This is a genomic window from Cupriavidus basilensis, from assembly GCF_000876015.1.
GTDB lineage: Bacteria > Pseudomonadota > Gammaproteobacteria > Burkholderiales > Burkholderiaceae > Cupriavidus > Cupriavidus basilensis_B.
Genome location: NZ_BBQM01000002.1, coordinates 57,672 through 112,080 on the forward strand (window position 1 = coordinate 57,672; position 54,409 = coordinate 112,080).

The window sequence follows — 54,409 nt, forward strand, 5'->3', positions numbered from 1 at the left end:
GTCCGCCGCGCCAACGCTGGGCCGCCGCATGCTGCGGCTCGGCATGGCGCTCGGCACCGCGCTGGTGCTGTCGACGCAATTCGCCGGCCACGCGCATGCCCAGACCAAGGTCCGCTTCCAGCTCGACTGGCGTTTCGAGGGGCCGTCCGCGCTGTTCCTGCTGGGCGAGCAGAAGGGCTACTTCAAGGCCGAGAAGCTCGACGTGTCGATCGACGCCGGCAACGGCTCGGGCAACGTGGTCAACCGCGTGGCCTCCGGCACCTACGACATGGGCTTCGCCGACCTGGCCTCGGTGATGGAGTTCTACGGCAACAACCCGGACGCGCGCAACAAGCCGGTGGCCGTGATGATGGTCTACAACAACACGCCGGCGGCCGTGCTGGCGCTGAAGAAGTCCGGCATCAAGGCGCCGCGCGACCTGGCCGGCAAGAAGCTCGGCGCGCCGGTGTTCGACGCCGGGCGCCGCGCCTTCCCGATCTTCGCCAGGGCCAACGGGCTGCAGGCGGCGAGCTTCAACTGGCAGGCGATGGACCCGGCCCTGCGCGAGACCATGCTCGCGCGCGGCGACCTCGACGCCATCACCGGCTTCTCGTTCACCTCCATCCTCAACCTCAATGCGCGCGGCGTGAAGGACGAGGACATCGTGGTGCTGCCGTATCCGCAGTACGGCGTGAAGCTGTACGGCAACGCGGTGATCGCCTCGGAGGAATTCATCAAGAAGAACCCGGAAGCCGTGAAGGCTTTCCTGCGCGCGTTCGCCAGGTCAGCGCGCGACGTGATCGCCCGGCCCGAGGACGGCGTCAAGGCGGTCAAGGCGCGCGACGGCATCATCGACGAGAAGCTCGAGGTCCGGCGCCTGAAGCTGGCGCTGGACAGCGTGGTCAAGTCGCCCGACGCGCGCGCCGAGGGCTTCGGCCGCGTCAGCAAGCCGCGCCTGTCGCTGATGGCGTCGCAGGTGGCCGACGCGTTCGGCACCAAGGGCCGCATCGATCCCGACGCGCTGTGGACCGATGCCTACCTGCCCTCGGCCGCCGAACTGGACGTGCTGCGATGACGGCCGGACACGCATCGCCGCGCGCGCTGGCGCCGGCCGAACCCGCGGAACCGGCGGAACCGGCGGACAAGCCCTTCGTCGAGTTCAACCGCGTGTGGCTGGCCTATAACGACGAGCTGGCCCGCAAGGGCGAGTTCGCCGTCGAGGACATCTCGCTGCAGGTCGAGCCCGGCGAGTTCATCGCCATCGTCGGGCCTTCGGGCTGCGGCAAGTCCACCTTCATGAAGCTGGCCACCGGCCTGCGGCCGGCCACGCGCGGCGTGGTCAGGATCGCCGGCCGGAAGGTGAGCGGGCCGCTCAACATGGTCGGCATGGCGTTCCAGGCGCCGACGCTGCTGCCGTGGCGCACCACGCTGCAGAATGTGATGCTGCCGCTGGAGATCGTCGAGCCCTACCGCGCCACGCTGCGCGAAAAGCGCGAGGAATACACGGCGCGCGCACGCGACCTGCTGCGCACGGTGGGGTTGGCCGGCTACGAGGACAAGTATCCGTGGCAGCTTTCCGGCGGCATGCAGCAGCGCGCCTCGATCTGCCGCGCGCTGATCCACGAGCCGCGCATGCTGCTGCTTGACGAGCCGTTCGGCGCGCTCGACGCCTTCACGCGCGAGGAGCTGTGGTGCGTGCTGCGCGACCTGTGGCAGGCGCGGCGCTTCAACGTGATCCTGGTCACGCACGACCTGCGCGAGGCGGTGTTCCTGGCCGACACCGTGTACGTGATGAGCCAGCGCCCCGGGCGCATCCTCACGCGCAAGGAGATCGGCCTGCCGCGCCCGCGCGACCTCGACCTGACCTATACCGAACCCTTCGCCGATCTGGTCCACGCGCTGCGCGAGAAGATCGGCCACGTGAGGCAGCACTGACCATGAGCACCTTCTCTTCCCCGATGAGCGCCGCGCGGCAGCGCCGCGTGCAGCGCGTGGCGCCGTGGCTGCTGCTGGCCGCGGTCCTGGCGCTGTGGCAGGGCGCGTGCCTGGCGTTCGACCTGTCGGACTTCATCCTGCCCAGCCCGCGCGCGATCGTCGCCGCGCTGTTCGAATACTGGGACGTGATCGCCGGGCATGCCTGGCGCACCTTCTGGACCACGATGGTCGGCTTCGCCCTGGCCATCGTGGTGGGCGTGGCGCTGGGGCTGGTGATGGGCTCGTCGAAGCTGGCCTACGCCGCGGGCTATCCGCTGATGACGGCGTTCAACGCGCTGCCCAAGGCCGCCTTCGTGCCGATCCTGGTGGTGTGGTTCGGCCTCGGCGCCGGCCCGGCCATCCTGACCGCGTTCCTGATCTCGTTCTTCCCGATCATGGTCAACATCGCCACCGGCCTGGCCACGCTCGAGCCCGAGCTGGAGGACGTGCTGCGCGTGCTTGGCGCAAAGCGCACCGACGTGCTGCTCAAGATCGGCCTGCCGCGCTCGATGCCGTTCTTCTTCGCCTCGCTCAAGGTGGCCATCACGCTGGCCTTCGTCGGCACCACCGTGTCGGAGATGAACGCCGCCAACGAAGGCATCGGCTACCTGCTGGTGTCGGCCGGCTCGGCCATGAAGATGCCGCTGGCCTTCGCCGGGCTGGTGGTGATCGCCGTGATGGCGATGGTGATGTACGAGTTCTTCGCGGTGGTGGAGCGGCGGATGACGGGGTGGGCCAATCGCGGGTGAGGCGATGGGGCGACGCAGTGCCCGACGTGGCCGAGGCAGCGTCCGGGGTCTGCTCCCTCTGCCGCTCGCGGGAGACGGAGGACGCCTTGCCTGGGCCAGCTCGCGCGGCGCTGGCGCATCCTTTCGGCTTCGCTGGATGGCGCGGAGATCTAGTCGGCGTAATCCAGCGGCAGCGCGGTGGTGTACTTGATCTGCTCCATCGCGAAGCTGGAGCTGACGTCGGCCAGCTCCGCGCCCTGGATCAGCTTCTTGTAGACGCGGTCGTAGGCGGCGATGTCCGGCACCACCACGCGCAGCAGGTAGTCGGTGTCTCCCGCCATGCGGTAGAACTCGGTGACTTCGGGGATCGAGGCGACCAGCTCGTGAAAGGTCTTGAGCCACCTGGCGCTGTGCTGGTTGGTGCGGACCGAGACGAACACGGTCACGCCCACGTTGAGCAGGGCCGGGTCGAGCAGCGCCACGCGCTTGCGGATCACGCCGCTTTCCTCCAGCTTCTGCACGCGCCGCCAGCACGGCGTGGAGGTCAGGCCGACGCGCTCGCCGAGTTCGGCCACCGGCACGGTGGCGTCTTCCTGCAGGGCGGCGAGTATCTGGCGGTCGTAGCGGTCCATGTTCGGGCGGTGTTTCCTGGCATGCAGCGTGACAGGTGCCCGGCCGCGCCGGCCCGGAATCAGACCGCGTCGACCAGCAGGTTCACACCGCTGCCGATGTGTTCCTGGTCCACCCCGTAGATGTGCAGCGACACGGCTACTTCGGTGCCGTCGTTGCCGAGCGCGTGGATGTGGCGCAGGCCGGCCGGCACGCTGAAGGTGTCGCCCGCCGCACGCGGCATTTCGCCGCACAGCCGCGCGCGCCGCGCCTGCGCGTCCCAGCGGTAGTGGCGCTCGTGCAGCGTGCCTTGCAGCACGCGGTAGGCGCACCAGGTCTGGTGGCCGTGCACCGGGCTGTGCTGGCCGGGTCGCCACACCAGCAGCATGGCCGCGTAGCGCGCCAGCGGGTCGGCGTGGACCAGGTGGCGCACATAGCCGTGCGGCGAGCCGGCGCGCAGCGGTTCGGGCAGCAGCGCCAGCAGCGCGGCGGCATCCGGCAGGCTGTCCTCGATGCCCTGCGCCACCAGGCGCGCGCTGGCCGCGAACGCCGAGGACATGCCCGCGGACAGCGGAGCGAACAGGCCGGGATGCGGGGTCTGGCGGTGGGCGGCATCGGCCGCGCCGGCTTGCTGGGTGGCCATGTCGGGCTCCTTGTTGGTCTGCGACCATCATAGCGCCGGGCCTTTAGCAAACACGTGCGTCTTGTCGTGCAAATCTGCCTGAAAGTGTAATCTCATTCCACTAAAAGGCAAGAAGATAGAATTTCATTCCCGCGGCCGCGCCGGACGCGGGCAGCCGGTGGATAATGCCGCCTCATGGAAATCAAATGGCTTGAAGACTTCGTCAGCCTGGCCGAGACGCACAGCTTCTCGCGCTCGGCCGAGCAGCGCCACGTGACGCAGCCCGCGTTCTCGCGCCGGATCCAGTCGCTGGAGTCCTGGGTGGGCACGGAGCTGATCGACCGCTCCAGCTATCCGACCAGCCTGACGCCGGCCGGCAAGGTGTTCTACGAGCAGGCGCTGGCGATGCTGGCGCAGGTCAGCGAGACGCGCGCGCTGATGCGCGGCCAGCGCTCGGCCAACGGCCACGTGCTGGAATTCGCGGTGCCGCACACGCTGTCGCTGACCTTCTTCCCGGAATGGCTCAAGGCGGTGGAGCGCGAGATCGGCACGCTGCCGTGCCGGCTGCGCGCGCTCAACGTGCACGACGCGGTGCTGGCGCTGGTCGACGGCGGCTGCGACCTGGTGATGGTCTACCATCACGCGCGCCAGGCCATCCAGCTCGACCCGGCGCACTACGACATGCTGGTGCTGGGCATCGAGCGGCTGTCGCCGTACAGCGTGCCCGACGCCGCCGGCAAGCCGCTGTACCGGCTGCCCGGCACCGACAAGAAGCCGGTGCCGTTCCTCAGCTACACGCCGAACGCGTTCCTCGGGCGCATGGTGGACATGTTGCTGGGCGAGACCGCGGACAAGCTCAAGCTCGACAAATGCTACGAGACGGACATGGCCGAGGCGCTCAAGGTGATGGCGCTGGCCGGGCACGGCATGGCCTTCCTGCCCGAGAGCGCGGTGCGCGACGAGATCGCCCACCACCGGCTGGTGCGGGCGGAGCCGGCGCGCGGGCTGCCGCTGTCGATCGACATGGAGATCCGCCTGTACCGCGAGAAGCCGGGCGAGCAGGCCGGCGAGCGCCGCAGCGCGCAGCTGCGCAACAAGCGCCGGCTGGTGGACCGCGTCTGGAACGCGGTGGCCGCGCGCAGCCTGCCCGCGCCGGGCGCGTGGCAGGCCGGCGCGCCCGCCGGCGCCACGGGAGGCGCCCCCGCGTAGGCGCGCGGCGCCGCGGGCAACGTTATGCGCGGCTTGCATAACGTGCGCGGCGGGATGACCAAACGGCATTGGCTTCGGCGGGGCCGCCTCCTCTAAGCTGGCGGCACCTTCACACCGAGACCCAACGATGTCTTCCGCCGTACCCTCATCCGTCCTCTCCAACGCCGCCGCTTCATCCCACACGCTGCCTTCCTACCTCAACCCCGAGGCCCTCGGCCCCTGGGGCACCTACCTGCAGCAGGTCGACCGCGTCACGCCCTACCTGGGCTCGCTGGCCCGCTGGGTCGAGACGCTCAAGCGCCCCAAGCGCGCGCTGATCGTGGACGTGCCCATCGAGATGGACAACGGCACCATCGCCCACTTCGAGGGCTACCGCGTGCAGCACAACCTGTCGCGCGGCCCGGGCAAGGGCGGCGTGCGCTTCCACCAGGACGTGACGCTGTCCGAGGTGATGGCGCTGTCGGCCTGGATGTCGGTCAAGAACGCGGCGGTCAACGTGCCCTACGGCGGCGCCAAGGGCGGCATCCGCGTCGATCCGCGCACCCTCTCGCACGGCGAGCTGGAGCGCATCACGCGCCGCTACACCAGCGAGATCAACATCATCATCGGGCCCAACAAGGACATCCCGGCGCCCGACGTCAACACCAACGCGCAGGTGATGGCGTGGATGATGGACACCTATTCGATGAACTCGGGCAGCACCGCCACCGGCGTGGTGACGGGCAAGCCGATCTCGCTGGGTGGCTCGCTGGGCCGCCACGAGGCCACCGGCCGCGGCGTGTTCGTGGTCGGCTCCGAGGCGGCGCGCAACCTGGGGCTGGAGATCCGCGGCGCCCGCGTGGCGGTGCAGGGCTTCGGCAACGTCGGCGCGGTGGCGGCCAAGCTGTTCCACGAGGCCGGCGCCCGCGTGGTGGCGGTGCAGGACCACCGCACCTCGCTGTACAATCCGGCCGGCCTGGACGTGCCCGCCATGATGGAATATGCGTCGCACAGCGGCACCATCGACGGCTTCCAGGGCGAGACCATCTCCAGCGGGCAGTTCTGGCAGGTCGACTGCGACATCCTGATCCCGGCCGCGCTGGAAGGCCAGATCACCGCGCAGAACGCGCCCCAAATCAAGGCACGGATGGTCATTGAAGGTGCGAACGGCCCGACCACGCCCGAAGCCGACGACATCCTGCGCGAGCGCAACATCCTGGTGGCACCGGATGTGATCGCCAACGCCGGCGGCGTCACGGTTTCGTACTTCGAATGGGTGCAGGATTTCTCCAGCTTCTTCTGGACCGAGGAGGAGATCAACCAGCGCCTGGTACGAATCATGCAAGAGGCTTTCCGTGCGATCTGGCAGATCGCTCAGGAAAACAAGGTTACCTTGCGCACGGCCGCGTTCATCGTGGCCTGCACGCGGATCCTGCAGGCGCGCGAAATGCGCGGCCTTTACCCCTGATGGTCGGGGCGGCTTGCTGCCGCGGCGTCGCCGGAGGGTGATGCTGCATTGCAGCAATCCAGTCGGGTGTCGGTAACGCGGCTGCCGGATGTTCCGGCAGCCGCGTTGTCGTATGGCGTCGCCAGCCGCGCTGACGGGAGCGGCGGCGGCCATGCGGCATGTGACCGTCCGATGACGGCCGCGCGGAAGCCGGTCCGCGGCGCTTTCCGGCGTTCCCCGGTGTTCCCCGGTGTTGCCGGGAGGAAACGGCCGGCCGGCAACGGGTCCGTATCCGGGCCGCAACAGGGTGCGATCTCCCCGCAAACCATGCCCATATTGGCTTTGCTAGGGGAAAAACCCGTTGTCTTGAGTGCATGCCTGCGCAATACTATTTCGTCGGCGGGTGGTTTTTTGTTAGAGTCCCGCCTTTCTTCTCTTCATGGTCAAGGAGATGTTATGAATGTTGCCAAGTTGGCTTCCCTGATGATTGCAGCCGGCGTGCTGTGCGGTACCGCGCAAGCCGCCGAGCAACTGACGGGCACGCTGCAGAAGATCAAAGACACCGGTGTGATTACGCTTGGCGTGCGCGAATCGTCGATTCCGTTCAACTACAACCTGGGCGGCGTGCGCCAGGTCGGCTATTCCTACGACATCAACGTCAAGATCGTGGAAGCCATCAAGGACCAACTGAAGCTGCCGAACCTGCAGGTCAAGGAAATCCCGATCACCTCGCAGAACCGCATCACGCTGCTGCAGAACGGCACCATCGACATCGAGTGCGGCTCGACCACCAACAACCTCGAACGCCAGAAGCAGGCATCGTTTACCACCAGCATCTTCATCATCGGCACCCGCATCATGGTGAAGAAGGACGGCGGCATCAAGGACTGGGCCGACCTCAAGGGCAAGAACGTCGTGACCACCGCCGGCACCACGTCCGAGCGCCTGCTGCGCAAGATGAACGATGACCAGAAGCTGGGCATGAACATCATCAGCACCAAGGACCACGGCCAGTCGTTCCTGACGCTGGAATCGGGCCGCGCGGTCGCGTTCATGATGGACGACGCGCTGCTGTACGGCGAGCGCGCCAAGGCCAAGAACCCGGCCGACTGGATCGTGGTGGCCAAGCCGCAATCGCGCGAGTCCTACGGCTGCATGATCCGCAAGGATGACGCACCGTTCAAGAAGCTGTCGGACACCGTCATCACCGGCATGATGAAGGACGGCTCGATCAACACGCTGTACACCAAGTGGTTCCAGCAGCCGGTGCCGCCCAAGGGCCTGAACCTGGACTTCCCGCTGTCCGAAGACATGAAGGCGTTGTTCAAGACGCCGAATGACAAGGCGCTCGACTGATCCTGGGATTCCGGTTGTGCGAAACGGAAGGCATGTCCTTCCGTTTCTTTTTGAGGACTCATCATGAATTACAGCTGGCATTGGGGTGTATTCCTCGAGCAGGCCGCCCAGAACGAGACCTACCTTGACTGGATGATTTCCGGGCTCAAGGTCACGCTGGCGCTCGGGCTCTCGTCATGGATCATCGCCCTGGTCATCGGCTCGGTGCTCGGCGTGCTGCGCACGGTGCCCAACAAGTGGCTGTCCGGCCTTGCCGCGACCTACGTCGAGATCTTCCGCAATATTCCGCTGCTGGTGCAGCTGTTCATCTGGTACTTCGTCATGCCCGAGCTGCTGCCCGGCGGCGAGATGTTCAAGCAGATGAACCCGTTCGCGCAGCAGTTCCTGGCAGCCATGTTCTGCCTGGGCACGTTCACCGCGGCCCGGGTCTGCGAGCAGGTGCGCTCGGGCATCAACTCGCTGCCGCGCGGCCAGCGCAACGCCGGCCTGGCGATGGGCTTCACGCTGGCGCAGACCTACCGCTTCGTGCTGCTGCCGATGTCGTTCCGCGTCATCGTGCCGCCGCTGACCTCCGAGTTCCTGAACATCTTCAAGAACTCCGCGGTGGCGTCCACGATCGGCCTGCTGGAACTGGCGGCGCAGGGCCGGCAGCTGGTGGACTACACGGCGCGCCCGTATGAGTCCTTCATCGCCGTGACCATCATGTACGCGCTGATCAATCTCGTCGTGATGCTGCTCATGCGCTGGGTGGAACAGCGCACCCGCGTGCCCGGCTTCATCGGTGGCAAGTAAGAGGACCCGTCATGGCATATTCATTCGATTTCAGCTCGATCAACGCGACCACGCTGGAAGTGCTGGGCGAGGGCATGATGGTCTCGCTCAAGATCACCGTCACCGCGGTGGTGGTGGGCATCGTCTGGGGCACCATCCTGGCGATGATGCGCCTGTCCTCGGTCAAGCCGCTGAACTGGTTCGCGCAGGGCTACGTGACCATCTTCCGCTCCATCCCGCTGGTGATGGTGTTGCTGTGGTTCTTCCTGATCATTCCGCAGGTGCTGCAGAAGACGTTCAACCTGTCGCAGGCGTCGGACCTGCGCATGACCTCGGCGCTGATCGCGTTCGCGCTGTTCGAGGCGGCGTACTACTCCGAGATCATCCGCGCCGGCATCCAGAGCGTGTCGCGCGGGCAGATGTTCGCCGCGCAGGCGATGGGCATGACCTACGGCCAGTCCATGCGGCTGGTGATCCTGCCGCAGGCGTTCCGCAACATGGTGCCGCTGCTGCTGACCCAGGGCATCATCCTGTTCCAGGATACGTCGCTGGTCTACGTCAGCGCGCTGGCCGACTTCTTCGGCCAGGCCTACGGCATCGGCGAGCGTGACGGCCGCATCGTGGAGATGCTGCTGTTCGCCGGGCTGGTGTACTTCATAATCTGTTTTTCCGCATCTCTGCTGGTCAAGCGTTACCAGAAAAAGGTGGCCGTATGATTGAAATCAACAACGTCTCCAAGTGGTATGGCGCCTTCCAGGTGCTGACCGATTGCACCACCAAGGTCGCCAAGGGCGAGGTGGTGGTGGTGTGCGGTCCGTCGGGCTCCGGCAAGTCGACCCTGATCAAGACCGTCAACGCGCTGGAACCGTTCCAGAAGGGCGACATCCTGGTCGACGGCACCTCGGTCGGCTCGCCCAAGACCAACCTGCCCAAGCTGCGCTCGCGCGTGGGCATGGTGTTCCAGAACTTCGAGCTGTTCCCGCACCTGTCGATCACCGAGAACCTGACCATCGCCCAGGTGAAGGTGCTCGGCCGCTCGAAGGAGGAAGCCACCGCCAAGGGCCTGAAGTACCTCGAGCGGGTCGGCCTGAAGAGCCAGGCGGCCAAGTTCCCGGGCCAGTTGTCGGGCGGCCAGCAGCAGCGCGTGGCGATCGCCCGCGCGCTGTCGATGGACCCGATCTGCATGCTGTTCGACGAGCCCACTTCGGCGCTGGACCCGGAAATGGTCAACGAAGTGCTGGACGTGATGGTGCAGCTCGCGCAGGAAGGCATGACCATGATGTGCGTGACCCACGAAATGGGCTTCGCGCGCAAGGTCGCCAACCGCGTGATCTTCATGGACGCGGGCAAGATCGTCGAGGACTGCCCCAAGGAAGAGTTCTTCGGCAACATCGACGCGCGCTCGGACCGCGCCAAGCAGTTCCTGTCGAAGATCCTGCATCATTGAGATTGGATGGCCGCCCGGGGCGGCAAGCCATGAAAAGGGACGCCGAGGCGTCCCTTTTCTTATCCGCCGGCAAAGACGGTCGGTTGCCGCATGTTGTCTCCCCCCCGGACGATTGACGAAGCCCGCGAACGGGCCCACACCGCCAGAGCTGGCCAAAACAAGGTGTTCCCCCTCTCCCCTCAGGGGGAGAGGGGCGGTTTGACCAGGAGCCAGATCAAGCGGGGCCAACGGCGTTGTCCGGCATGATGACCGCGGACGAAGCCGCCGGTTTTTTCCAGCACGCCAGCATTCGCCAGCGCCGGCCCTCTCCCCCAACCCCTCTCCCACTGCGCGGGAGAGGGGAGCAAACCGGCACCTCAGGTGCAGGCGCTGTTCGCCGCGTTCCTGGCCTGCACCTCGGGCGGGATCGGTACCGACAGCGTCATCACCGAGCGGCCTTCCTCGAACATCATCAGCTCGCCCGGCGCGAACGCGGTCCAGGTCTCGTTGTCGGTCAGCGGCGCGGTGGCGATCACCGCCACGCGGTCGTCGGGCGTGGTGACCTGGGCGAAGTCGATCGACAGGTCGGCGTCGATCAGGTGCGCCGTGGAAAACGGCCACTGGCGCACGATGTAGTACAGGCGCGTGGAGCAGTGCGCGAACAGCGCCTGCCCGTTGGACAGCAGGTAGTTGAACACGCCGTGCAGCGTGATCTCGCGCGTGATGTCGGCCAGCGCGTGGCACAGCTCGTTGAGCGGCGGCTGCGAGCCGGGGAAGCGCTTGCGCAGGCCCTGCATCAGCGTGCAGAAGGCCAGTTCGCTGTCGGTGTCGCCCACCGGCTGGTAGACGCCGGACAGGAACGGCGAGAAGTTCTTCAGGTCGCCGTTGTGGGCGAAGATCCAGTGCCGGCCCCACAGCTCGCGCATGAACGGGTGGCAGTTCTCCAGCAGCACGGTGCCCTGGGTCGCCTTGCGGATATGCGAGATGACGTTCTTGGACTTGATCGGGTAGCGCTTGATCAGGTCGGCCACCGGCGAGGTGCCGGCGGACTGGTTGTCGATGAACAGGCGGCAGGCCTTGTCCTCGAAGAACGCCACGCCGAAGCCGTCGGCATGGTGGTCCGTGACGCCGCCGCGGGCGGCGAAGCCGGTAAAGGAGAACGTCACGTCGGTCGGCGTGGCGCAGTTCATGCCGAGCAGCTGGCACATGGCGGGGCACCGGACCGGCAGCAGGCTGCCGGATTGCAATAGAATGTTCCATTATCCGGCCAGCCCGGGTTTTCTGCCAAGCGCGTCGCGCCTCGCGGTTTTCCCGCGCGCCGCCGGCATGCCGCCCGGCCGCCGCCGGATCTTCCCGACAACCATTCGTCCTGTACACCTTCAGCGGGCTTTTCGAGACATGAGCAAATACAAGATCGCAGTCATCCCTGGCGACGGCATCGGCACCGAAGTGATGCCCGAGGGGCTGCGCGTGATGGACGCCGCCGCGCGGCGTTTCGGCATCGACCTGCAGTTCGACCAGTTCGACTTTTCCAGCTGCGACTACTACGCCCGCCACGGCAAGATGCTGCCGGACGACTGGTTCGACACCCTGGTCAAGTACGACGCGATCTATTTTGGCGCGGTGGGCTGGCCCGATTCCGTGCCCGACCACGTCTCGCTGTGGGGCTCGCTGCTGCAGTTCCGCCGCTCGTTCGACCAGTACGTCAACCTGCGCCCGGTGCGGCTCATGCCCGGCATCCGCAGCCCGCTGGTGGACCGCGACGGCAACCCGCGCAAGCCCGGCGACATCGATTTCTACGTGGTGCGCGAGAACACCGAGGGCGAGTATTCCAGCATCGGCGGACGCATGTTCCCCGGCACCGACCGCGAAGTGGTGATCCAGGAAACGGTGATGACGCGCACCGGCGTGGACCGCATCCTCAAGTTCGCCTTCGAGCTGGCGAACAAGCGCCCGGGCAAGCATCTGACCTCGGCCACCAAGTCCAACGGCATCTCCATCACCATGCCGTACTGGGACGAGCGCGTGGAGGCGATGGCGGCCGGCTATCCCGGCGTCAAGGTCGACAAGTACCACATCGACATCCTGACCGCGCACTTCGTCCAGCATCCCGACTGGTTCGACGTGGTGGTGGCCAGCAACCTGTTCGGCGACATCCTTTCCGACCTGGGCCCGGCCTGCACCGGCACCATCGGCATCGCGCCGTCGGGCAACATCAACCCGGACCGCACCTTCCCCAGCCTGTTCGAGCCGGTGCACGGCTCGGCGCCCGACATCGCCGGGCGCGGCGTGGCCAACCCGATCGGCCAGATCTGGTGCGGCGCGATGATGCTGGAGCACCTGGGCCACGCGGAAGCCGGCGCGGCCGTGCTGGGCGCCATCGAGCAGGTGCTGGCGGCCGGCCCGGAACACGCGCCGCTGACCCGCGACATCGGCGGCAAGGCCGGCACCGCGGACCTGGGCCAGGCCATCGCGGAGGCGCTGTGAGCGCGGCCGACGCGCGGGCCCTGCTGCTCGACACCTTCCAGGCAGCGGTAGCGGCGGCCGATCCGCTGCGCATCGTGGCGGACCATCTGCCGCAGCCGCAGCCGGGCGGCCGCACGCTGGTGGTGGGCGCGGGCAAGGCCGCCGCCTCGATGGCGCTGGCGGTGGAGCAGGCCTATGCGCGCCTGGACCCGGGCCATGTCATCGAAGGGCTGGTGGTCACGCGCTATGCCCACGGCCTGCCGACCGCGCACGTGCGCGTGATCGAGGCCGGCCACCCGGTGCCCGACGAAGCCGGCGAGCGCGCCGCGGCCGAGATCCTGGCCCGCGTGGCCGCGCTCGGCCCGGACGACCGTCTGATCGTGCTGGTCTCGGGCGGCGGCTCGAGCCTGCTGTCGCTGCCGGCCGAAGGCATCGCGATGGCCGACCTGAAGGCCACCACGCAGGAACTGCTGCGCTGCGGCGCGCCGATCACCGAGATGAACATCGTGCGCAAGCACCTGTCGCGCATCCAGGGCGGGCGGCTCGCCCAGGCCAGCCGCGCGCCGGTGACGACGCTGATCGTCTCCGACGTGGCCGGCGACGACCCGAGCGCGATCGCCTCCGGCCCCACGGTGCCGGATCCGAGCACCTACGGCGACGCGCTGGACATCCTGCGCCGCCACGGCGCCACGGTGCCGCCGGCGGTGCGTGCCTACCTCGAGCGCGGCGCGCGCGGCGAAGTGGCGGAAACGCCCAAGCCGGGCGACGCGCTGTTCGCCCGCGTCGACAACCGCGTGATCGCCACGGCGCACGGCAGCCTGACGGCGGCGGCCGAGGTCTTCCGCGCGCGCGGCATCCAGCCGGTGGTGCTGGGCGACACCGTGACCGGCGAGGCGCAGGAAGTGGCGCGCGTGTACGCCGCGCTGGTGCGCGAGATACGCGCGTACAATGCGCCGTTCGCCGCGCCGGTGGCGCTGATCTCGGGCGGCGAATGCACCGTGACGCTGCCCGCGGGCGGCGGCGCGGCCGGCACGAAGCCGCGCGGCGGGCGCTGCGCCGAGTTCCTGCTGTCGCTGGCGCTGGAGCTCGACGGCGCCGCCGGCGTGTACGCCATCGCGGCCGACACCGACGGCATCGACGGCTCCGAGGACAACGCCGGCGCCCTGCTGGACCCGTCCACGGCGGCGCGCGCGCAGGCCGCCGGCGCCCCGGCGCGCGCGCGGCTGGACGCGCACGACGCCTGGGGCTTCTTCGACGCCGCCGGCGACCTCGTGATCACCGGCCCCACGCGCACCAACGTGAACGACTACCGCGCCATCCTGATCCTGTAATCCCCCGCGAAAGCGCTGGCCGCCACCGGCGGCCGGCCACCCGAGCCACACCAAGCCATGACCCAGACCCTCACCATCACCCGCCCGGACGACTGGCACCTGCACCTGCGCGACGGCGCGGCGCTGGCCGCCGTGCTGCCCGACACCGCCCGCCAGTTCGCCCGCGCCATCATCATGCCGAACCTGAAGCCGCCCGTGACCACGGTGGCGCAGGCGGCGGCCTACCGCGAGCGCATCCTGGCCGCGCTGCCGGCCGGCATGGCGTTCGAGCCGCTGATGACGCTGTACCTGACCGACAACACCCCGGCCGCGGAAATCGTCGCGGCCAAGGCCAGCGGCTTCGTGCACGGGGTCAAGCTGTACCCGGCCGGCGCCACCACCAACAGCGACGCCGGCGTGAGCGACCTGCGCCGCTGCGCGAGCGCGCTGGAGGCGATGGAGCGCGCCGGCCTGCCGCTGCTGGTGCACGGCGAAGTGACCGATGCCGACATCGACATCTTCGACCGCGAAGCCGTCTTCATCGACCGCGTGATGACGCCGCTGCGCCGCGACTTCCCCGGCCTCAAGGTGGTCTTCGAGCACATCACCACCAAGGACGCCGCCGAATACGTGCGCGACGCCGAAGGCCCGGTCGGCGCCACCATCACCGCGCATCACCTGCTGTACAACCGCAACGCGCTCTTCACCGGCGGCATCCGCCCGCACTACTACTGTCTGCCGGTGCTCAAGCGCGAGATCCACCGCGCCGCGCTGGTGGCCGCCGCCGTGTCCGGCAGCCCGCGCTTCTTCCTCGGCACCGACAGCGCGCCGCACGCGCGCGGCCTCAAGGAACATGCCTGCGGCTGCGCCGGCTGCTACACCGCGCTGCACGCGATGGAGCTCTACGCCGAGGCCTTCGAGGCCGCCGGCGCGCTGGACAAGCTCGAAGCGTTCGCCAGCTTCAACGGCCCGGCCTTCTACGGCCTGCCGCGCAACGGCGGCACGCTGACGCTGACGCGCGAGGCGTGGCAACTGCCGGCCGAACTGCCGTACGGCGACACCACGCTGGTGCCGCTGCGCGGCGGCGAGACGCTGCGCTGGAAGGCCAGCTGAGCCTCGCGGCCGTGACGCAGCAGCAGGGCGGCATGCCGCCCGTGGCCGGCGCCGTGGCGGAGATCGACTGGACGCGGCCCTGGTACAAACCGTTCGCACGGGTCGGCGCGGCGCTGGCCGGCGCGCTGCAAGCCGGCGCCGACCTGCGCGCCGCGCTCTGCGAACTCAGCGCGCGGCAAGGCCTGCGCAACGCGCGCGGCCTGCCGCTGCGCTTCGTGCCGCAGGCCGAGCTTCCTGCCGGCACCGCCTACGAGGCCCATATCTTCGCCACCGGCGCGGTGCCCACGCGCGACAACCTGCACGACGTCTTCAACGCGCTGGTCTGGTTGCATTTCCCCCAGGCCAAGCGCGCGCTGAACCGGCTCCAGGCCGAGGCGATCGCCGCCGCCGGCGTGCAGCCGCGCCGCGGCGCCCTGCGCGACGCCGCCACCTTGTTCGACGAGAACGCCATCCTGTTCCTGAGCACGGACGGCAGGCTGGAAAGCGCGTTGCGCGGTTTCGGCTGGCACACGCTGTTCGTGGCGCGGCGCGCGGACTGGGAGGCAGCCGGCTGCGCCGTGGTGCCGTTCGGCCACGCGCTGCTGGAAAAGCTGGCGCGGCCCTACAAGGCCCTGACCGCGCACGCGTGGCCGCTGGCCTTGCCGCCCGCGGCGGGCGGCGAGTTGCCCGGCACGCTCGATGCGGCCGTGGCCGCCTCGCTCGAACGCCGCGCGCTGTCGAGCCGCGACTTCGCGCCGCTGCCCGTGCTGGGCATCCCGGGCTGGTGCGATGCCAACCGCGATCCGGACTTCTACGCGGATGCGGCCGTGTTCCGTCCGGGCCGGCGCGCCGCGGCGGCCTAGCGCCCGGGCCGCGCGCGCCAGGCCGGGCCGGGGCCAAACGGTGTTAGACTGCGGGCCGCAAAGCAGGACAGACAATCGCTGCTTGCATCGCAAGGTGCAAGGGGAGGAAAGTCCGGACTCCACAGGGCAGGGTGTTGGCTAACAGCCATCCACGGCAACGTGCGGAATAGGGCCACAGAGACGAGTCTTGCCGCCGGGTTCGCCCGGCGGCAAGGGTGAAACGCGGTAACCTCCACCTGGAGCAATCCCAAATAGGCAGGCATCGAGGCGGCCCGCTGAGCCTGCGGGTAGGGAGCTGGAGCCGGCCGGTAACGGCCGGCCTAGAGGAATGGTTGTCACGCGCCGCCGGCCGCAAGGCGGGTGGCGCGCACAGAATCCGGCTTATCGGCCTGCTTTGCTTCCCGATTCTTCCGTCCCGGCCGGCGCGCATTACGCGTCGCATGCCGCCCGGGACAACGGAAGGTGCGGCCGCCATGCCGGTCCGCGCCCATCCTCGCGCTTACCGCTTACCGCTTACCCTTCCACGATCTCCACCGTGTGCGTGATCTCGGCCGTCTTGGCCAGCATGATCGACGCCGAGCAGTACTTGTCGTGCGACAGCTGGATGGCGCGCTCGACCGTGCTGGCATTGAGGTTGCGGCCCGTCACGGTGAAATGGAAATTGATGCGCGTGAACACCTTCGGGTCTTCGCCGGCGCGCTCGGCTTCCAGCTTCACGCTGCAGCCGCGCACGTCCTGCCGGCCGCGCTTCAGGATCAGCACGACGTCATAGGCGGTGCAGCCGCCGGTGCCCAGCAACACCATTTCCATCGGCCGCGGCGCCAGGTCGTGGCCGCCGCCCTCGCGCGCACCGTCCATCGCGACCACGTGGCCGCTGCCGGTCTCGGCCACGAAGGTCATGCCGTCGCCGCCCATCCAAGTTACTTTGCATTCCATTTTGTTCGATCCTGCGTTTTGGTGAGTGCGTATCCGATCACGAACACGCGATTTCGAAACTTGATTTTTTAGTATATGCCACTTGCCAATGTGTGGTCGGGACGCATCAGATCCGGCTCAAGACTGAGGGTTTCCTCTAAGATGACGGTTTGATGACAGGCGAAATCAGTCGTAAGTATTTGATTTTGTTGATTAATGCACTATGTTTTTGCTATGTCGCAATTTTTTACAATGCAAAACGCCATTCCGCACTGCAAATTTTCTTGCGCCGGAAGGGTGCTCATGTATAATTTTAATCATTGAACGACGGCATGCAGGACTCGCCAGAGTGCGAAAGCGAACTTCCCGGTTCGCCGGCCGCACCGCCAGCCAGGCCCCGTCGCTCTCCAGGTGTCTCCTCCACCCTCCTCCTTTGGTGGATTCAAACCCAAGCTCATGGCTTGGGTTTTTTTTCGCCTTCCCGCACCCGTCCACCTCCCGCCGGCATCCGGCCGCGCCCATCGAAGTGCCGCCGCCGTCGCCCGGCACATGCCGTCTTGACGCGGAGCCCAGACTTTGCTTGTGCCTGCGCCAAAAACGACAGTATAATCGAGGGCTTTTCCGTCATGCCCGCGGAAAAGGAATTCAGGGAGAGCCTGCACATACAAGCAGGAGAAGGCCAGGTCCCGAGGACCGGCCGACGGCGCCAGCACCGATCAGCGATCACAAGCAAGGCGGTGCGCGTCACGTTACGGGCAGTTCTACAAGTCTCAGGAAAAATCATGAAGACCTTTTCCGCCAAGCCTGCAGAGGTAAAGCGCGACTGGTACGTGATTGACGCGACGGACAAAGTCCTCGGCCGTGTTGCCAGCGAAGTGGCACGCCGACTGCGCGGCAAGCACAAGCCGGAATTTACTCCGCACGTCGACACGGGTGATTACATCATCATCGTCAACGCAGCCAAGCTGCGTGTCACGGGTACCAAGGAAACGGACAAGAAGTACTACCGCCATTCGGGCTACCCGGGCGGTATCTACGAAACGACGTTCGGCAAGATGCAGCAGCGTTTCCCGGGCCGTGCCCTGGAAAAGGCTGTGAAGGGCATGCTGCCCAAGGGCCCGCTGGGCTATGCGATGATCAAGAAGCTGAAGGTGTACGCCGAAGCCGAGCATCCGCATGAAGCGCAGCAGCCTAAGGCGCTGGAAATCTAAGGGGGCCATCCATGATCGGAAACTGGAATTACGGTACCGGCCGCCGCAAAAGCGCTGTGGCTCGTGTCTTCATCAAGTCGGGCAAGGGCGACATCATCGTCAACGGCAAGCCCATCAATGAGTATTTCGCTCGCGAAACCTCGCTGATGATCGTGCGCCAGCCGCTCGAACTGACCGCCAACGCACAGACCTTCGACATCAAGGTCAACGTGACCGGCGGCGGCGAAACCGGCCAGGCCGGCGCGGTTCGCCACGGCATCACCCGCGCGCTGATCGACTACGACGCGACCCTGAAGCCCACGCTGTCCAAGGCTGGCTTCGTCACGCGCGATGCGCGCGAAGTGGAACGCAAGAAGGTCGGTTTCCACAAGGCACGTCGCCGCAAGCAGTTCTCGAAGCGCTGATCGTGTCCGGCAGGTCCGGTTCACCGGATCTGGCCGAGCCAGAAAGACCGCACGGTTCGCCGTGCGGTTTTTTTTTGCCCGCCGGCCGGCCGCGTCGCCCGCGCCGACCCCGGGGCGAGGCAGGTGTCACGCGCGCTTTATAATGCCAATGCCTCTTCCCGGATACAATTCCGGCACTTCCCGCCCGGAGAACCTCAGATGACCCAACCGCCAGCGCGACCCCGGCGCAGCGCATGAAATACCGCCTGCTGCGTCCGCGTCGCGCGCCGATGTCGCGGCCGCTGGCCGTGCGCTCGCACCGGCCGTGGCCGGTGCGCGTGCTGGGCGGGGCGCTGGTGGCCGCGCTGGTGGCGGCGGTGGCGGGAGGGGCGTATTACGCCGGCCGGCGCGCGGTTGGCGCGGCGGGGCCGGACATGGCGGCGCAGAACAGGGCGCTGCGCGGGCAGGTGGCGGCGGTTTCGGCCGAGCGCGACCGCCTGCAGGCCGCGGCCAATACCGCCGACGCGCAGTTGCAGATGGCGCGCGGCGCGCAGCGCGGGCTGGCGCAGCAGCTCAAGACGGCGGAGGGCGAGGTTGCCCAGCTCCAGGAAGACCTGGCGTTCTTCGAGAGCCTGCTGCCCGCCAGTGGCAATACCTCGGGCATCCACGTGCGCAGCTTCCGGGTCAGCGTTGATGAAGCTGACACACAAAAGATGCACTATCGGTTACTTGTCATGCAGGGCGGCTCGAAGGCGTTCTCGTCCCTGCCCGAGTTTCGCGGTGAGTTACAGTTGGTGGCTTCGCTGGTGCGGGACGGCCAGCCCGTCACCTTGAACCTGGGCGAGGACCAGGCCGGCGCGCTGCCGGACCTGCGCCTCACGCACTACCAGCGCATCGAGGGGACGTTCGCGCTGCCCGCCGGCGCCGCGGTGCAGGCGGTGACGGTACGAATTTTGCAGAACGGTCAGTTACGCGCGACCCAGACGGCCCTGCCGTAAGGCCGCCGCGGCCGGCAACTCCAGAGAGGGGCAAAAGGACCTATGTTTTTTTCCAAGAAGAAGGGCCTGGCGATCGATACGCTGATCGGCCAGCACACCGTGATCCAGGGCGACCTCACGTTCTCGGGCGGCCTGCGCCTGGACGGCCGCGTGCGCGGCAACGTGACGGCGCTGGCCGAGCAGTCGAGCATGCTGGTCATCAGCGAGAAAGGCGTGGTCGAGGGCGAGGTCCGCGTCGGCCACCTGATCCTCAACGGCACCGTGACCGGCCCCGTTCACGCGGCCGAGCTGCTGGAACTGCAGCCGCACGCGCGCGTGTACGGCGAGGTGCACTACGCGGCGCTGGAGATGCACCAGGGCGCGCTGGTCGAAGGGCGGCTGGTGCCGCTCGGCGCCGGCGAGCCCAAGGCGCTGCCCAACCTGTCGCTGGCCAGCGGCGCGGCGGACGCTTCGGATGCCGCGGATGTTGCGGATGTTGCGGACGTTGCGGATGCGGCCGGGGACGCGCAGAAAACCGCCTGATGGCGCACGCGCGGCGGGCCGGCGGCGGCAGAAGCCCTTGAAGTTGCGGGGTTTCGGCACGATCTTCCCGATGCGCTTAGAATACAGGCGTATCTAAACAGGAGAACCCCATGAACGCAGTCGCAGAGGCACCCGTTACCGAGGACATGCCGGCTCCGTTTGTCTTTACCGACAGCGCTGCCGACAAGGTCAAGCAGTTGATCGAGGAAGAGGGCAATGCCGACCTGAAACTGCGCGTCTTCGTGCAGGGCGGCGGCTGTTCCGGCTTCCAGTACGGCTTCACCTTCGATGAAGACGTCAACGAGGACGACACCACCCTCAACAAGAACGGCGTCACGCTGCTGATCGACTCGATGAGCTACCAGTACCTGGTGGGCGCCGAGATCGACTACAAGGAAGACATCAACGGCGCGCAGTTCGTGATCAAGAATCCCAACGCCACCACCACCTGCGGCTGCGGTTCTTCGTTCTCGGTCTGACGAACGCCCGACCGGCCAGCAGTAAAAAAGCGCACTTCGGTGCGCTTTTTGTTTTCATGCACCCGGCATGGGCCGCCGTCCGGCACCAGCACGAGGCGCGGCCGATCTACGAAGGCCGGCGCCACACCACCGGGAACCAGTCCTCGCGCATGCGCTCGCCGCTGGCCAGCCCGATGCCCGGGAACGGCGGCGAGGTCCGGCCCGGCCGCGCGAGGTAGCGCACGTCGTCGCCGAGGAAGCGCGCCGAGAACGCGCGGCGCCGGCCGCTGCCGGTATTGCCGGCGGCGCCGTGCACGGTGCGGAAGTCGAACACCACCGCGTCGCCGGGCTCCAGCTCCGGCACCAGGATCGCGTGGCTGCCGTCTTCCACGTCGGGCATCTCCATGAACAGGTCGTCGCCAGCGTAGAAATTCTCGTTGCTGGCCCAGCGCTTGGGCCGCACCAGCCGCGGCCAGCGGTGCGAGCCGAGCACCACGCGCAAGGTGTTGGCGCGGGTGACGGGGTCGAGCGGAATCCAGTAGCTCGCGGTCTGCAATCCTTCCACGCAGTAATAGGGCAGGTCCTGGTGCCAGGGCGTGGGCTTGGCCGTGCCCGGCTCCTTGACCAGGATGTGCTCGTGGAAGACCTGCACGGCGTCGGCCCCCATCAGCCGCCCGGCGATCTCCGCCGCCGGCGAGCGGCGGATGAAGTCGGCGAACGGCGCGATGCGCTGCCAGTTGCAGTAGTCCTCGAAGAAGCGCCCGCGCTCGCCGCTGCCGACGTTCTCGATCGCGAACGGGCCGGGCTGCGCGAGATTCTGCTCGAAGCCATCGCGCAGCGCGGCCACCCAGCCGGCGAAGGCGCCGCGCAGCACCAGCGCGCCGTCGCGCTGGTAGGTTTCGATGTCGGCCGGCGAGAGGGTGGTCGGGAGGGCGGCCGAGGGGGCTGGCGAGAGGGTCACGATGGTCCTTTCCGGCTGGCGTGGGGCGGGGATGGAACGAGTATCGCGGCTGCCTGGAGATAGGAAAAGCATATATTTCCTATGCTGTAGTATTGGAAATCATGATTGGTTTCTCCTTCCGCCAGCTCGAATACTTCGTGGCCGCCGCCGAGCACGGCAGCATCAGCGCCGCCGCGCGGGCGCGCCATGTGTCGCAGCCGTCGGTGTCGCTGGCGATCGCGCAGCTCGAGGAAACGCTCGGCGAGACGCTGTTCCGCCGCCAGGTCAGCCGCGGGCTGGAACTGACGCCGGCCGGCCAGCAACTGCTCGGCCGCGCGCGCGACATCCTGGCGCTGGCCGCGGACCTGGGCGCCGGCGGCGCGCACGGGGCCGCCGGGCGCGGCCTGCGCGGGCAGCTTTCGCTGACGTGCTTCCAGGATCTCGGTGCCTACTATGCGCCGCGCCTGCTGGCCGGCTTTCGCCGCCGGCATCCGGAGGTCTCGGTGACGCTGTTCGAGGCGGACCTGGCGACGGTGCACCGCACGCTGGCCGCCGGCAAGGCAGAGCTGGCGCTGACCTACGATCTCGGCTTCGACCAGCGCATCGCGCGCTGGGTGGTGGCGCGGCTGGCGCCCTATGCGTTGCTGCCGGCGGGCCACGCGCGCGCCGGGCAGGCGGACGTCAGCCTGGCCGAACTGGCCTCGGAGCGGCTGATCCTGGAGGACATCGCGCAGACGCGCGAGTATTTCCTGTCGCTGTTCTGGGCCCACGGCCTGCGCCCGCAGCTGCACCAGTACACGCAGACCTTCGAGATGCAGCGCGGGCTGGTGGCGCATGGCTACGGCGTGGCGCTGTCGTGCACGCGCCCGGCCGGGGACCACAGCTACGACGGCGAGCCGATCGCCTGCCTGCCGCTGCGCGACGCGGTGGCGCCGCAGCGCGTGGTGCTGGCGCGCTCGCCGGCCATGCGGCCGTCGCCGGTGGCCGAGGCCTTCATCCAGTGGACATGCGAGGCCGGCCATGCGCAGCCGGCGTGAGGCCGTAGCGGCAAGAAGCGCCTTCTAAGAAGCGCCTTCTTAGCGCGGGTAGAGCGCGCCCAGCACGCGCGGGCCGGCCGCGCCGGTGACGGTCGGCACGTTGCCCGGCGCGCGCAGCAGCATCTGGCGCGCCAGCCATGCGAAGGCGATGCCTTCGACCTGCGAGACCGGCACGCCGAAGTCGTCCGAGCTTTGCACGGCCACGCCCGGCAGCGCGCGCGCCAGCAGCGCCATGACGAAGCCGTTGCGCGCGCCGCCGCCGCACACGATCAGCCGCGCGGCGCCGGGCGCGTGCGCGCGCACGTCGCGCGCGATGGCCTCGGCCGTGAGCGCGGCCAGCGTGGCCTGCACGTCGGCCGGCGCAAGCGCGGCGCCGTGGGCGGCGAGATGGTTTTCCAGCCAGGCCGGGTGGAACAGGTCGCGGCCGGTGCTCTTGGGCGGGGCCACGCTGAAATAAGGCTCGGCCAGCAGGCGCGCCAGCAGCGCGTGGTCGATGCTGCCGCTGGCGCCCCAGGCGCCGCCGGCGTCGAAGGCCTGGCCGTGGTGGCGCTCGATCCAGTAGTCGAGCAGCACGTTGCCGGGGCCGCAGTCGAAGCCGCTGACGGGGGCCTGGCCGCCCTGGCCGGCGGCGGCGGGCAGCACGCTGATGTTCGAGATGCCGCCGATGTTGCAGGCCACGCGCGTCTCGCCGGCGGCACCGAACAGCGCCTGGTGCAGCGCCGGCACCAGCGGCGCGCCCTGGCCGCCGGCGGCCACGTCGCGGCTGCGGAAATCCGCCACCACGTCGATGCCGCACAGCTCGGCCAGCAGCGCGGGCTGCTGGCTCTGGCGCGTATAGCCGGTGCCGTCGTAGAGGCCGGGCCGGTGGCGGATGGTCTGCCCGTGCGCGCCCACGGCCGCGATCGCCGTCGCCGCCAGCCCCGAGTCGCGCAGCAGCGACGCCACGCAGCCGGCGTAGACGCGCGCCAGTCCGTTGGCGGCCAGCGCCTCGCGGTGGATCTCGTCGGCGCCGGGCTGCTGGAGCGCGGCGAAGGCCTCGCGCAGCTCGGCCGGGAAGGGCTGGTGCGCCGCCGCCAGCACCGCCGGCCGCGCGCCGGAGAAATCGACCAGCACGCCGTCGGCGCCGTCCATGCTGGTGCCGGACATGATGCCGATGAAGCGGTCGGAGGCGGACGGCGGGGACGCGGAGGTCGGCATGCTGGCTCAGTTGTTGATGGAGGCCACGTTGTAGGTGCGCAGCGCGTTGATGCGGCTGAGCAGCTCGCTGGAGTAGGCGAGGAACTGCTGGCGCGCCGGCCCGGTCAGCGCCGGCGTGTCCAGCGCGGCGATGGCCAGCGGGTTGAGCGGCACGTCGTTGACGCGGAACTCGTAGTGCAGGTGCGGCCCGGTGGCCCAGCCGGTCTGGCCGACGTAGCCGATGACCTGCCCCTGCGACACATGCTGGCCGCGCTGCATGCCGGCAAAGCCGGACAGGTGCGCGTAGTAGGTGGCGTAGCCGCTGTGGTGCCGGAGGATGACGATGTTGCCGTAGCCGTTCTGCTGGCCGACGAATTCCACCTCGCCGTCGCCGGTGGCCATCACCTTGGTGCCGGTCGGCGCGGCGAAGTCCACGCCCTTGTGCTGCGCCCAGTTGTGATGCAGCGGATGGTTGCGCCCGCCGAAGCCGGACGACACCCGCGAGAACTCCACCGGCGAGCGCAGGAACGGCCGCTTCATGCTGCGCCCGTCGAAGGTGTAGTAGGCGCCCTGGGCGCCCTGCGCGCCGCCGTCGGGCGCGTACCACAGCGCCTGGTGCAGCTGGTTGTGGTTGATCAGCTCGACCGCCACCACGCGGCCGTTGCGCACGAAGGCGGCGTCGCGGTAGCCCGCCTCGTAGACGATGCGGAAGCGGTCGCCGGCGGTGATGTCGTGGTGGAAGTCGATGACGCCGGAGAAGATCGAGATCATCTGCGCGACCACGTCGTCGGGCACGTCGGCGTCGTCCATGGCCTTGAAGAAGCCGCCCGCGGCGATGGCGCCGGACAGCATCTCGTAGTGCACGTCGTTCTTCACCGACTGCACGCGCGCCTTGTAGGCCGGCGTGGCGGCGTCGCCAGCGCGCTCGTCGCCAGCGCGCTCGATCACCAGCTCGCGCGAGGACTGCGCGTCGCCGCCGAGGTTGGCCTGCAGCGACACCAGCAGGTTGTCCTGGTCGACCTCGGCCTGCACGTTCTGGCCCGGCTCGAGCGCGAACAGGCCGCGCGCGGTGGCGTTGCCGCGGATGAAGGCCTGCGCGTCGGGGTCGTCGATGCCGAGCCGCTTGAGCAGCGTGGCGATGGTGTCGCCGCGCAGCATGCGCGCCTCGCGCACGAAGGTGGCGTCGGTTTCGGTAAGTTGCTCGAGCTGGTCGCGCAGGTCGGGCAGCCGGATGGCTTCCCGGATGCGCGGCGCAAGGGGGTCGTCGTAGGCGTTGCGCGGCGCCACGCCCATGGCGGCCGCCATGCCAAGCGTAAACACCGTGCCGACCGCCGCCGTGAGCTGCTTGCGCCGGCGCGCGTGCAGGGCGTTGGTCGGATCGACGAGAACCACCAGCTCACGCGCGAAAACTTCGCGGAGTCTGGACCACATCACGTAAAATTCACTCTTTGGTTCGGGCTGCGCTGCCGCGACGATCTGCTTCGTCTGCCTTCCTCCCCCGAGGTGCGGCGCGTGCCATATTGGTTTGCCGCCGTAGAATGGCGGTTGGCCAACGGGAGCGTCCCGCCGGCACAAGAAGCGCGGATTATACCAAATGCGGCCGCTGGCTGTTTTTCGTACGCGTCTGAATTCTCATGTTTTTCAAAGACTTACGTCATGACTGAAGTTTCCTCCGGCGCCGCCACTTCCTACCCCCTCACGCCTACCGTGATGCACGCCCTGGAGGTGTCCAAGCGCGGCTGCGACGAACTGCTGGTCGAGTCCGAGTGGCTGGCCAAGCTCGCGCGCAGCGAGGCGACCGGCGTGCCGCTGCGCATCAAGCTGGGCCTGGACCCGACCGCGCCCGACATCCACATCGGCCACACCGTGGTGCTCAACAAGCTGCGCCAGCTGCAGGACCTCGGCCACCAGGTCATCTTCCTGATCGGCGACTTCACCTCCACCATCGGCGATCCGTCCGGGCGCAACGCCACGCGCCCGCCGCTCACGCGCGAGCAGATCGAGGCCAACGCCCAGACCTACTACCGCCAGGCCAGCCTGGTGCTCGACCCGGACCGCACCGAGATCCGCTACAACAGCGAATGGTGCGACCCGCTCGGCGCGCGCGGCATGATCGAGCTGGCGGCCAAGTACACCGTGGCGCGCATGATGGAGCGCGACGACTTCACCAAGCGGTTCCGTTCTGGGATTCCGATTTCGGTCCATGAGTTCCTCTACCCGCTGATGCAGGGCTACGATTCGGTCGCGCTCAAGGCCGACCTCGAGCTCGGCGGCACCGACCAGAAGTTCAACCTGCTGGTCGGGCGCGAGCTGCAGAAGGAGTACGGCCAGGAGCAGCAGTGCATCCTGACCATGCCGCTGCTGGTCGGTCTGGACGGCGTGGAGAAGATGTCCAAGTCCAAGGGCAACTACGTCGGCGTGACCGAGGCCCCGAGCGACATGTTCGGCAAGCTGATGAGCATCTCCGACGACCTGATGTGGCAGTACTTCGAGCTGCTGTCGTTCCGCCCGCTGAGCGAGATCGACCTGATGAAGCAGGAGATCGCGCTGGGCCGCAACCCGCGCGACTGCAAGGTGCTGCTCGGCCAGGAGATCGTCGCGCGCTTCCACAGCGCGGCCGACGCCGAGCGCGCGCTGGAAGACTTCAACCACCGCGCGCGCGGCGGCGTGCCCGACGACATCCCGGCGGTCAGCCTGTCCGGCGCGCCGCTGGGCATCGCGCAGCTGCTCAAGCAGGCCAACCTGGTGCCGTCCACCTCCGAGGCCAACCGCAACATCGAGCAGGGCGGCGTCAAGATCGACGGCGCCGTGGTCAGCGACAAGGCGCTCAAGGTCGAGGCCGGCAGCTACGTCGTGCAGGTCGGCAAGCGCCGCTTCGCGCGCGTGACGCTGGCGTGAGCGCGCGCCGGAGCCGTCCATGATCGCGCTGATCCAGCGGGTCTCGCAGGCCCGCGTCACGGTCGAAGGCCGCACCACCGGCGAGATCGGCGCCGGCCTGCTGGCGCTGGTGTGCGCCGAGCGCGGCGACACCGAAGCCCAGGCCGAGCGCCTGCTGGCCAAGCTGCTGTCCTACCGCGTGTTCTCCGACGCCAACGGCAAGATGAACCTGCCGGTGCAGGACATCGACGGCCGCGGCACGCGCGGCGGCCTGCTGGTGGTGTCGCAGTTCACGCTGGCGGCCGACACCAACAGCGGCACCCGCCCGAGCTTCACCCCGGCCGCCGCGCCGGCCGACGGCGAGCGTCTCTACAACCATTTCGTGCAGCGCGCCCGCGCCGCGCACGGCGAGGTCCAGACCGGCGAATTCGGCGCCATGATGCAGGTCAGCCTGGTCAACGACGGCCCGGTGACCTTCTGGCTGCGCGTGCCGCCGGCCTGAGTCCGCCGACCCTCACATTGGCCGCGCCGCGCGCGGCGCCCAAACCAGCAAGGAGAGATACATGAAGATCTGGAGCAAGGCATTCGGCGACAACGGTCCCATCCCGGTCGATTTCGCTTTCGGCGCGATGGATCCCGCCACCCACGTGGCGCTGTCGGGCAACCGCAATCCCGACCTGCACTGGGACGAGGCGCCGGCCGCCACGCGCTCGTTCGTGCTGATCTGCCACGACCCGGACGTGCCGAGCCGCGGCGACGACGTCAACCAGGAAGGCCGCGAAGTGCCGGCCTCGCTGCCGCGCGTGGACTTCTTCCACTGGGTGCTGGTCGACATCCCGCCGGGCCTGCGCTCGATCTCCGCCGGCAGCCACAGCGACGGCGTGATCGCGCGCGGCAAGCCCGGCCCCGAGGCCACCGGCGGCACCGCGGCGGCGGGCGGCCTGCGCCACGGCCTCAACGACTACACCGGCTGGTTCGCCGGCGACCCCGACATGAAGGGCGACTACTACGGCTACGACGGCCCCTGCCCGCCGTGGAACGACACCCTGCTGCACCACTACGTGTTCACCGTCTACGCGCTCGACGTCGACCGCCTGCCGCTCGACGGCACCTTCACCGGCGCGCAGGTGCGCGAGGCGATCCGCGGCCACGTGCTGGCGCAGGCGGCGATCACCGGCACCTACACGCTGAACCCGAAGCTGTCCGGCCCGGCGCAATAGGCTGCGACAGGCCACAACGGGCCACGACAGGCCGCGCGAGGCCGTGCGCGGCCGCGGACCCCGCCGGCCATGCCGGCAGGGTCCGCGAAGGGTCGCAGGCAAACGCAAGGAAGAGAAAGGAAACGGCATGTCGCAATTGCCCGGGCCGCATTCGCTGGCCTTCACCCACCTGATCCTGATCCGCCACGGCGAGACCGCGTGGAACCGCGAGCGGCGCCTGCAGGGGCAGCTCGACATCCCGCTCAACGCCACTGGCGTGGCGCAGGCCGACGCGCTGGCGCAGGCGCTGTCCGGCGAGCCGATCGACGCGGTCTATGCCAGCGACCTGTCGCGCGCGATGCAGACCGCGACGCCGCTGGCCGAGGCGCTCGGCACCACGGTGCGGCCCGACGCGCGGCTGCGCGAGCGCTGCTACGGCGCGCTCGAAGGCCGCACCTACGCGGAGGTGGCGGAGAATTCGCCCGAGGATTTCGCCCGCTGGCAGGCGCGCGTGCCGGACTACGCGCCGCAGGGCGGCGAATCGCTGCTGGCCTTCCACGAGCGCGCGGTGGAAGCCGCGCTGGCGCTGGCGCGCCGCCATCCGGGCGAGCGCATCGCGCTGGTCGCGCACGGCGGGGTGCTCGACTGCCTCTACCGGGAAGCCAACGACATGACGCTCGAAGCGCCGCGCCAGCACGAGCTGCTCAACGCCAGCATCAACCGGCTGCGCTGCGACAGCCAGCGCCTGACCGTGATGCAGTGGGCCGACGTGGCCCACCTGCAGGACCTGGCGCTCGACGAGGTGGACCGCCGCGTGCCCTAGCCGCGCGGCATGGCGGGCCGCGCTACACGCGCAGCCGGAACGGCGTGAAGTCGGTGTTGCGGTCGTACCAGTCCTCGCGCTCGGCGCGCTTGAGGAAACCCACCACCTTGTAGGTGACCGGCGTCATCACCACCTCCCAGCCGGTCTTCAGGATGTACTGGGCGATCGCCACCTGGATCACCTTCTCCAGCGGCCAGATGCCGTAGAACGCGATCACGTAGAACAGCGACGAGTCGACCAGCTCGCCGGCCAGCGTGGAGCCGATGGTGCGCGTCCACAGCCAGCGCCCCTCGGTCCACAGCTTCATCTTGGCCAGCACGTAGCTGTTGGCGAAGCTGCCGCAGCAGAACGCGATCAGCGAGCCGAGCGCGATGCGCCAGGTGTTGCCGAACACGTCCTGCAGGCTTTTCTGGTAGTCGCTCATGAACGGCGCCACCGGCATCTTCAGCACCACCAGGCTCATGAACGTGGCGAAGGCCAGCGCGGCGAAGCCGGCCCACACCACGCGGCGGTCGCGCCCGTAGCCGTAGACCTCGGTCAGCACGTCGCCGAAGATGTAGGAGATGGGGAAGAACAGCACGCCGGCGCCGAAGGTCACCGGGCCGATCAGCGGCAGCGTGACCTGGGCCGCCTTGGCCGCGCCGATCAGGTTGGAGCACAGCAGGACCGTGACGAACGCCACCATCACGAGATCGTAGTAGCGGTAGACGCGCCCGGTATGGCCGGGCGTGGCGTTCGATGTGGTCATGGCGGTTCCAGGGGCGGCGGTGTGGCGATTATGCCAGCCATGCCGCCGCCGTGTTCGCGCCGCGTCCGCCTCGCCCGCGCGCCGCGAGGCGCGCGCCGGACTACAGGTCCAGCTTGCCGATCTTGGAGCCGTCCAGCGAGATGTCGAACATCAGCCCGGCGTTGGTCTGCACGAAGCCGATCACCGGCTGCTGCGCGGTGTTGGTGTCGATCGAGCCGTTGGCGCCGATCTTGGCCAGCGCCACGCTGGCATCCGCGCCCACGGTCCAGCCGCTGCTGTTGAGGAACTTGCTGTAGGCGTCGGGCGTCATGAACATGATGATGACCGACTTGGACTGCCCGCCCGCGGTCAGGCCCACCGAGGCCGAGGTGGTGCGGTAGTAGCCCACCGGAGCACCGCTGCGGCCGCGCAGCACGCCTTCGCCATATTCGCCGCCGATCACCAGCCCCGCCGACAGCACGCGCGGGAAGACCAGGATGCCCTGGGCGCGCGCGGCCAGCTCGCGCGCGCTGCTGGTGGTGCCGTAGAGCCGGTTGAGCGCGCCGTCGGCCCCCGCGTTGATCTCCTGCCGCTTGGCCGCCGCGTCGGTTGGCGCATTGGTGCCCGTGGTGGTGCAGCCCGCGGTGAAGGCGGTGGCCACGAGCAGGCCCGAGCCCGCCATCCGGGTCACAAACTGGCGTCGATTCATGTGCTCTCTCCTGTCAGGTACGAACGGGGCCGGCCGCCCGGCATGCGGCGCCAGGCCGGTACCGCCTCGCGGCGGCCGGAACTAAGCCATTGTGAACAGGCAGGCAGCCGCCAGCAACGCGCGACGAAAGAATTGTCTGCGGGCAACGAAAACATTTAACACGGGATACGCGGCACCGCGCGGCCGTCGCCGCCGCGCCTCAGGGCGCCGGCTCGGCCTCGCCGCCCGGCGCGGGCAGCCCGAAGTGCAGGTAGGCGGCGGCCGTGGCCATGCGCCCGCGCGGCGTGCGCTGCAGGTAGCCCTGCTGGATCAGGTACGGCTCCAGCACGTCCTCGATGGTGTCGCGCTCCTCGCCGATGGCCGCGGCGAGGTTGTCCACGCCGACCGGGCCGCCGCCGAACTTGTGCAGGATGGCCTCGAGCAGCTTGCGGTCCATCAGGTCGAAGCCGACCGCGTCCACGTCGAGCATGGCCAGCGCGGCATCGGCGGTGGCGCGCGTGATGGTGCCGTCGCTCTTGACCTCGGCGAAATCGCGCACGCGCCGCAGCAGGCGGTTGGCGATGCGCGGCGTGCCGCGCGCGCGGCGGGCGATCTCCAGCGCGCCGAGCGGGTCGATGCGGGCATTGAGCAGTTGCGCCGAGCGGGTGACGATGCGCCCGAGCTCCTCGGCGGTGTAGAACTCCAGCCGCGCGACGATGCCGAAGCGGTCGCGCAGCGGGTTGGTCAGCATGCCGGCGCGCGTGGTGGCGCCGACCAGCGTGAACGGCTGCAGGTCCAGCTTGACCGAGCGCGCGGCCGGCCCCTCGCCGATCATGATGTCGATCTGGTAGTCCTCGAGCGCCGGGTACAGGATTTCCTCCACCACCGGCGAGAGGCGGTGGATCTCGTCGATGAAGAGGACGTCGTTGGCTTCGAGGTTGGTCAGCAGCGCGGCGAGGTCGCCCGGGCGCTCCAGCACCGGGCCGGAGGTCTGGCGCAGGTTCACGCCCATCTCGCGCGCGATGATGTGCGCCAGCGTGGTCTTGCCCAGGCCCGGCGGGCCGAACAGCAGCACGTGGTCGAGCGCCTCGCGGCGGTTGCGCGCGGCGTGCATGAAGATGTCGAGCTGGCCGCGCACTTTCTCCTGGCCGACGTATTCGTCGAGCAGCTTCGGGCGCAGCGCGCGCTCGAAGGCCTCCTCGCTGGGGGAGGCGGTGGTGGGGGCGATCACGCGGTCGCTGCCGCGGTCGGGGACCAGCTTGTCGGTTTCGATCATGGGTGTGCTACGGGCGAAGTGGCTCGATTGTAGCCCCTCCGGGCCGCGCTACCCGCGCCGGCCGCGCCTGCCCGCGGCCGCTCAGCCCTTGGAGAGCGACTTCAGCGCCAGCTTGATGCCGTCCGACACGCCGGTGCCGGCCGGCACCTGCTTGATGGCCAGCGCCGCCTCCTTCTCCGAGTAGCCCAGCGCCAGCAGCGCGTTGAGGATGTCGACGGCGTTGTCGTGCACCGGCGTGCTGCCCGGCGCGTGGCCGAGCTCGGCGCCGAGCTTGCCCTTGAGCTCGAGCAGCAGGCGCTCGGCGGTCTTCTTGCCGATACCCGGCACGCGCGTCAGGCGCCCGGCCTCCTGCAGCGTGATGGCCTGCGCCAGCTCGCCGACCGACATGCCCGACAGCACGGCCAGCGCCATGCGCGCGCCGATGCCGGTGATCTTGATCAGCTCGCGGAACGCATTGCGCTCGGTGGCGGTGCCGAAGCCGTACAGCAGGTGCGCGTCCTCGCGCACGATCTGCTGGGTCAGCAGCGTGACCGGATGGCCCACCGCGGGCAGGTTGTAGAACGTGCTCATCGGCACGTCGATCTCGTAGCCGACGCCGTGGCAGTCGACCAGCAGGTGCGGGGGATTCTTCTCGATGAGGGTGCCGGCGATGCGTCCGATCATGGTGTCTGGTGTGTGCGGCGAAAGCGAAAGTGGGCGCCAGTGTAGCCGAGCGGCGGGTCAGCGTCCCAGGGTGTCGACGGCGCGGCGGCCCAGCGCCGGGTCGTCGGTGAAGACGCCGTCGACGCCGGCGGCCAGGAAGGCCTGCACCTCCCGCACCATGCCGTCCGGGCTGCGCGTGGCATCGTCGCCGCCGGTGCGCAGGCCGCGCGGCAGGAAGCTGTTCTCGGGGCGGAACGTGTACGGGTGCACCAGCAGCCCGGCGGCATGGGCGTTGCGCACCAGCGCGGTGGGCGCGCCGAGGCCGCCGCCGGCGTCGCGCGGCACCACGCTGGACTTCTCCGGCGCGATGCCGCCGGCATAGCTGGCCACCTCGCGCAGGCCGATGGGCGTCATCATGTCGGCGTAGGTGCGGGTGTCGCCGGCCAGGCGCCAGTCGGCGGGCCGGCCGCGCGCGCCGCCCATCAGCTGCACCAGCTTCACGTTCGGCATGCCGGCGCCCAGGCGCTGGCGCAGCTCGCGCAGGTTGCCGCTCTCGAACGACTGCACGTACACCGGCGCGCTGCGCGTATAGGCGTGCGCGCGCAGCGTGGCCACCAGCTTTTCCTCGAGCGGCAGGCCGATGCCGCGGAAATAGCTCGGGTGCTTGGTCTCGGGGTACAGCGCGATCACGCGGCCGCTGCGCCGCGAAGCGCTGGCCACCATGTCGATGATCTCGTCGAGGGTCGGAATCTCGAACTGGTCGTTGTACTGCGTGTTGGCGCGGCGCAGCTGCGGGATGCGCTCGCGCGCGCGCAGCGTCTTCAGTTCGGCCAGCGTGAAGTCCTCGGTGAACCAGCCGTCCAGGCGCTCGCCGTCGATCACCTTGATGCGCTTGCGGCCGGCGAACTGCGGCAGCGTGGAGACATTGGTGGTGCCGCCGATCTCGTTCTCGTGGCGGGCCACCAGCACGCCGTCGCGCGTCGTCACGAGGTCCGGCTCGATGGCGTCGGCGCCGTCCTCGATGGCGCGCGCGTAGGATGCCAGCGTGTGTTCCGGGCGCAGCGCGCTGGCGCCGCGATGCCCGATCACCAGCGCCCTGGGCGCGGCCGGCGCCGGCGCCGGCGATGCGGCGGGAGCCGGCGCGGTGGCCACCGGCGGCGGCGCGGCGCAGCCGGCCAGGACCGCGGCGGCCAGTGCCGGCAGCAGCGCGGCCAGGCGTGGCAGGCGCGGACGCGCGCAAGCGCGAAGGCGACGGAAGTCGGCGGGCAGGCGGAACATGAGCATCCTCGGGCGGGCAACCGTCCGATTGTAAGCGGCCCGGCGGCCGCCCCGCGCGCGGCCTGGAAAGACGATCAGCCGACCAGCCGGCCGCGCCGCACGCGCATGCCCTTGCGCACCAGCTCGGGCGCGAGGCCCGTCAGCGCGCCCAGCGTATTGCTGCCGTTGGCATGGCAGATCGCCACGCCGAGCGCGTCGGCCGCATCGGAACCGGGCCGGCCGCTCAGGCTCAGCAGGCGCATCACCATCTCCTGCACCTGCTCCTTGTTGGCGCGGCCATAGCCGACCACCGCCACCTTCAACTGCAGCGCGGTGTACTCGAACACCGGCAGGCCCTGGCCCACCAGCCCGCAGATCGCCGCGCCGCGGGCCTGGCCCAGCAGCAGCGTGGATTGCGGGTTGACGTTGACGAACACCTTCTCGATCGCGGCGCAGTCCGGCGCATAGGTGCGCGCGACCTCGCTGATGCCGTCGAACAGCGTCTTGAGGCGCGAGGGCAGATCGCTCTCGCCGTCGCTCTTGATGGTGCCCGAGGCGATGTAGGCGAGCTTGCTGCCGTGCTTTTCGAGCACGCCGAAGCCGGTGGTGCGGAGGCCGGGGTCGATGCCGAGGATACGCATGGGATTTGGGGTGTCTGCTTGGGACCTGGCCGCGTGGCTTGGAGAGGGTGTCAGTATGACATTGCTTTTGCGGATTCTTGCTGGCGATATTGGGGTGGTCTATTACTCGGTTGGGGTTTGCGGGCGGTTTTGGTGCTTGAACCCAAAGGCCGTATGACATCCCCGCTGCGCGGGGATGTCATACAGCTTTTGGGTTCAAGCGCCAACGCGGCCAAAAAAAACCGCCCGTCGCTCAAATCAGGCCAATCAATGCCTGAAATGCCGAGTCCCAGTCAGCACCATCGCAATATTCCTCTCATCCGCCGCCGCGATCACCTCATCGTCCCGCACCGAACCGCCGGGCTGGATCACGCACGAGGCGCCCGCGTCCACCACCACGTCGAGGCCGTCGCGGAACGGGAAGAACGCATCCGACGCTACCGCCGAGCCGGCCAGCGTCAGGCCGGCGTTCTGCGCCTTGATGCTGGCGATGCGCGCGGAGTCCACGCGGCTCATCTGGCCGGCGCCGACGCCCAGCGTCATGCCGCCGCCGCAGAACACGATGGCGTTGGACTTGACGAACTTGGCCACGCGCCAGGCGAACATCAGGTCGTCCATTTCCTTCGGGGTGGGATGGCGCTTGGTCACCACGCGCAGTTCTTCGCGCTGCACGTTCCTGGCGTCCGGGCCCTGCACCAGCAGGCCGCCGCCGACGCGCTTGAAGTCGTACGGGTTCACGCCCTTGCCGAGCGGGATCTCCAGCAGGCGCACGTTCTGCTTGGCGGCGAACACCGCGCGCGCGCCGGCCGTGAACGACGGCGCGATCAGCACTTCGACGAACTGCTTGGCCACCACCTGCGCGGCGGCTTCGTCGAGCTCGACGTTGAAGGCGATGATGCCGCCGAAGGCCGAGGTGGAGTCGGTCTTGAAGGCCTTCTCGTAGGCTTCCAGCGCGCTGGCGCCCACTGCCACGCCGCACGGGTTGGCGTGCTTGATGATGACGCAGGCCGCGCCGTAGGCGGCGTCGAACGACTTGACGCATTCCCACGCGGCGTCGGCGTCGGCGATGTTGTTGTACGACAGTTCCTTGCCCTGCAGCTGCGCGTAGTTGGCCAGCGCGCCGTCGAACGGCTTGAGGTCGCGGTAGAACGCGGCCGACTGGTGCGGGTTCTCGCCGTAGCGCATTTCCTGCACCTTCTCGAAGGCGAGGTTGAGCGTCTGCGGGTAGGCGCTGCGGGCCTGGTGCGACTTGTCGGCGCCGAGGCTGGTCAGGTAGTTGGTGATGGCGCCGTCGTACTGCGCGGTGTGCGCGAACACCTTGGTGGCCAGGCGGAAGTTGGTGTCGTAGCCGACGCTGTTGGCGTTGGCGCGCATTTCCGCCAGCACCGGCGCGTAGTCGGCGGGGTCCACCACCACGGTGACGTCGCGGTGGTTCTTGGCCGCCGAGCGCAGCATGGTGGGGCCGCCGATGTCGATGTTCTCGATCGCGTCCGGCAGCGTGCAGTCGTCCTTGGCCACGGTCTGCTGGAACGGGTACAGGTTGACCACCAGCAGGTCGATGGTGGGGATGTCGTGCGCGGCCAGCGCGGCCATGTGCTCGGGCAGGTCGCGGCGCGCCAGGATGCCGCCGTGCACCTTGGGGTGCAGCGTCTTGACGCGGCCGTCGAGCATTTCGGGGAAGCCGGTGTAGTCGGCCACTTCCGTGACCGGCAGGCCGGCCTCGGCGAGCAGCTTGGCGGTGCCGCCGGTGGAGAGCAGCGCCACGCCCAGCGCGTTGAGCTCGCGGGCGAAGTCGACGATGCCGGTCTTGTCGGATACGGAGAGAAGAGCTTGCTTGATCATGGCTGTGGGGAACGCTTCAAAGTAAACCGTGCTGCTGCAGTTTCTTGCGCAGCGTATTGCGATTGATGCCCAGGTAGGCGGCGGCCAGCGACTGGTTGCGCTCGGCGCGCGCCATCACGGCTTCCAGCAGCGGCCGCTCCACGGCTTCGAGCACCATGTTGTACATGTTCGACGGCTCTTCGCCGTCCAGGTCGCGGAAATAGGCACTCAGGCTGTCCCGAATGCACTGGTCGATAGCGTTGCGGCTCATGCGGCAAGCAACTCCCCGTTCTTGTTGTTGTTCGACCCGTTGCGGTCGTCTTCGTCGCCGTCCGGGCCGGCCGCGCCTTCGTCCACGTAGACCAGGCGGTCCGACAGCAGCGCCTGCTGGTCGAAGAAGGCGTTGACCGCGGCCAGCTGGGCGGTGCTGCTGTCCAGCGTGTTCATGTGGTGGCGGAACAGGTTGGCGCCGGCCAGCCCGCGCGTGTACCACGCGATGTGCTTGCGCGCGGTGCGCACGCCGGTGAACTCGCCGTAGAACGCGTAGTGGTCTTCGAGGTGCTCGTTCATGATCGCGCGGATCTCGGCCACCTCGGGCGGCGGCAGCAGCGCGCCGGTGTCGAGATAGTGCGCGATCTCGCGGAACAGCCAGGGCCGGCCCTGCGCCGCGCGGCCGATCATGATGGCGTCGGCGCCGGTCGCGGCCAGCACGTGCCTGGCCTTGTGCGGCGAGTCGATGTCGCCGTTGGCGACCACCGGGATCGAGACCGACGCCTTGACCGCGGCGATGGTCTCGTACTCGGCCTCGCCCTTGTACAGGTCGGCGCGCGTGCGGCCGTGCACGGTCAGCATGCTGATGCCGGCTTCCTGGGCGAGGTGCGCGACGCGCAGCGCGTTGCGGTTCTGGCGGTCCCAGCCGGTGCGGATCTTGAGCGTGACGGGCACGCGCGGATCGACCTCGGCCACCGCGGCGACCACCGCCGCGACGATGCGCGCCACCAGCGGCTCGTTCTGCAGCAGCGCCGAGCCGGCGGCGACGTTGCACACCTTCTTGGCCGGGCAGCCCATGTTGATGTCGATGATCTGCGCGCCGCGCTCGACGTTGTAGCGCGCCGCCTCGGCCATCATCGACGGCTCGGCGCCGGCGATCTGCACCGCGATCGGCTCGACTTCGCCGGTGTGATTGGCGCGCCGCATGGTCTTCTCGCTCTTCCACAACTGCGCATTGGACGCGACCATTTCCGACACCGCATAACCCGCGCCCAGCCGCTTGCAGAGCTGGCGGAAGGGACGGTCCGTCACGCCGGCCATGGGCGCGACGAACAGATTGTTGCGGAGCAGGTGCGGTCCGATTTGCACGATAGAGACTGGCGGGGGGCCGGCAAGGCGGCCCGCAACGAGACAAAAATGAAATGGCATGCCCTGCCGAAACCATGCTCGGCGCATGGTTCGGCGACTTCCAGGGGCATGTGCGAGGGCAGGATTTTACCGCCAAACCGGGCGGGTTGCTTAAGTTTTGAGCAAATAATCGCAAGGGCGCCGCGACGGCCGGCGGCGGGACCGTGGCGCAGCGCGGCCGCGCGCCCCGCAGCGCGCGTTGCCGCGGGCCCGGCGGCGTCAGCGCCGCATGCCGTACATCATCTGTCGCGCCAGCGCATCCTTGAGCGGCCCGAGGCAGGCCAGCGCCGCCAGCGAGGCGCCGCGCGCATGCGCGGCCAGCGGGTAGGACACGCCGAACAGCCGGGGCAGCATGTCGGTCACGCCGATGGTCACGGCGCGGTCCAGCCGCTGCCGCCCGGCGAACGCCTGCAAGGCCTGCGGGCTGCACTCGGCGCGCAGCGCGGCGCCCAGCGCGAACGCGTCGCGCAGCCCCAGGTTGAGGCCCTGGCCGGCCACCGGATGCAGCGTCTGCGCGGCATTGCCGACCGCGCCCACGCGGCCGTCGACCGTCACCTGGGCGGCATTGAGCCCGAGCGGGAACGCGTGGCGCTTGCCGATCGCGGTGAAGCGGCCCATGCGCGCGCCGAACGCCTGCTCCAGCTCGGCGAGGAACGCCGCGTCGGGCAGGGCCAGGCGGCGCGCCGCCTGTTCCGGCGGGCAGCACCAGACCAGCGCGTAGCCCGGCTCGCCGTGCTGTTCTTCATAGGGCAGCAGCGCCAGCGGGCCTTCCTCGGTGAAGCGCTCCCAGGCCCAGCCCGGCTGCGGGCGCGAGCAGATCACGTGGGCGATGATGGCGGTCTGGCCGTAGTCGCGCCGGAACACCGGGCCGCCGCGCGCGCGCGGCGCGGCCTTGTCCTTGTCTTTGCCCTGGTCCTTGTCGGCCTGCGGCTGGAACAGGCCGCCCTCGGCCTGCACCGCCAGCCGCGCGGTGAAGACGGCGGGCTGCTGCTCGTGCGCGTGGCCGCTCAGGCGCACCAGCCCGGCGGGATCGTCGTGCTGCCCGGTGTGCCCGATGTGCGTGTCGTAGGCGCGCAGCAGGCGCGCGCCGCCGTCCGGCACGGACTGCGCGGCCGCGGCCAGCGCCCGCTCGAGCGCGCCGCACAGCTCGCCGTAGCGCACCACGTAGCCGAGCGCCGGCACGGCGTAGTCGTCGTGGTGCAGGCGCACGTGGCCGAAGCGCCCGCGCTGCGACACATGGATGTGTTCGATCGGCGTCACCGCGCGCGGCCATGCGCCGATCTGCTCGAGCAGCTGGCGGCTGCCGTGCGAGAGCGCGATGGCGCGCGGGTCGCGCGCCGCGCGCGCCGGCGTGGCGGCGTCGATCAGCGCCACCCGCCAGGGACTGGTGCGCAGCAGCAGGCAGGCCAGGGACAGGCCGACCGGGCCGGCGCCGACGATGGCGATATCCGCGTCCATGATGTCGTCAGTGGCCGCCGGGCGCATGCGTGCCGTCCGCCGCGTCCGCCTGCCTTGCCGGGTCCGCCGCGCCGGCATCGCTCGCGGCCGGCTCCGGCTGCGCGCCGCGCTTCCACAGGTTGGCGTCGGTGCGGTGCTTGCCGGCCGCGGCGTCGCGCAGCGCGTTGTCGAGCTTGGACTGGCTGAAGCCGGGCAGCGCCTGCAGGCGCTCCACCAGCGCGGCCTGGTTGACCGCGTTCATCGGCACCACGCAGCCGCGCCGGGTGCCGTCGGCGGCCGGGTCGCCGACCAGGATCAGCCAGGCGGGGCCGGCCCACGGCTCGCGGTTCGAGACCCGCACCACCACGCGCTCCAGCGCGTCCCACTCGACTTCCTCGCGCTGGCCGTCGGGGCGGTGCACCACCACGCGGTCATCGTAGAGATTGATCACGAACGGCTGCGACGGATCGTAGCCGCGCGCGCGCGGGGCGTCGGCGCGGCCGGCGCCGGGCAGGACCTTGCGCAGCCAGCCGATCATCGCGCACCTCCCGCCTCGCGCATGAGGGCTTCGATCTCGTCGGCCTTGACCGGCACGCCGCGCGTGATCAGCTCGCAGCCGGTGGCGGTGACGACCGCGTCGTCCTCGATGCGGATGCCGATGTGCCAGAAGCGCTCGGGCACATCCGGCGCCGGGCGCACGTAGATGCCCGGCTCCACGGTCAGCACCATGCCGGGCTCGAGCGGGCGCCACGGGCGTTCGCCTTCGGCCGGCGCGGCGCCCGGCACGCGGTATTCGCCCACGTCGTGCACGTCCATGCCCAGCCAGTGGCCGGTGCGGTGCATGTAGAACTGGCGGTAGGCGCCGCTGGCGAGCACGTCGTCGACGTTGCCGCAGCGGTTCGCGTCGAGCAGGCCGCTGTCGAGCATGCCCTGCGCCAGCACGCGCGTGGCGGCGTCGTGCGGCACGTTGTAGGGCACGCCGGGGCGGGTCTCGGCAATGGCGGCTTCCTGCGCGGCCAGCACCAGGTCGTAGAGTTCGCGCTGGGCCGGCGAGAAGCGGCCCGAGACCGGGAAGGTGCGGGTGATGTCCGACGCATAGCTGTCGAGTTCGCAGCCGGCGTCGATCAGGCACAGGTCGCCGTCGCGCAGTTCGGCCGGGCCGGCGCGGTAGTGCAGCACGCAGGCATTGGCGCCGGTGGCGACGATCGAATTGTAGGCCACGCTCTGCGCGCCGTGGCGGCGGAATTCGTAGAGCAGCTCGGCTTCGAGGTGGTATTCGCGCAGCCCCTGGCGCGACGCGCGCATGGCGCGCACGTGCGCCTGCGCCGAGATCTCGCCGGCGCGGCGCATCACCGCGATCTCGCCGGCGTCCTTGAACAGGCGCATCTCGTCGAGGATGGTGCGGATGTCGAGCGCGGTCGCCGGCGCGGTCACGCCGGCGCGGCCCTGCATGCGCACCGCGTCGAGCCAGCGGCGCACCTGCATGTCGGTGCGGGTGGTGGCGGCCAGCGGGTAGGCCAGCACGGCGTGGTTGGCCAGCAGCGGCGGCAGCAGCGTGTCGATCTCCTCGACCGAATGCGCCGCGTCGAAGCCGAACGCGGCCTGCGCGCCTTCCGGGCCGTGGCGGAAGCCGTCCCAGATCTCGCGCTCTTCGTGCTTGGGGCGGCAGAACAGGATGCAGCGCTCCGGGCCCGCGGCCGGCGCCACCAGCACCAGCACCGCTTCCGGCTCGGTGAAGCCGGTCAGGTAATAGAAATAGCTGTCGTGGCGATACGGGTAGTCGCTGTCGCGGTTGCGCATGGCTTCCGGCGCGGTGGGCAGGATCGCCACGCCGCCGCCGGCGGCGCGCAACTGCTGCAGCACGCGGGCGCGGCGGCCGCGACAGGCGGAAAGAAGGGCGGGGTCGGGAGCGGTCATGTGTGTGGCCACGTGGATGTTGGGGGGAACAGGCTCGATTCTACGCCGCCGCCATCGGCGGGTCAGCGCGGCGGCGCGGTGCCGGCGCCGGCCGCGGCGCGCAGGGCGGCGTCCAGGCCGGCAAGCTGGGCCGGGGTGCCGACGTTCTCCCAGGCGCCGTCGAAGCGCTCGCCGCTGGCCAGGCCGGCGGCCACGGCGGCGCGGTAGTAGGGCGTCATGGCGACCTTCCGGCCGGGCTCGATGTCGGCGAACATGCGCGTGTCGTACAGGCCGATGTTGCCGAAGGTCAGGCTGGCCGCGCCGGCGCTGCCGGCGGGCCGCAGCAGGCCGTCGGCGCCGAGCGCGAAGTCGCCGCCGGGATGGAACGGCGGGTTGGGCACCATCACCAGGTGCATGCGCGGCTCGGGCGCGCCGGCCAGCGCGCGCGCGCGCGGCAGCAGCGCGCGGTAGTCGAAGTCGGTGAAGATGTCGCCCGACACCGCCAGGAAGATGTCGCCGCGCGCCGGCGCCGCGCTCAGCAGCGGCAGGGCGCGGGCGATGCCGCCGGCGGTCTCCAGCGCGCTGGCCTCGGCCGAGTAGGCCAGGCGCACGCCGAAGCGGCCGCCGTCGCCGAGCGCGTCCTCGATCTGCTGGCCGAGCCATGCGTGGTTGATGACGATGTCGGTGAAGCCGGCGCGCGCCAGCGCCTCGATCTGCCAGACGATCAGCGGCTTGCCGCCGGCCGGCAGCAGCGGCTTGGGGCGGGCGTCGGTCAGCGGGCGCATGCGCTCGCCGCGCCCGGCGGCGAAGATCATGGCTTTCAAGGCGGGCTCCGGTGCGTTCGCGTTGGCGTTCATTTCGGCAGGTGGCCGAGCCACCAGGTGAGGCCGATCAGCGTGGCCATGCCGCCGGCGATGGTCCAGCCGACGCTGCGCGTGCGCGCGGCGATGACGATGGCCACCAGGCCGGCCAGCAGGCGCGCGTTGTCCAGGCCGAGCGCGAGCCGGCCGCCGCGCATCAGCAGGTCGGGCGCGATCAGCGCCGACAGCATGGCCGCCGGCACGAACTGCAGCGCGGTGCGGAACCACGAGGGCAGCCGCACCCGGCCTTCCACGGCGATGAAGGACAGGCGGATCAGGAAGGTGGCGAGGCCGGCGCCGAGGAACACCAGCAGCAAGGTCATCTGGCTCATGCCGCGGGCTCCGTGGCGCCGTGCTTGCGCTGGCCGCCGCCGCGCAGCAGCATGCCGGCGGCGATGCCGCCCAGCGCCGCCACCATCAGGCCCAGCTTGTGCGGCATGCCGAAGCAGGCCACCGCCAGCGCGCTGGCCACCAGCGCCGCCGCGCCATGCGAGCGGTGCCGGATGCCGGGCACGATGATGGCGATGAAGGTCAGCGGCAGGAAGAAGTCGAGCGGCCAGTCGCGCGGCACCTGCGCGCCGACCAGCACGCCGGCCAGCGTCGAGACCTGCCAGCTCGCCCACAGCGAGAACCCGGCGCCGAAGAAGAACCAGTGGCGGTAGCGCCGCCGCTCGCCGTCGTCGGCCAGGCGGCGCGTCATGGCGGCGAAGGCCTCGTCGGTCAGCAGGTAGGCCACCAGCGCCTTCCAGCGGCGCGGCAGGTGGGCCAGCGCCGGCGCGATGCTGGCCGAGTAGAGCGCGTGGCGCAGGTTGACCATCGCCACCGTGACCGCGATCAGCACGGCCGGCGTGCCGGCCGCCCACAACTGCGTGAGGATCATCTGCGAGGCGCCGCCGAACACCACCGCGCTCATGGCGCAGGCCAGCCACGCGGGCATGCCGGCATTGACCGCCAGCACGCCGTAGATCAGGCCGAACGGCACCACGCCGAGCAGCATCGGCGCCAGCGCGCGCACGCCGGCCCACCATTCGCCGCGGCGGGTGGCGGCGGGCCCGGCGGGCGAGGCGGCGGGCCCGCCTTGCGCGGCGGCCATCAGAAGGTGTAGCCGACCGGGCGCTCGACGCCGTCGAGGGCGTCGAACAGGCGTACCAGCTTGCGCAGTTCGGCGTAGCGGCCGGCCACCTGGCGCGCGTATTTCAGCACCAGCGGCAGGTTGGCGAGGTAGCCGTCCTTGCCGTCGCGGTGGTACAGGCGGGCGAAGATGCCGAGCACCTTGAGATGGCGCTGCAGGCCCATCCACTCGAAGTCGCGGTAGAAGTCGCCGAAATCGCCGGCCACCGGCAGGCCGGCCTTGCGCGCGCGCTCCCAGTAGCGGATCAGCCAGTCGAGCTGCGCCTCTTCTTCCCATTCGACGTAGGCGTCGCGCCACAGCGAGACCGCGTCGTAGGTGATGGGGCCGATCACCGCGTCCTGGAAGTCGAGGATGCCGGGATTGGCCTCGCCCTCGAGCACCATCAGGTTGCGCGAGTGGTAGTCGCGGTGCACGTAGACCTGCGGCTGCGCGAGGTTGTTGGCCAGCAGCGCCTGCATCACTTCGGCCAGGCCTTCCTGCTGCGCCGCCGTGAGCGTGACGCCGAGGTGCCGCGCCACGTACCACTGCGGGAACAGGTCGAGCTCGCGCTGCAGCAGCGCCTGGTCGTAGGCGGGCAGGGTGCCGGGGCGGGTGGCCGCCTGGATGCGCACCAGCGCCGCCGCGGCGTCGCCGTACAGCTGCCGCGCGCTGGCGGCGTCGAGCCGCGACAGGTAGGTGGTATTGCCCAGGTCGCTCAGCAGCAGGAAGCCCTGCTCCAGGTCCTGCGCCAGCACCTTGGGCACGGTCACGCCGGCGTCGCCGAACAGGCCGGCCACGTGGATGAACGGGCGGCAGTCTTCCTGCGCGGGCGGCGCATCCATCACGATCACGCTCGGATGCGCCGGATTGCCGGTGCGGGCGCGGAAGTAGCGCCGGAAGCTGGCGTCGGCCGAGGCCGGCACGCAGGAGGCGGGGTCGACCGACCAGGCCGGACCGAGTCCGGACACCCACAGTTTGAGCTGGTCGAGACGCGGGTCGAGAGGATGTGCTGCCATGCCGGAAAGGGAGAATACGATGCCCCGTATAATACCCGACCAGCACCGGGCCCCGGGGCGGCCCCGGGTGGGCTTGCCTTGCCCGGAAAGCCTGCTCCGGCGGCGGCTGGCGGCCACTGGACCGCCGCCGTCGCGCTGACCCATGACCCGCTCGCATGACCGAACAACGACGATCACCGCACCAGAAGGCAAGCAAGACATCGGCGCGACTGCCCGGCAGCGCACTGCGCCCGCTCGTGTTGGCGATGGCCGGATGGTCGGTGTGCGCGCAGGCGCAGACAGCGAGTTCGGTCATTCCCGACCTGCCGGTCGCCGAGCCCGCCGCCGCGCAGGTGCCCGAGGCGCCGCCGGTCTCCGGTGAGCTGGTGCCGCGCCTGGCCGAGCCCGGCGGCCCCCAGGCCCCGCCGGCGGCGGCCGGCGAGAACCCGCCGACCTTCGTCTCGGGCGACCGCATGAACGGCTACAACCAGCGCGGCGTGGAGCTCGAGGGCAACGCCGAGCTGCGCCGCGCGGGCGGCGTGGTCAAGGGCGACAAGCTCACCTACGACCAGGACAGCGACGAGGCCTTCGTGCACGGCAACGCGCGCCTGTCGCGCGGCGGCTCGCTGGCGGTGGGCCCGGAAGCCCGGCTCAAGGTCGAGGCCAACGAAGGCTACATGCTGTCGCCGGACTATTATTTCCAGCAGACCGGCGGCTCGGGCAAGGCCGAGCGCATCGACTTCCTCGACAAGGACGTCAGCACGATCCAGCACGCCACCTATACCACCTGTTCGCCGGACAACGCGGACTGGTATTTCAGCGCGCGCACGCTCGACATCGACAACGATCGACAGGTCGGCACCGCCTACGGCGGCGTGCTGCGCTTCTTCGACGTGCCGATCATGGCCGCGCCGGTGTTCAGCTTCCCGCTCAACAGCGACCGCCACAGCGGCTTCCTGCCGCCGCTGTTCGGCTACAGTTCCTCGTCCGGCCTGGACCTGACGGCGCCGTATTACTTCAATATCGCGCCCAACCGCGATCTGACGGTCTTTCCGCGCGTGGTGAGCTCGCGCGGCTTCCAGCTCGGCAGCGACTACCGTTATATCGGCAGCGGCTACGGCGGGCGCATCCGCGCCGAGTTCCTGCCGGACGACCAGAAGACCAAGACCAACCGCTGGTCGTACTCGATCCAGCATGCGCAGACGCTCGCCCCCGGGCTGGCCGCGTATGTGAACGTGAACAAGGTGTCGGATGCCCAGTATCCGAACGACCTGAGCCGCTCGGTGGTGCAGGCCACGCAGCTGCAATACAACCAGGAAGGGGGCATCACCTACAACTGGCAGGATTTCTATCTGCTGGCGCGCGTGCAGAAGTTCCAGACGCTGCCGCCGAGCGGGCCTTCCTACGAGCGCGTGCCGCAGTTGAACGGCAAGTACATCCGCTATGACCTGGGCGGCTTCGACATCCAGGTGGAGACCGACTTCAGCCGCTTCCGCATCCCGCTGTCGGCCGGCAGCGCGCAGCAGCCCGAAGGCGACCGCCTGTTCATCCAGCCGTCGATCAGCTACCCGATCATCCGGCCCGGCTGGTTCGTCACGCCCAAGGTGTCGTTCAACGCCACCCAGTACCAGATGGAGCCGGGCACGACGGCGCCGGGCACGCCCAACACGCTGAACCGGAACCTGCCGACCTTCAGCGTGGACTCCGGCATGACCTTCGAGCGCGACGCGCCGACCGTGAGCCGGCTGTTCGGCGTCAACTACGTGCAGACGCTCGAGCCGCGCCTGTTCTATGTCTACACGCCGTTCCGCGACCAGAGCCTGTTCCCGCTGTTCGATACCGTGCAGTCGGACTTCGGCTACGGCCAGATCTTCAGCGAGAACCCGTTTACCGGCTACGACCGCATCGCCGACAACAACAAGATCACGGCCGGCGTGACCACGCGCCTGATCGAGGCGGGCACCGGCATCGAGCGCTTCCGCGGCACCATCGCCCAGCGCTTCGACCTGACCGGCCAGCGCGTGCAGATCGGCGGCACCGACCCGATCGGCAAGGCCGGCTACTCCGACCTGCTGGCGGCGGCCACGGTCCAGCTGTTCCGGGGCTATTATCTCGATACCGGGGTGCAGTACAACCCGGACAGCGACCGTGTGATTTATTCGAATATCGCCTTCTCGTGGCGTCCCGAGGCGCGCAAGACGTTCAATATCGGCTACCGCTACCGCCGGCCGACCTCGGTGACGGACGATACCGCCATCGACCAGCTCGAGCTGTCGAGCCAGTGGCCGCTGACCCAGCGCACCTACGGCATCGGCCGGGTCGCGTTCGACATGAGTGCGAGCCAGCTCGTCGACGCGCTCGCCGGGGTCGAATACGCGGCCGACTGCTGGGTCGGACGGGTGGTCTACCAGCGCTTCCGCAACACGACGAACGGCTACACCGGACGGATCTTCTTCCAGGTGGAGTTCCGCGGGCTGTCCAAGATCGGCTCCAATCCGCTGGATATACTGCGGCTGAACGTGCCGGGTTATGAGCCCGTCACCGCCAGTCCGGTGATTCCATCCCAGCTCGACCATTACGAATGACGGACCATGATGAAACGTCAAGAAAGCACCGCGTTGTCCCACCTGCCGTCCGGCCTGACCGGCTGGCATAGCCTGCTGCTGGCCGCGCTGCTGGCCGCTTTCGCGCTGCCTGCCGCGGCGCAGCTCAAGGCGCCCGGCGCCCAGCCGCGCGCCACCGGCATCTTCCTGCCGCAGGCGGGCGACAGCAGCGCCACTTCGCCGAGCCAGCCGCGCCTGGGCGTGACGCAGCCCGGCGCCACCGCCCAGCGCTCGCAGCTGGTGGACGAGGTGGTGGCGATCGTCGACAGCAGCGTGATCACACGGCGCGAGCTGCTGGACCGCGCCGACGAGATTGAGGGACAGCTGCGCGCCGCCAACCGGCCGGTGCCGGCGCGCGCCGACCTGCTCGGCGAGGTGCTGGAGCGCCTGGTGATGGAGCGCGTGCAGACGCAGGCCGCGCAGGACGCGGGCATCAAGGTGACCGACCAGGAAGTCGACCGCGCGGTCGAGTCGGTGGCGCAGCAGAACCGCATGAGCGTGACCGACCTGCGCTCGCAGGTCGAGCGCAGCGGCATGGCCTGGCCCAAGTACCGCGACGAGCTGCGCAAGCAGGTGCAGGTGATCCGCCTGCGCGAGCGCGAGGTCGACTCCAAGGTCCAGGTCTACGACGGCGAGATCGACAACTATCTCGCCGCGCGCGGCGGCCAGGGCGCCGCCGGCAGCGGCCCGACCGAGTACAACGTCGCCCAGATCCTGGTGCGCGTGCCGGAAGACGCCTCGGACGCCCAGAAGACCGCGCTGCGCGCCAAGGCCGAGGGCCTGCTCAAGCAGGTCCAGGGCGGCGCCGACTTCGCCCAGCTGGCGAAAGCCTCCGACTCGGCGGAAGCGGCCCAGGGCGGCGCGCTCGGCTTCCGCGAGATCGGCCGCCTGCCGGCGCTGTTCGCCAACGCCGTGCTCGACCTGCAGGTGGGCGCGGTGGCGCCGCAGGTGATCGAAAGCGCCAACGGCTTCCACGTGCTCAAGCTGGTGGCCAAGCGCACCGCGCCGGCCGCGGCGCCGAACCCGGCGGCCAGCGAGCGCATCGCCCAGACCCAGGTGCGCCACATCCTGATCCGCACCGGCCCCAACATGCCGGAAGCCGAGGCGCGCCGCCAGTTGTCCACGCTGCGCGACCGCATCACCCACGGGGGCGATTTCGCCGACGCCGCGCGCCGCTTCTCGCAGGACGGCTCCGCCTCCAACGGCGGCGACCTCGGCTGGGTCTCGCCCGGCGAGCTGGTGCCCGAGTTCGAGCAGGCCATGAGCCGGCTGCGCCCGGGCGAGGTATCCGAGCCGGTGGTCAGCCAGTTCGGCGTGCACCTGATCCAGGTCCTCGACCGCCGCGAAACCGAGATCACGCCGGAAAAGCAGCGCGATTTCGCCCGCGCCGAAGTGCGCGAGCAGAAGATCCGCGCGGCCTACGAAGACTGGCAGCGCCAACTGCGCCAGGCGGCCTACGTGGAATACCGCGTCAACCGCCAGCGTTCCGAGAATTGAGCGCGCGCGCCGCCGCCATGTCCGCACCGCTCGCGCTGGCCATCACCACCGGGGAGCCTGCCGGCATCGGCCCCGACATCACGGTGGGCGCCCTGCTGCAGATGGCCGGCGAGTACCCGCAGGCGCGCTTCCACGTGATCGGCGACGCGCGCCTGCTGGCCGAGCGCGCCGCCGCGCTCGGCGTGGCGCAGGCGTGGGCCCGCCGGCTGGCCGACGGCAGCGTGGCGAGCGAGGACATCGCGCTGTCGGTGCCGTGCCATGCCGGCCGGCTCGACGCGCGCAACGGCGACTACGTGCTGGCGCTGCTGGACCACGCCATCGACGGCTGCACGCCCGGCGCGGACGGCGCCGCGCGCTACGCCGGCATGGTCACGGCGCCGGTGCAGAAGAGCACCATCAATGACGCCGGCGTGCCGTTTACCGGCCACACCGAATACCTGGCCGAGCGCGCCGGCGTGCCGCGCGTGGTGATGATGCTGGCCGGCCCGCAGCCCGCGCACGCCAACGCCGTGCTGCGCGTGGCGCTGGCCACCACCCACCTGCCGCTGCGCGCGGTGCCCGACGCGATCGACGTGCCCATGCTGGTGCAGACGCTGGCCATCGTCGACGCCGACCTGCGCCGCCACTTCGGCATCGAGCGCCCGCGCATCCTGGTGACGGGGCTCAACCCCCATGCCGGCGAGAGCGGCCACATGGGCCACGAGGAAATCGACGTCATCATCCCCGCGCTGGCCGCGGCCGCCGACGCCGGCATCGACGCGCGCGGGCCCTATCCGGCCGACACGCTGTTTCAGCCGCGCCATCTCGACGGCGCCGACTGCGTGCTGGCGATGTACCACGACCAGGGCCTCGCGCCGCTCAAGTACGGCACCTTCGGGCACGGCGTCAACATCACGCTGGGCCTGCCCTTCATCCGCACGTCGGTCGACCACGGCACGGCGCTCGACCTGGCCGGCAGCGGCCGCGCCGAGCACGGCAGCATGATCGAGGCGATCCGCAATGCCATCGTCATGGCCGGACACGCCGGCGGCCGCCCGCGCGCCGTGCCGGCGGCAACCCGCTGAGGCCCGGCGAGAGCCGACGAGAGAGCTATGCGTTCCAACGTACATCAGGGCCACGTGGCCCGCAAACGATTCGGGCAGAACTTCCTGGTCGATGACGGCATCATCCACGGCATCGTCAGCGCCATCGACCCGCAGCCGGGCGACACCCTGGTCGAGATCGGCCCGGGCCTCGGCGCGCTGACCCAGCCGCTGCTCGAACGCCTGCCGCGGATGCAGGTGGTGGAGCTGGACCGCGACCTGGTCGAGCGCCTGCGCCGCCGCTACGGCGAGCGCCTGACCGTCCACGCCGGCGACGCGCTGGCCTTCGACTTCGGCAAGCTGCACGAGGCCGGCAAGCCGCTGCGCATCGTCGGCAACCTGCCGTACAACATCTCCAGCCCGCTGCTGTTCCACCTCGCCGCCTTCGCCGACCTCGTGCGCGACCAGCATTTCATGCTGCAGAAGGAAGTGGTGGAGCGCATGGTGGCCGAGCCCGGCAGCAAGGCCTTCGGCCGGCTGTCGATCATGCTGCAGGTGCGCTATCACATGGAGCACGTGCTGGACGTGCCGCCGGCCTCGTTCAACCCGCCGCCCAAGGTCGACTCCGCCGTGGTGCGCATGATCCCGTGGCCGCGCCAGGCCGACGGCCAGTTGCGCTCGCCGTATCCGGCCTGCGACCTGACCGTGCTTGGCGACGTGGTCGCCGCGGCGTTCTCGCAGCGGCGCAAGGTGCTGCGCAACACGCTGTCGATGCTGCGCGACCAGGTCGACTTCGACGCGCTGGGCTTCGACCTGAGCCGGCGCGCCGAGGAAGTGCCGGTGGCCGACTACGTCGGGCTGGCGCGCCAGCTCGAACTGCCCGCCGCGTGAGGTCGCTGCGATGATGCGCGCCATGCCGACCCGTATGCTCCGCGTCCATCGCTGGCGCCGCCGCTGAAGCGAGCGGCGCGCCGTCATCGATCCGGACATCCACCGACAGGTTCACCGACAGATCCACCGATCCCGACTTCAGCCGCCGCAGCCCGCCCGGCAGGCGCATCGCCCCGCCGGACCGCTGCGCGGCGCCACCCCTCCCAAGGAAATGCCATGACTAGCGAAACGCAGGCGCCCCGGCGCAAGGTCATCCTCACCGGCGACCGTCCCACCGGCCAGCTCCACCTCGGCCACTACGTCGGCTCGCTCAAGAGCCGCGTGGCGCTGCAGGATTCCCACCAGCAATACCTGCTGCTGGCCGACACCCAGGCCATGACCGACAACGCGCACGATCCCGACAAGGTGCGGCGCAACGTGCTGGAGGTGGCGCTCGACTACCTGGCGGTCGGCATCGATCCGGCCAAGACCACCATCACGGTGCAGTCCTACCTGCCCGCGCTGGCCGAGCTGACGCTGCTGTACCTGAACTTCGTCACGGTGGCCCGCCTCGAGCGCAACCCGACCATCAAGGAAGAGATCCAGGCGCGCGGCTTCGGCCGCGACATCCCGGCCGGCTTCCTGTGCTACCCGGCCGCGCAGGCCGCCGACATCACCGGCTTCAAGGCCGAGGTGGTGCCGGTGGGCGAGGACCAGGCGCCGCTGATCGAGCAGACCAACGAGATCGTGCGCCGCATCAACCACCAGGTCGGGCGCGACGTGCTGCCCGAGGCCGCCGCGCTGATCCCGCGCTTCGGCCGCCTGCCCGGCGTCGACGGCAAGGCCAAGATGAGCAAGTCGCAGGGCAACGCGATCCCGCTCGCGGCCACGCCCGAGCAGATCAAGGAAGCGGTCATGCGCATGTACACCGACCCCAACCACCTCAAGGTGTCCGATCCGGGCCAGGTGGAAGGCAACGTGGTGTTCACCTACCTCGATGCGTTCGACGAGGCCGCCGACGAAGTGGCGGAACTGAAGGCGCACTACCGCCGCGGCGGCCTCGGCGACATGGTGCTCAAGCGCCGGCTCGAAGGCGTGCTGCAGGCGCTGCTGGCGCCGATCCGCGAGCGCCGCGAAGCGCTCGCCAAGGACCCGCAGCACGTGTTCGACATCCTGCGCCACGGCACCGAGCAGGCGCGCGGCATCACCCAGCGCACGCTCGACGAAGTGCGCGACGCGCTGGGCACGTTCCGCTTCTGAGTTTTTCGGGAAGGCGCGGCGCGCCGCTTCAGGCGCGCCGGTTCACCAGCACGATGCCGGCCAGCACCAGCACCGCCGCCACCGCGAAGCGCATGCCGACCGCGTCGTGCATCAGCACCACGCCGAACGCCACGCCGAACAGCGGCGTCAGGAACGAGAACACCGACAGCCGCGACGCCAGGTACTGGCGCAGCAGCCAGAACCACGTCAGGTAGCTGGCGAAGGCGATCAGCACCGACTGGTAGAACAGGCTCGCCAGCACCAGCCCGTCCACCTGCGCCTGCTGGTGCTGGCCCGCGCCCAGCGCCAGCGCCAGCAGCATCACCGCCGACACCGCCAGTTGGTAAAGCAGGGTCTTGCTCGGCGCCGCCGCGGCCAGCCGGCTGGCGCGCACCACCACCGTGGTGGCCGCCCACAGGAAACCCGCCAGGATGCCGAGCACGTCGCCGGCCAGCGTGCCGCCGCCATGCGCGGCCGGCGCCGCGATGCCGTCGGCAAAGGCCAGCGCCATGCCGCAAAAGGCCAGGCCCACGCCCAGCCACTGCCCGCGGCGCAGCCGCTCGCCGGGCACCATCGCATGCAGGCCGAGCGCCGTGAAGATCGGCGCGGTGTAGAGGAACACCGCCATGCGCGAGGCCGTGGTGTGGCCCAGCCCGACGAAGATGCAGAAAAACTCGCCGCCGAACAGCAGCCCGGCGAGCAGCCCGGGCCCGAGCGTGCCGTCGCGCGTCCACAGCGGCACGCGGCGCCACGCCGCGAAACCGAACACCAGCAGCGCCGCCACCGCCGAGCGCACGCCCGCCTGCAGCACCGCGCCCATCAGCGGCGCGGTCATCTTGATCACCACCTGCTGCAGGCCCCAGACCAGGCACAGCAGCACCATCAGGCCGATCGCGGTGCCGTCCAGCGGACGGCGGCTCAGCGCCGGCGCGCCCACCTCAAGGACGCGCCGCGTCGCGCGTGGAGTGGCGCTCGATCAGCTCGATCTTGTAGCCGTCCGGGTCCTCCACGAAGGCGATCACGGTAGTGCCGCCCTTGACCGGGCCCGCCTCGCGCGTGACCTTGCCGCCAGCCGCGCGGATACGCTCGCAGGCCGCCGCGGCGTCGTCGGTCTCCAGCGCGACGTGGCCGTAGGCGGTGCCCATCTCGTACTTGTCGACGCCGTAGTTGTAGGTCAGCTCCAGCACGGCCGTCTCGGATTCCGGGCCATAGCCGACGAAGGCCAGGCGGTACTTGTATTCGGGGTTGTCGCTCTGGCGCAGCAGTTGCATGCCGAGGATGCGGGTGTAGAAGTCGATCGAGCGCTGGAGGTCGCCGACGCGGAGCATGGTGTGGAGGAGACGCATTTTTGGGGTTTGGTTGTTGGTGGGGGAGGAGGGTATTTTAGACGGGATGGGGGGTGGGCTTCAAAGGTGGCTGCATGACGTCAGTCTGCTGAGCTTCAAAGTCAACGGCTTTAACGTCAAAGGCTGAACGTCAAAGGCTTAAAGTCAAAGTCAAAGTCAAAGTCAAAGTCAAAGTCAACTTCAAAGTCAAAGGCTTTCGCTCCCCCGGAGCGACCTACTTTCTTTTCCCCGAAAAGAAAGTAGGCAAAGAAAGCGGGCTGCCTGGCCGGCAGGGGCAGAAACGTTGGGGTTTCTCTTGTTGGTGGTTTCGTGGTGGGGCCTGTGGTTCTGCTGGCCTGCTGCCGTTACCGGTTCGGCTGGCCACGATCTGGCTGGCGGTGGTGGTTTCGGGGTCAGACCTATGATGGCGGGCGGACTGCTGGTTCGGGCATCTGCCGTTACCGGTTTTGGCGGTCACGGCGTAGCACCGGCACTGGTTTCGTGGTGGGCGTGGTGGACCCCGCGCGGGTGTGCTGGGTTGCTTTGAACCGGATTGCCTCTCAAGTCAAAACCGTTTGGCAGTGAGATCGAATGGGGGGCCACCACGCCCACCACGAAACCAGCATCGTTCCTACGACGCATCCCTCCGCCCCGGTCGCGGCAGCAGCCTGAAGGGCCTGGACCAACGCCATCATGCAGCGCCACCACGAATCGAACACCGTCCGAGAGAACGTGGCCGCCAAAACCGGTACCGGCAGAACCCCAGCAGAACCACCACCCCCACCACGAAACCACCAACCCGAGAAACCCTGTTCGGCTCTGCCCCTGCCGGCTAGGCAGCCCGCTTTCTTTGCCTACTTTCTTTTCGGGGAAAAGAAAGTAGGTCGCTCCGGGGGAGCGAAAGCCTTTGACTTTGAGGTTGACTTTGACTTTGACTTTAAGCCTTTGACGTTAAAGCCGTTGACTTTGAAGCTCAGCAGACTGACGTCAAACCCCCTCTCAAAAAGTCGGCAACAACTCCGGCGGATGCGCCCGCAACTGCGCCCTCGCATCCCGAAACTCAGGAAAAATCGACGCCACCGTATCCCAGAACCTGGGACTATGGTTCATCTCCTTGAGATGCGCCAGCTCATGCGCCGCCACATAGTCGATCATCGACATCGGAAAATGCATCAGCCGCCAGTTCAGCCGGATCTTGCCGTCGGCGGTGCAACTGCCCCAGCGCGTGGCGGCGGAGGTGAGCGCGAACGCGCTGTGCCGCACGCCGAGCTTTTCGGCGTAGACGTCCAGGCGCTGGGACAGCAGGCGCCTGGCCTGATGCTGCAGCCAGCCCTGCACGCGGTCCTTGATCTGCTGCTCGTCGGCGTGCGGCGGCAGCGCGAGGTGCAGCACGCGGGTGTCGGCGTCGAACAGCAGGATGCCGGCGGGGGACTCGAGCTGCAGCGTGATGGCCTGGCCCAGGAAGGGCAGGCTGGCGCCTTCGCGCCATTGCACGGTGGGCAGCACGCGCCGGGCTTCGCGGTGCCGCCACTCGCCGAGCTTGTTGAAGATCCAGCGCTGCTTTTCGAGGATCGCGGATTCGATGTCGGCCAGCGTCACCCAGCGCGGCGCGGTGATGGACAGGCCGCGGTCGTCGACGGTGAAGCCGATGGTCCGGCGCGACGAGCGCTTGAGCGTGTAGTGCACGCTGCGTTCGCCCACCTGCAGGCGGCGGGCGTTGGGCTGCGGCAGCGGCCAGGGCTGGGCGCCGGGCAGGAGGGGCTGCGCCGGTGTGCATCCGCCCGGCGCCGCGCCGGATGCCGCGCCGTCGCCCGCGAGGGCGTCGGACAGCGGCAACTCCATCTGGGAACCAGGGGCGTCGGGGGATTGGCGCAGCAATTTCATGCGGGCTCGCGGCTCCGGTAGCTCTGGGCGTCGATTCTACGCATATCTTGCTCGATCCACGTCTCCACCTCCTGGTTGAGCTGGTCGGCGGTCTTGTTGGCCGAGGAAATCGGCGCGCCCACGGAGACCGTGATGGTGCCAGGGTACTTCATGAAGGCGTTGCGCGGCCACAGGCGGCCGGAGTTGACCGCGATCGGCACCACCCACGCGCCGGCCTCCACCGCCAGGCGCGCGCCGCCGCTCTTGTAGCGCGGCTTTTCCATGCCCGCGGGCGTGCGCGTGCCTTCCGGGAACATGATGATCCAGGCGCCCTCGGCCAGCCGCTCGCGGCCCTGGCGCACGGCCGAGGCGAACGCGCGCGTGCCTTCCTTGCGGTTGATGTGCACCATCTTGAGCATGCCCAGCGCCCAGCCGAAGAACGGCACCATCAGCAGCTCGCGCTTGAACACGAAGCACATCGGCTTGGGCATGGTGGCGACGTAGGCCACGGTCTCCCAGGCCGACTGGTGCTTGGACAGCACCACCACCGGCTTGTCGAGCACGCCGTCGAAGTTCTCGTAGCCCTCGAAGCGGTAGCGGATGCCGCAGATCAGCGTGGCGGCGGCGATCACCAGCCGCGGCCAGCCGCGCACGAAGGCGTAGCGGCGGTTGGCGCTCATGAACGGAAAGGCGATGAAGCACGCGCAGGCGTAGGGCGGCGTCAGCACCAGCAGGTACAGCGCGAACAGCAGGGAGCGGAGAAAGATCATCGGTGCGGGGAAAGGGCGAAAGGGCGCAGGGGATTCAGGAGGCGGCCAGGCGCGGGGCGCCGTCGCCGGTGAGCAGCCAGCGCGCGAACGCGCGCAGGTCA

The 54,409-nt window shown here is 69.4% G+C and carries 56 protein-coding genes and 1 other RNA gene (1 of these 57 running past the window's edge); 29 read left to right on the plus strand and 28 right to left on the minus strand.

Features of this window, described 5'->3' with window-relative positions; genetic code table 11:
• Positions 1-28: 28 nt before the first annotated feature.
• The 3 genes from KF708C_RS01155 to KF708C_RS01165 are packed head-to-tail and all read left to right on the plus strand — an operon-like array spanning position 29 to position 2,702.
• Positions 29-1,054, plus strand: coding sequence for an ABC transporter substrate-binding protein (locus KF708C_RS01155; protein WP_043366622.1), 1,026 nt, complete (start codon positions 29-31; stop codon positions 1,052-1,054).
• A complete protein-coding gene (locus KF708C_RS01160; protein WP_059410476.1) occupies positions 1,051-1,914 on the plus strand; it encodes an ABC transporter ATP-binding protein in 864 nt (287 codons plus the stop codon). Before KF708C_RS01155 ends, KF708C_RS01160 begins: the two co-directional genes overlap by 4 nt.
• Positions 1,915-1,916: 2 nt before the next feature.
• Positions 1,917-2,702: an ABC transporter permease gene (locus tag KF708C_RS01165; protein ID WP_081651405.1), complete on the plus strand. Its 786-nt coding sequence runs from the start codon at positions 1,917-1,919 to the stop codon at positions 2,700-2,702.
• A 149-nt stretch (positions 2,703-2,851) separates the two neighbouring features.
• Here KF708C_RS01165 and KF708C_RS01170 read toward each other — a convergent pair whose 3' ends face one another.
• Entirely contained in the window at positions 2,852-3,313 is a 462-nt protein-coding gene (locus KF708C_RS01170; protein WP_020203173.1) for an Lrp/AsnC family transcriptional regulator, read from the minus strand.
• A gap of 59 nt (positions 3,314-3,372) precedes the next feature.
• Positions 3,373-3,933, minus strand: coding sequence for a cysteine dioxygenase family protein (locus KF708C_RS01175; RefSeq protein ID WP_082079389.1), 561 nt, complete (start codon positions 3,931-3,933; stop codon positions 3,373-3,375).
• 174 nt (positions 3,934-4,107) lie between these two features.
• Between KF708C_RS01175 and KF708C_RS01180 the strand changes: the two genes are divergently transcribed.
• From KF708C_RS01180 to KF708C_RS01205, 6 genes are all read left to right on the plus strand, one after another.
• Positions 4,108-5,121 (plus strand): LysR family transcriptional regulator, encoded by a 1,014-nt coding sequence (locus KF708C_RS01180; protein ID WP_059410477.1) that lies wholly within the window; start codon positions 4,108-4,110, stop codon positions 5,119-5,121.
• Between the two features lie 127 nt (positions 5,122-5,248).
• A complete protein-coding gene (locus tag KF708C_RS01185; protein ID WP_020203176.1) occupies positions 5,249-6,568 on the plus strand; it encodes a Glu/Leu/Phe/Val family dehydrogenase in 1,320 nt (439 codons plus the stop codon).
• A 435-nt stretch (positions 6,569-7,003) separates the two neighbouring features.
• The gene (locus KF708C_RS01190) at positions 7,004-7,903 is read left to right on the plus strand and encodes a glutamate/aspartate ABC transporter substrate-binding protein (RefSeq protein ID WP_029043645.1); all 900 of its coding nucleotides are present in this window, start codon (positions 7,004-7,006) and stop codon (positions 7,901-7,903) included.
• Positions 7,904-7,966: 63 nt separating this feature from the next.
• Positions 7,967-8,695: an amino acid ABC transporter permease gene (locus tag KF708C_RS01195; protein ID WP_020203178.1), complete on the plus strand. Its 729-nt coding sequence runs from the start codon at positions 7,967-7,969 to the stop codon at positions 8,693-8,695.
• 11 nt (positions 8,696-8,706) lie between these two features.
• Positions 8,707-9,390, plus strand: a complete 684-nt coding sequence (gene gltK, locus KF708C_RS01200) for a glutamate/aspartate ABC transporter permease GltK (RefSeq protein WP_020203179.1) — start codon at positions 8,707-8,709, stop codon at positions 9,388-9,390.
• Positions 9,387-10,121: an amino acid ABC transporter ATP-binding protein gene (locus tag KF708C_RS01205; protein WP_020203180.1), complete on the plus strand. Its 735-nt coding sequence runs from the start codon at positions 9,387-9,389 to the stop codon at positions 10,119-10,121. Before gltK ends, KF708C_RS01205 begins: the two co-directional genes overlap by 4 nt.
• A gap of 356 nt (positions 10,122-10,477) precedes the next feature.
• Here KF708C_RS01205 and KF708C_RS01210 read toward each other — a convergent pair whose 3' ends face one another.
• Positions 10,478-11,308, minus strand: coding sequence for a class II glutamine amidotransferase (locus KF708C_RS01210; protein ID WP_059410478.1), 831 nt, complete (start codon positions 11,306-11,308; stop codon positions 10,478-10,480).
• Between the two features lie 190 nt (positions 11,309-11,498).
• On the opposite strand from KF708C_RS01210, the gene KF708C_RS01215 reads away from it, so the two are divergent.
• The 5 genes from KF708C_RS01215 to rnpB all read left to right on the plus strand — a co-directional run bounded on the left by KF708C_RS01215 (position 11,499) and on the right by rnpB (position 16,231).
• The gene (locus KF708C_RS01215; RefSeq protein WP_020203182.1) at positions 11,499-12,587 is read left to right on the plus strand and encodes a tartrate dehydrogenase; all 1,089 of its coding nucleotides are present in this window, start codon (positions 11,499-11,501) and stop codon (positions 12,585-12,587) included.
• On the plus strand, positions 12,584-13,897 hold the full coding sequence (locus KF708C_RS01220) for a glycerate kinase type-2 family protein (protein ID WP_059410479.1): 1,314 nt from the start codon (positions 12,584-12,586) through the stop codon (positions 13,895-13,897). The genes KF708C_RS01215 and KF708C_RS01220 overlap by 4 nt, the downstream gene beginning before the upstream one ends.
• A 57-nt stretch (positions 13,898-13,954) precedes the next feature.
• Positions 13,955-14,989: a dihydroorotase gene (gene pyrC, locus KF708C_RS01225; RefSeq protein WP_059410480.1), complete on the plus strand. Its 1,035-nt coding sequence runs from the start codon at positions 13,955-13,957 to the stop codon at positions 14,987-14,989.
• A 32-nt stretch (positions 14,990-15,021) separates the two neighbouring features.
• Complete coding sequence (locus tag KF708C_RS01230) at positions 15,022-15,831, plus strand: DUF3025 domain-containing protein (RefSeq protein ID WP_059410511.1); 810 nt, start codon at positions 15,022-15,024, stop codon at positions 15,829-15,831.
• A 59-nt stretch (positions 15,832-15,890) separates the two neighbouring features.
• Positions 15,891-16,231, plus strand: an RNA gene (gene rnpB, locus KF708C_RS01235) — RNase P RNA component class A.
• Between the two features lie 113 nt (positions 16,232-16,344).
• On the opposite strand, the gene KF708C_RS01240 is transcribed toward rnpB, so the two are convergent.
• Positions 16,345-16,767, minus strand: coding sequence for an OsmC family protein (locus KF708C_RS01240; RefSeq protein WP_029043648.1), 423 nt, complete (start codon positions 16,765-16,767; stop codon positions 16,345-16,347).
• 761 nt (positions 16,768-17,528) lie between these two features.
• On the opposite strand from KF708C_RS01240, the gene rplM reads away from it, so the two are divergent.
• The 5 genes from rplM (at position 17,529) to erpA (ending at position 20,339) form a co-directional block, all read left to right on the plus strand.
• Entirely contained in the window at positions 17,529-17,957 is a 429-nt protein-coding gene (gene rplM, locus KF708C_RS01245; protein ID WP_011296658.1) for a 50S ribosomal protein L13, read from the plus strand.
• A gap of 11 nt (positions 17,958-17,968) precedes the next feature.
• On the plus strand, positions 17,969-18,361 hold the full coding sequence (gene rpsI / locus KF708C_RS01250; protein ID WP_017226024.1) for a 30S ribosomal protein S9: 393 nt from the start codon (positions 17,969-17,971) through the stop codon (positions 18,359-18,361).
• Between the two features lie 233 nt (positions 18,362-18,594).
• Positions 18,595-19,338, plus strand: coding sequence for a DUF6776 family protein (locus KF708C_RS01255; protein ID WP_029043649.1), 744 nt, complete (start codon positions 18,595-18,597; stop codon positions 19,336-19,338).
• Positions 19,339-19,380: 42 nt separating this feature from the next.
• On the plus strand, positions 19,381-19,860 hold the full coding sequence (locus KF708C_RS01260) for a bactofilin family protein (RefSeq protein WP_059410481.1): 480 nt from the start codon (positions 19,381-19,383) through the stop codon (positions 19,858-19,860).
• Positions 19,861-19,970: 110 nt separating this feature from the next.
• Positions 19,971-20,339 (plus strand): iron-sulfur cluster insertion protein ErpA, encoded by a 369-nt coding sequence (gene erpA / locus KF708C_RS01265; protein WP_029043650.1) that lies wholly within the window; start codon positions 19,971-19,973, stop codon positions 20,337-20,339.
• Between the two features lie 106 nt (positions 20,340-20,445).
• On the opposite strand, the gene KF708C_RS01270 is transcribed toward erpA, so the two are convergent.
• Positions 20,446-21,279 (minus strand): phytanoyl-CoA dioxygenase family protein, encoded by an 834-nt coding sequence (locus tag KF708C_RS01270; protein WP_059410482.1) that lies wholly within the window; start codon positions 21,277-21,279, stop codon positions 20,446-20,448.
• 101 nt (positions 21,280-21,380) lie between these two features.
• Here KF708C_RS01270 and KF708C_RS01275 point away from each other — a divergent pair, with 101 nt between their 5' ends.
• The gene (locus tag KF708C_RS01275; protein ID WP_059410512.1) at positions 21,381-22,295 is read left to right on the plus strand and encodes a LysR family transcriptional regulator; all 915 of its coding nucleotides are present in this window, start codon (positions 21,381-21,383) and stop codon (positions 22,293-22,295) included.
• 39 nt (positions 22,296-22,334) lie between these two features.
• Here KF708C_RS01275 and KF708C_RS01280 read toward each other — a convergent pair whose 3' ends face one another.
• Together KF708C_RS01280 and KF708C_RS01285 are read right to left on the minus strand one after the other, a co-directional pair.
• A complete protein-coding gene (locus tag KF708C_RS01280) occupies positions 22,335-23,492 on the minus strand; it encodes an anhydro-N-acetylmuramic acid kinase (RefSeq protein ID WP_059410483.1) in 1,158 nt (385 codons plus the stop codon).
• A gap of 6 nt (positions 23,493-23,498) precedes the next feature.
• The gene (locus tag KF708C_RS01285) at positions 23,499-24,902 is read right to left on the minus strand and encodes a M23 family metallopeptidase (protein WP_059410484.1); all 1,404 of its coding nucleotides are present in this window, start codon (positions 24,900-24,902) and stop codon (positions 23,499-23,501) included.
• A 225-nt stretch (positions 24,903-25,127) separates the two neighbouring features.
• Here KF708C_RS01285 and tyrS point away from each other — a divergent pair, with 225 nt between their 5' ends.
• From tyrS to KF708C_RS01305, 4 genes are all read left to right on the plus strand, one after another.
• A complete protein-coding gene (gene tyrS / locus KF708C_RS01290; RefSeq protein ID WP_059410485.1) occupies positions 25,128-26,369 on the plus strand; it encodes a tyrosine--tRNA ligase in 1,242 nt (413 codons plus the stop codon).
• A 19-nt stretch (positions 26,370-26,388) separates the two neighbouring features.
• On the plus strand, positions 26,389-26,850 hold the full coding sequence (gene dtd, locus KF708C_RS01295) for a D-aminoacyl-tRNA deacylase (RefSeq protein ID WP_020203195.1): 462 nt from the start codon (positions 26,389-26,391) through the stop codon (positions 26,848-26,850).
• A gap of 61 nt (positions 26,851-26,911) precedes the next feature.
• Positions 26,912-27,568 (plus strand): YbhB/YbcL family Raf kinase inhibitor-like protein, encoded by a 657-nt coding sequence (locus KF708C_RS01300; RefSeq protein WP_059410486.1) that lies wholly within the window; start codon positions 26,912-26,914, stop codon positions 27,566-27,568.
• Positions 27,569-27,695: 127 nt separating this feature from the next.
• Positions 27,696-28,370 carry a histidine phosphatase family protein gene (locus tag KF708C_RS01305; RefSeq protein WP_059410487.1) on the plus strand — a complete coding sequence of 225 codons (675 nt, stop codon included), beginning with the start codon at positions 27,696-27,698 and terminating at the stop codon, positions 28,368-28,370.
• A 22-nt stretch (positions 28,371-28,392) separates the two neighbouring features.
• Here KF708C_RS01305 and KF708C_RS01310 read toward each other — a convergent pair whose 3' ends face one another.
• The 16 genes from KF708C_RS01310 to KF708C_RS01385 form a co-directional block, all read right to left on the minus strand.
• Positions 28,393-29,118, minus strand: coding sequence for a queuosine precursor transporter (locus KF708C_RS01310; protein ID WP_020203198.1), 726 nt, complete (start codon positions 29,116-29,118; stop codon positions 28,393-28,395).
• Between the two features lie 100 nt (positions 29,119-29,218).
• Positions 29,219-29,806, minus strand: a complete 588-nt coding sequence (locus KF708C_RS01315) for a BPSL1445 family SYLF domain-containing lipoprotein (protein WP_059410488.1) — start codon at positions 29,804-29,806, stop codon at positions 29,219-29,221.
• 199 nt (positions 29,807-30,005) lie between these two features.
• Positions 30,006-31,061: a Holliday junction branch migration DNA helicase RuvB gene (ruvB, locus tag KF708C_RS01320; protein ID WP_020203201.1), complete on the minus strand. Its 1,056-nt coding sequence runs from the start codon at positions 31,059-31,061 to the stop codon at positions 30,006-30,008.
• An 81-nt stretch (positions 31,062-31,142) separates the two neighbouring features.
• Positions 31,143-31,724 (minus strand): Holliday junction branch migration protein RuvA, encoded by a 582-nt coding sequence (gene ruvA / locus KF708C_RS01325; protein WP_020203202.1) that lies wholly within the window; start codon positions 31,722-31,724, stop codon positions 31,143-31,145.
• Between the two features lie 57 nt (positions 31,725-31,781).
• Positions 31,782-32,981: a glycerophosphodiester phosphodiesterase gene (locus tag KF708C_RS01330; RefSeq protein WP_059410513.1), complete on the minus strand. Its 1,200-nt coding sequence runs from the start codon at positions 32,979-32,981 to the stop codon at positions 31,782-31,784.
• A 74-nt stretch (positions 32,982-33,055) separates the two neighbouring features.
• Positions 33,056-33,601 (minus strand): crossover junction endodeoxyribonuclease RuvC, encoded by a 546-nt coding sequence (gene ruvC / locus KF708C_RS01335; RefSeq protein ID WP_059410489.1) that lies wholly within the window; start codon positions 33,599-33,601, stop codon positions 33,056-33,058.
• Positions 33,602-33,847: 246 nt separating this feature from the next.
• The gene (gene purH / locus KF708C_RS01340; RefSeq protein WP_020206441.1) at positions 33,848-35,422 is read right to left on the minus strand and encodes a bifunctional phosphoribosylaminoimidazolecarboxamide formyltransferase/IMP cyclohydrolase; all 1,575 of its coding nucleotides are present in this window, start codon (positions 35,420-35,422) and stop codon (positions 33,848-33,850) included.
• A 16-nt stretch (positions 35,423-35,438) separates the two neighbouring features.
• Positions 35,439-35,672, minus strand: coding sequence for a Fis family transcriptional regulator (locus tag KF708C_RS01345; RefSeq protein ID WP_017225335.1), 234 nt, complete (start codon positions 35,670-35,672; stop codon positions 35,439-35,441).
• Complete coding sequence (gene dusB / locus KF708C_RS01350; RefSeq protein WP_020206442.1) at positions 35,669-36,760, minus strand: tRNA dihydrouridine synthase DusB; 1,092 nt, start codon at positions 36,758-36,760, stop codon at positions 35,669-35,671. Before dusB ends, KF708C_RS01345 begins: the two co-directional genes overlap by 4 nt.
• 258 nt (positions 36,761-37,018) lie before the next feature.
• A complete protein-coding gene (locus KF708C_RS01355; RefSeq protein ID WP_059410490.1) occupies positions 37,019-38,284 on the minus strand; it encodes a UbiH/UbiF/VisC/COQ6 family ubiquinone biosynthesis hydroxylase in 1,266 nt (421 codons plus the stop codon).
• Complete coding sequence (locus KF708C_RS01360) at positions 38,265-38,774, minus strand: hypothetical protein (RefSeq protein ID WP_020206444.1); 510 nt, start codon at positions 38,772-38,774, stop codon at positions 38,265-38,267. The genes KF708C_RS01355 and KF708C_RS01360 overlap by 20 nt, the downstream gene beginning before the upstream one ends.
• Positions 38,771-40,153 carry an aminopeptidase P N-terminal domain-containing protein gene (locus KF708C_RS01365; RefSeq protein ID WP_059410491.1) on the minus strand — a complete coding sequence of 461 codons (1,383 nt, stop codon included), beginning with the start codon at positions 40,151-40,153 and terminating at the stop codon, positions 38,771-38,773. Before KF708C_RS01365 ends, KF708C_RS01360 begins: the two co-directional genes overlap by 4 nt.
• Positions 40,154-40,215: 62 nt before the next feature.
• Positions 40,216-40,956 carry an N-acetylmuramate alpha-1-phosphate uridylyltransferase MurU gene (murU, locus tag KF708C_RS01370; protein ID WP_059410514.1) on the minus strand — a complete coding sequence of 247 codons (741 nt, stop codon included), beginning with the start codon at positions 40,954-40,956 and terminating at the stop codon, positions 40,216-40,218.
• A gap of 29 nt (positions 40,957-40,985) precedes the next feature.
• Positions 40,986-41,324: an AzlD domain-containing protein gene (locus tag KF708C_RS01375; RefSeq protein WP_020206447.1), complete on the minus strand. Its 339-nt coding sequence runs from the start codon at positions 41,322-41,324 to the stop codon at positions 40,986-40,988.
• Positions 41,321-42,085, minus strand: a complete 765-nt coding sequence (locus KF708C_RS01380) for an AzlC family ABC transporter permease (protein WP_059410492.1) — start codon at positions 42,083-42,085, stop codon at positions 41,321-41,323. The genes KF708C_RS01375 and KF708C_RS01380 overlap by 4 nt, the downstream gene beginning before the upstream one ends.
• Positions 42,085-43,119, minus strand: coding sequence for an aminoglycoside phosphotransferase family protein (locus KF708C_RS01385; RefSeq protein WP_059410493.1), 1,035 nt, complete (start codon positions 43,117-43,119; stop codon positions 42,085-42,087). The genes KF708C_RS01380 and KF708C_RS01385 overlap by 1 nt, the downstream gene beginning before the upstream one ends.
• Positions 43,120-43,274: 155 nt before the next feature.
• On the opposite strand from KF708C_RS01385, the gene KF708C_RS01390 reads away from it, so the two are divergent.
• The 5 genes from KF708C_RS01390 to trpS all read left to right on the plus strand — a co-directional run bounded on the left by KF708C_RS01390 (position 43,275) and on the right by trpS (position 50,350).
• Positions 43,275-45,683 carry an LPS-assembly protein LptD gene (locus KF708C_RS01390; protein WP_059410494.1) on the plus strand — a complete coding sequence of 803 codons (2,409 nt, stop codon included), beginning with the start codon at positions 43,275-43,277 and terminating at the stop codon, positions 45,681-45,683.
• Between the two features lie 9 nt (positions 45,684-45,692).
• A complete protein-coding gene (locus KF708C_RS01395; protein WP_029044335.1) occupies positions 45,693-47,198 on the plus strand; it encodes a peptidylprolyl isomerase in 1,506 nt (501 codons plus the stop codon).
• A gap of 17 nt (positions 47,199-47,215) precedes the next feature.
• Positions 47,216-48,262 carry a 4-hydroxythreonine-4-phosphate dehydrogenase PdxA gene (gene pdxA, locus KF708C_RS01400; RefSeq protein WP_059410515.1) on the plus strand — a complete coding sequence of 349 codons (1,047 nt, stop codon included), beginning with the start codon at positions 47,216-47,218 and terminating at the stop codon, positions 48,260-48,262.
• Positions 48,263-48,289: 27 nt separating this feature from the next.
• Positions 48,290-49,111 carry a 16S rRNA (adenine(1518)-N(6)/adenine(1519)-N(6))-dimethyltransferase RsmA gene (rsmA, locus tag KF708C_RS01405; protein ID WP_020206453.1) on the plus strand — a complete coding sequence of 274 codons (822 nt, stop codon included), beginning with the start codon at positions 48,290-48,292 and terminating at the stop codon, positions 49,109-49,111.
• Between the two features lie 216 nt (positions 49,112-49,327).
• A complete protein-coding gene (trpS, locus tag KF708C_RS01410) occupies positions 49,328-50,350 on the plus strand; it encodes a tryptophan--tRNA ligase (RefSeq protein ID WP_020206454.1) in 1,023 nt (340 codons plus the stop codon).
• Between the two features lie 28 nt (positions 50,351-50,378).
• On the opposite strand, the gene KF708C_RS01415 is transcribed toward trpS, so the two are convergent.
• From KF708C_RS01415 to gmhB, 5 genes are all read right to left on the minus strand, one after another.
• Positions 50,379-51,233 carry a DMT family transporter gene (locus tag KF708C_RS01415; protein ID WP_059410516.1) on the minus strand — a complete coding sequence of 285 codons (855 nt, stop codon included), beginning with the start codon at positions 51,231-51,233 and terminating at the stop codon, positions 50,379-50,381.
• Positions 51,234-51,288: 55 nt separating this feature from the next.
• Positions 51,289-51,696: a lactoylglutathione lyase gene (gene gloA, locus KF708C_RS01420; protein ID WP_029044337.1), complete on the minus strand. Its 408-nt coding sequence runs from the start codon at positions 51,694-51,696 to the stop codon at positions 51,289-51,291.
• Between the two features lie 978 nt (positions 51,697-52,674).
• Positions 52,675-53,559 carry a M48 family metallopeptidase gene (locus tag KF708C_RS01425; protein WP_029044374.1) on the minus strand — a complete coding sequence of 295 codons (885 nt, stop codon included), beginning with the start codon at positions 53,557-53,559 and terminating at the stop codon, positions 52,675-52,677.
• Entirely contained in the window at positions 53,556-54,308 is a 753-nt protein-coding gene (locus KF708C_RS01430; RefSeq protein WP_020206609.1) for a lysophospholipid acyltransferase family protein, read from the minus strand. The genes KF708C_RS01425 and KF708C_RS01430 overlap by 4 nt, the downstream gene beginning before the upstream one ends.
• 34 nt (positions 54,309-54,342) lie before the next feature.
• A protein-coding gene (gene gmhB / locus KF708C_RS01435) for a D-glycero-beta-D-manno-heptose 1,7-bisphosphate 7-phosphatase (RefSeq protein ID WP_020206608.1) crosses the window boundary here: on the minus strand, positions 54,343-54,409 show its 3' end. It continues 512 nt past the right edge of the window; 67 of the gene's 579 nt are visible here — the last part of the coding sequence; the start codon falls outside the window, past its right edge — the gene reads right to left on this strand; it ends in the stop codon at positions 54,343-54,345.

Excerpts from the sequence above, each read along its gene's own strand:
- KF708C_RS01155 (WP_043366622.1), top strand. The coding sequence starts at position 29 with ATGCTGCGGCTCGGCATGGCGCTCGGCACCGCGCTGGTGCTGTCGACG.
- KF708C_RS01160 (WP_059410476.1), top strand. The coding sequence starts at position 1,051 with ATGACGGCCGGACACGCATCGCCGCGCGCGCTGGCGCCGGCCGAACCC.
- KF708C_RS01165 (WP_081651405.1), top strand. The coding sequence starts at position 1,917 with ATGAGCACCTTCTCTTCCCCGATGAGCGCCGCGCGGCAGCGCCGCGTG.
- KF708C_RS01170 (WP_020203173.1), bottom strand. The coding sequence starts at position 3,313 with ATGGACCGCTACGACCGCCAGATACTCGCCGCCCTGCAGGAAGACGCC.
- KF708C_RS01175 (WP_082079389.1), bottom strand. The coding sequence starts at position 3,933 with ATGGCCACCCAGCAAGCCGGCGCGGCCGATGCCGCCCACCGCCAGACC.
- KF708C_RS01180 (WP_059410477.1), top strand. The coding sequence starts at position 4,108 with ATGGAAATCAAATGGCTTGAAGACTTCGTCAGCCTGGCCGAGACGCAC.
- KF708C_RS01185 (WP_020203176.1), top strand. The coding sequence starts at position 5,249 with ATGTCTTCCGCCGTACCCTCATCCGTCCTCTCCAACGCCGCCGCTTCA.
- KF708C_RS01190 (WP_029043645.1), top strand. The coding sequence starts at position 7,004 with ATGAATGTTGCCAAGTTGGCTTCCCTGATGATTGCAGCCGGCGTGCTG.
- KF708C_RS01195 (WP_020203178.1), top strand. The coding sequence starts at position 7,967 with ATGAATTACAGCTGGCATTGGGGTGTATTCCTCGAGCAGGCCGCCCAG.
- gltK (WP_020203179.1), top strand. The coding sequence starts at position 8,707 with ATGGCATATTCATTCGATTTCAGCTCGATCAACGCGACCACGCTGGAA.
- KF708C_RS01205 (WP_020203180.1), top strand. The coding sequence starts at position 9,387 with ATGATTGAAATCAACAACGTCTCCAAGTGGTATGGCGCCTTCCAGGTG.
- KF708C_RS01210 (WP_059410478.1), bottom strand. The coding sequence starts at position 11,308 with ATGTGCCAGCTGCTCGGCATGAACTGCGCCACGCCGACCGACGTGACG.
- KF708C_RS01215 (WP_020203182.1), top strand. The coding sequence starts at position 11,499 with ATGAGCAAATACAAGATCGCAGTCATCCCTGGCGACGGCATCGGCACC.
- pyrC (WP_059410480.1), top strand. The coding sequence starts at position 13,955 with ATGACCCAGACCCTCACCATCACCCGCCCGGACGACTGGCACCTGCAC.
- KF708C_RS01230 (WP_059410511.1), top strand. The coding sequence starts at position 15,022 with ATGCCGCCCGTGGCCGGCGCCGTGGCGGAGATCGACTGGACGCGGCCC.
- KF708C_RS01240 (WP_029043648.1), bottom strand. The coding sequence starts at position 16,767 with ATGGAATGCAAAGTAACTTGGATGGGCGGCGACGGCATGACCTTCGTG.
- rplM (WP_011296658.1), top strand. The coding sequence starts at position 17,529 with ATGAAGACCTTTTCCGCCAAGCCTGCAGAGGTAAAGCGCGACTGGTAC.
- rpsI (WP_017226024.1), top strand. The coding sequence starts at position 17,969 with ATGATCGGAAACTGGAATTACGGTACCGGCCGCCGCAAAAGCGCTGTG.
- KF708C_RS01255 (WP_029043649.1), top strand. The coding sequence starts at position 18,595 with ATGAAATACCGCCTGCTGCGTCCGCGTCGCGCGCCGATGTCGCGGCCG.
- KF708C_RS01260 (WP_059410481.1), top strand. The coding sequence starts at position 19,381 with ATGTTTTTTTCCAAGAAGAAGGGCCTGGCGATCGATACGCTGATCGGC.
- erpA (WP_029043650.1), top strand. The coding sequence starts at position 19,971 with ATGAACGCAGTCGCAGAGGCACCCGTTACCGAGGACATGCCGGCTCCG.
- KF708C_RS01275 (WP_059410512.1), top strand. The coding sequence starts at position 21,381 with ATGATTGGTTTCTCCTTCCGCCAGCTCGAATACTTCGTGGCCGCCGCC.
- KF708C_RS01280 (WP_059410483.1), bottom strand. The coding sequence starts at position 23,492 with ATGCCGACCTCCGCGTCCCCGCCGTCCGCCTCCGACCGCTTCATCGGC.
- KF708C_RS01285 (WP_059410484.1), bottom strand. The coding sequence starts at position 24,902 with ATGTGGTCCAGACTCCGCGAAGTTTTCGCGCGTGAGCTGGTGGTTCTC.
- tyrS (WP_059410485.1), top strand. The coding sequence starts at position 25,128 with ATGACTGAAGTTTCCTCCGGCGCCGCCACTTCCTACCCCCTCACGCCT.
- dtd (WP_020203195.1), top strand. The coding sequence starts at position 26,389 with ATGATCGCGCTGATCCAGCGGGTCTCGCAGGCCCGCGTCACGGTCGAA.
- KF708C_RS01300 (WP_059410486.1), top strand. The coding sequence starts at position 26,912 with ATGAAGATCTGGAGCAAGGCATTCGGCGACAACGGTCCCATCCCGGTC.
- KF708C_RS01305 (WP_059410487.1), top strand. The coding sequence starts at position 27,696 with ATGTCGCAATTGCCCGGGCCGCATTCGCTGGCCTTCACCCACCTGATC.
- KF708C_RS01310 (WP_020203198.1), bottom strand. The coding sequence starts at position 29,118 with ATGACCACATCGAACGCCACGCCCGGCCATACCGGGCGCGTCTACCGC.
- KF708C_RS01315 (WP_059410488.1), bottom strand. The coding sequence starts at position 29,806 with ATGAATCGACGCCAGTTTGTGACCCGGATGGCGGGCTCGGGCCTGCTC.
- ruvB (WP_020203201.1), bottom strand. The coding sequence starts at position 31,061 with ATGATCGAAACCGACAAGCTGGTCCCCGACCGCGGCAGCGACCGCGTG.
- ruvA (WP_020203202.1), bottom strand. The coding sequence starts at position 31,724 with ATGATCGGACGCATCGCCGGCACCCTCATCGAGAAGAATCCCCCGCAC.
- KF708C_RS01330 (WP_059410513.1), bottom strand. The coding sequence starts at position 32,981 with ATGTTCCGCCTGCCCGCCGACTTCCGTCGCCTTCGCGCTTGCGCGCGT.
- ruvC (WP_059410489.1), bottom strand. The coding sequence starts at position 33,601 with ATGCGTATCCTCGGCATCGACCCCGGCCTCCGCACCACCGGCTTCGGC.
- purH (WP_020206441.1), bottom strand. The coding sequence starts at position 35,422 with ATGATCAAGCAAGCTCTTCTCTCCGTATCCGACAAGACCGGCATCGTC.
- KF708C_RS01345 (WP_017225335.1), bottom strand. The coding sequence starts at position 35,672 with ATGAGCCGCAACGCTATCGACCAGTGCATTCGGGACAGCCTGAGTGCC.
- KF708C_RS01355 (WP_059410490.1), bottom strand. The coding sequence starts at position 38,284 with ATGCGCCCGGCGGCCACTGACGACATCATGGACGCGGATATCGCCATC.
- KF708C_RS01360 (WP_020206444.1), bottom strand. The coding sequence starts at position 38,774 with ATGATCGGCTGGCTGCGCAAGGTCCTGCCCGGCGCCGGCCGCGCCGAC.
- KF708C_RS01365 (WP_059410491.1), bottom strand. The coding sequence starts at position 40,153 with ATGACCGCTCCCGACCCCGCCCTTCTTTCCGCCTGTCGCGGCCGCCGC.
- KF708C_RS01375 (WP_020206447.1), bottom strand. The coding sequence starts at position 41,324 with ATGAGCCAGATGACCTTGCTGCTGGTGTTCCTCGGCGCCGGCCTCGCC.
- KF708C_RS01380 (WP_059410492.1), bottom strand. The coding sequence starts at position 42,085 with ATGGCCGCCGCGCAAGGCGGGCCCGCCGCCTCGCCCGCCGGGCCCGCC.
- KF708C_RS01385 (WP_059410493.1), bottom strand. The coding sequence starts at position 43,119 with ATGGCAGCACATCCTCTCGACCCGCGTCTCGACCAGCTCAAACTGTGG.
- KF708C_RS01390 (WP_059410494.1), top strand. The coding sequence starts at position 43,275 with ATGACCGAACAACGACGATCACCGCACCAGAAGGCAAGCAAGACATCG.
- KF708C_RS01395 (WP_029044335.1), top strand. The coding sequence starts at position 45,693 with ATGAAACGTCAAGAAAGCACCGCGTTGTCCCACCTGCCGTCCGGCCTG.
- pdxA (WP_059410515.1), top strand. The coding sequence starts at position 47,216 with ATGTCCGCACCGCTCGCGCTGGCCATCACCACCGGGGAGCCTGCCGGC.
- rsmA (WP_020206453.1), top strand. The coding sequence starts at position 48,290 with ATGCGTTCCAACGTACATCAGGGCCACGTGGCCCGCAAACGATTCGGG.
- trpS (WP_020206454.1), top strand. The coding sequence starts at position 49,328 with ATGACTAGCGAAACGCAGGCGCCCCGGCGCAAGGTCATCCTCACCGGC.
- KF708C_RS01415 (WP_059410516.1), bottom strand. The coding sequence starts at position 51,233 with ATGGTGCTGCTGTGCCTGGTCTGGGGCCTGCAGCAGGTGGTGATCAAG.
- gloA (WP_029044337.1), bottom strand. The coding sequence starts at position 51,696 with ATGCGTCTCCTCCACACCATGCTCCGCGTCGGCGACCTCCAGCGCTCG.
- KF708C_RS01425 (WP_029044374.1), bottom strand. The coding sequence starts at position 53,559 with ATGAAATTGCTGCGCCAATCCCCCGACGCCCCTGGTTCCCAGATGGAG.
- KF708C_RS01430 (WP_020206609.1), bottom strand. The coding sequence starts at position 54,308 with ATGATCTTTCTCCGCTCCCTGCTGTTCGCGCTGTACCTGCTGGTGCTG.